Here is a 56,814-nt window from a genome sequence, read left to right as displayed (position 1 = left end):
ACGCCGTTCACCGGCCCGGCGGCGGCGTGGCCTCGCTCGTCGTCTCGATGGTCAGGGCCTCATGGTCGAAGGACAGATGACCGCCGATCTTGGCGGCGTCCACGAGGGGCTCCTCGTACGACCACGCGGCGTCCTCCGCGCCGTCCAGCGACCAGTACGTCGCCTCCCCCTTGTAGGGGCAGACGGTCCGTTTCCGGCTCTCGCGCAGCAGGTCGCGGCGCACGTCGGCGGCCGGGATGTAGAACCGGTTCGGCAGCCCCGTCTCCGACAGCAGCATCGGCCGCCCGGTCTCGGCGATCACCTCGCCGTCCAGCAGCACGCGGACGCGCCGGGACGAGGCGCGGGCGTCGACGCGGTGGAACGGGTCGCGCAGGTGGCCGTGGACCTCCTCGTCCTCGTCGTACCAGGCGTCCATCGGACGCCAGTAGAACGCCAGATGTCCGCGCAGCCACGCCGACTCCGGCTTCGGCTCCGGGTACGCCCACACGGCGTTCTCGGCGGCCCGGTCGCCGACACGGACCGTCCAGTACGCGGCGTCGCCCTTGAACGGGCAGTGGGTCGTGTGGTCGGTCGGCTCCAGCAGGTCGGCCCGCACGTCCGCCTCCGGGACGTACAGGACGGGCAGCAGCCCCGTCTCGTGCAGCAGCTTCCCTCGTTCGGTGTCCAGGACGGTCTCCCCCGCGAAGACCGCGCGGACACGGCGGGGGAAGTCGTGCATGAACAGCCGGTGCCGCGGACCGTCGATGGTGAAGTTGACCTCGTCTCCCGGCGAGCCGGCGAGCGGTCCCGGCCGCATGGTCAGCGACATTTCGGTGTCTCCGTTGTTCTCGTGTCGTCAGACTCCGGTGGGCATCGTCTCCAGTTCACCACGGCGCGCCGCCTCCAGATGCAGCGGCTGCAGCGCGGAGGTGGCACGGAACCAGCACAGCGCGTCATACCGGTCGGCCAGCCTGGTCGGGACGTAGTGGCGCCGGTCCGCGTCCGGGTCGTAGACCACGCCGATCGCGCGGTGCCCGAGCGTCCGGGTGAGGAACGCGGGCTTGTCCTCCTCGGGCGGCACGACGAACAGGCCGCGATGCAGCTCCGACTCGGCCAGCACCTCCTCCAGCGACCCGTGGACCGGCGGCGGGACGTGCATGATCTCCATCGGGGCGCCCCAGCGCGGCGCGGCGACCGTCTCCCCGGGACCCCCGGCGAAGCCGACCAGGACGACCTGGTCTCGGCCGTGCCGTTCGCGTGCCAGCCGGCCGAGACTGACCATCCCGGCCGCGGCCATGTCCGTGGCCCGCGCGTCGCCCACGTGCGTGTTGTGCGCCCACACGACGGCCTTGCCGGGCCCGTCCGACGCGGCGTGGAACGCCATGAGCCGGTCGAGGGTGTCGGCCATGTGGGTCTCCCGGACGTTCCACGAGTCCGGCCCGCCGCCGATCATGGTGCGGTAGTAGCGTTCGGCGTTCGCGACGACCTCGGCGTTCTGCCGGGCGTCGAGCTCCGCCGTCGGGTCGCCGGCACCGCCGCGCCCCACGGGACGGCGGAGCCTGGTCAGCAGCGCCAGGATCTCCTCCTCGCAGCCGCCCGGCACCAGGGCGGTGTTCCATCCGTAGGCCCGCGGATCCGCGCCGTGCGGCTCGAAGCAGCGGTACGCCTCCAGCGCCGTCGCGAGATACTCCGGATGGTGCTCCGCCAGGTAGTCGATGACGGCTCGCAGCGACTCCCACAGGCTGTAGACGTCCAGCCCGTAGAACCCGGTCCGCTCCCCCGGCGGCAGGCCCGCGTTACGGTCCCGCAGCCAGCGGCAGAACCTGGCGGTCTCCTCGTTGGCCCACATCCACGTCGGCCACCGCTCGTAGGCGTCGAGCGCGTCCCGCGGGTCGTCCACCGAGCCGGGCGCGAGCGTCACCGAACGCCCCACCCTGCGGCAGTCCGGCCAGTCGCCCTCGACCGCGACGATCGAGAACCCGCGTTCGGCGACCAGCCGCCGGGTCAGCGCGGCCCGCCACGCGTAGTACTCGTGCGTCCCGTGGCTGGCCTCGCCGATCAGGACGCAGCGGGCCGTGCCGATCCGGTCCATGAGCGGATCGAGGTCGTCCTCGTACTCCAACGGCAGCGCCGCGCCGACCACCTCACCGGCGTTCGCGTCGGGACCTCTTGGACGTGGCATCGGCGTACCTCCCTTCGTCGTCCTCCCCGCGTTCCCCGGATCGGCCGATCGATGCAGCCGATCCGGGGGGTTCGCGACAAATCCGGAAGGGAGCGAAAAGGGACCTAGGACCCGTTCCAACGCGGCCTCGAACCCCACACGCGAACGCGTGACCCGCCCGGCGCAGCAACGCCAAAGCGAGCGGCACCGAGCGGATCGCGAAGCAACGCCGCGTCCGCCCAGACCCGGCCACGCAGCAAGCCGCAAGACGAGCAAAGTGCGGCCGGTCCTGCAACCAACACAGCGACCTCAACCCGCACCCGAACGCGCGACCCGCCCGGCGCAGCGACGCCGAAGGCAAGCGGCACCGAGCGGATCGCGAAGCGACGCCGCGTTCGCCCCAGGAACGGTCACGTAGCGAGCCGCAAGGCGAGCGAAGTGGGCCGGTCCTGCAATAAACACAGCGACCTCAGCCCGCACGCGAACGCGATACCCGCCCGGCGCAGCGACGCCGAAGGCGAGCTGAACCGGGCGGATCGCGAAGCGACGCCGCGTCCGCCCAGACCCGGCCACGCAGCAAGCCGTATGGCGAGCAAAGTGCGGCCGGCCCTGCAACCAACACAGCGACCTCAACCCGCACCCGAACGCGTTACCCGCCCGGTGCAGCAAAGCCGAAGGCAAGCGGCACCGGGCGGATCGCGAAGCGATGCGCGTTCGCCCAGGAACGGTCACGTAGCGAGCCGCCAGGCGAGCGCAGTGGGCCGGGCCTGCAATGAATACAGCTAGACGTCTCGCAGGATTCCGGTGGTGGCGGCGCGGTACGCGGTGGGCGTGACGCCGTAGGCGGCGCGGAAGGCGCGGCTGAAGGCCGCGGCGTCGGGCAGCCCCCAGCGGTTGGCGATCGCGCCGATACGCTGCGTGCCGAGGAACGGGTCGCCGAGTTCACGGCGGCAGTGTTCGAGGCGGCGGGTGCGGACGTAGCGGGCGACGGTCGTGCCCGCGGGCTGGAACACCCGGTACAGCTGCCGGACGGAGATGTGGTGTGCCTCGGCGATCGTGGCCGGGGACAGCGCGGGGTCGTGCAGTCTTGCCTCGATCCATTCCTTGATGGCGCGCAGCATCTCCGCTCCCTCCGGGGACGGGGTCGGCGGGGCGCCCAGCCACTCGCTGGCCGCCCCGGTCACCAGCTCGACGATGGCGCCGCCGAGATGGTGGGCGTAGGGCTCGTCGGCGGCGGCGCCGTCGGTGTCGCCGTCCTCGGCGAGGGCGCCGAGGAGCGAGGAGACGAGCCTGCCGTGCCGGGACTGCTCGGCGAGCAGGATGCCGCCGAAGGCGGCCAGCCGCTCGGGCGGGAGCGGCACGGCACGGTGCGGGATCACGACGGTGAAGATGTGGTGCGCGTCGAAACAGATCTCGACCGGACGGGTGAGGTCGTAGAACACCACGTCGCCGACGCCGACGCGGGTGTGGCGGCCGTTCTGTCGCAGAACGAACGAGCCGCGCAGGACGAGACCGAGCTTGTAGCACTCCCTGGTGTCGTGGGCGATCTGGCGGGCACTGCGGCGCACCATGTGCGCGGGGGCGTACACATCTCCGGCTTCGACGGGGCCGAACGTGCGGGCGGACAGCCGCGCGGTGAAGGGACCGGGGAGCCGCGGCTGGATATGGAAAGGACCGAACGCCGAGTTGATCAGGTGACGCCAGTAATCGGCCTGATCTTGGGCAGCATGATCCGAGGTGTCAGCGAGCGTAGGCATGACGCTCCTCCGAGGTTGGCGGGCGGGGGGTCTCGGACGCCAACCGCCAGGTTTCTACGGAGCGTCGTGAAGGTCAATGAGCGAGTCGGCACGACGCTGGCGGCGGGCTTTGTCACTCGACGCCAAAGGTCGGGCAGGGAAACCCAAGACCGGCCCCATCTGACCGGCTTATACATGTCGCGACGCACTCCCTGGGAGCCCCGCATCCGGTGTCCGGAAGATCCCGGTACACCGGACGATCTCGAGAGGAAATCCCCCCATGCCAGAGGACGAGCAGGAACAGCTGCAATCGGGCATCAGCCGCAAGAACTTCATCGTCGCAGCGGGCATCGGCGCGCTGGCGGTCCCCACCGCCGTGTCCGTGGCGACCTCGGCCCAGGCTGACACCCGCACCCCGCCGCGGAAGCTCGAACTGACGCCGAAGTGCACCGACGGCGATGACGACCCCACCCCAGCGCAGACCGAGGGCCCGTACTTCACCCCCGGTTCGCCAGAGCGCAAGGACATCAGGGCCGGCAAGCCGGGAACCCTGCTCACCGTGAGCGGGATCGTGTACGGCCTGGACTGCAAGCCGGTTGCCCGAGCGCTGCTCGACTTCTGGCAGGCGGACAACGCCGGCGTGTACGACAACCGCGGCTACATCTTCCGCGGCCACCAGTACACGGACGAGCAGGGTCGTTACGTCCTGACGACGATCGTGCCCGGCCTGTACCCGGGACGCACCCGGCACATCCACGTCAAGGTCCAGGCGCCGGGCGCGCGGATCCTGACGACGCAGATGTACTTCCCGAACGAGCCGCGCAACCAGACCGACACGATCTACGACCCGCGGTTGCTGATGAAGATGGGTACCGACCAGAACGGGCGGACCGGGAACCTGGACTTCGTCGTCCGCACCGCTCGGCGGCGGTAACGACGAGTAAGGTTCCGTAGCTCCCGCGGAATCCCAGTCCCCGCCCGGGCACCGGCGCACCCCGGCGGGGACATCCGCATGTCCGGACCGACCGTGAACTGCTCGAAATCCCCCACGGACCGTCAAAGGAATGGATAGTCTCCCAGCGATCACTCTTGGTTGTGTAAGGAAATCTGGGAGCACACGCGGCATGAACGCTGCCAACCGGGCACAGGTCATCACACGGTGGGGGGCCATCGCCTTCATGGCGGCCGCGGTCCTGACGGCCACCGCCGGCGGCTTCGCCCAGTCCTACGCCGGGCTCTACCACTGGGCCCTGGACCACGGCCTGCGGGGCTGGAAGGCCGAGTCGTTCCCCCTGCTGGTCGACCTGTTCATCATCGTCGGGGAACTCGGCCTCTTCCTGCTGGCCGTCGACGCCTTCGTGCTGCGCCGCCGGGCCCTGCTGAGCTGGCTGGACTTCTTCCTGCCGCTGACCATCGCCCTCGCCGGCTGGACGGCCAGCCTGGTCTTCAACGTGGGCCACGTCGGGAACAAGACGTTCTCCTACCAGGCGACGGCGGCCGTCCCGCCCATCGTGTCGATGCTCGGCTTGTTCGTCCTGCTGCGGACCCTGCACCGGTACGTGTCACAGGAGGTCGAGGAGCAGCCGGAGAAACAGCCGGAACCGCAGACGCGCGCCATCACCGGGCCCGTCACCCTGAACCAGATCACGCTGTTGCCGCTGCGGAATACCGGCCCGTTCCCGCAGATCCAGGTTCCCGGTCACTCCGGAAAGGTCGCCATCGAGTCGGGCACCCAGTCCGCCGCCACCGCCGAGAACGCCGCCACGACCGGGCAGGCGCCCGCGAAACCCGAGCCGGAACCCAAGCCCAAGCGGGACCAGGACGCCGGAGCCGGAGCCGTCGCATCCGTCCCGCAGGCGCCGGCGCCCATGCCGGAACCCGCGCCGGAGCTGGCGGTCGTCAGCGCCGCGGCGCGCGGAAGCCTCAACGGCCACGGCGCCGCGGTCGAGGAGGTCGCCGCACCGGCCCCCGACCCGGAGACCCTGCGTTCCCTCGTCATCGAGATCCTCGAACGCCGCCACGGCGACATCGCCGCGACCCTCGCCGACGTGCGGGCCGAGGGCTACACCTGCGACGAGGCCGACATCCGGCGGATCAGCGACAACCACTGGTTCCCGTACGCGGTGTACCGGCTGCTGGCCAAGCACGGCGGTGACGGTGACCTGGTCGCCCAGGAACTCCGGTCGCAGGGCATCACCTACGACCAGGCCGCGCTCGACGAACTCGTCCGCTCCTGGCGCGTCTGAACCTCGCCGGTCTCGGCGCGGTCTACGACTCCCCGGAGATCGTCGCCGAGCCCAGCGACGCCCTGGTGATGGAGTTGGCCGCGGTCTGGATCGTGGAGTTCTCGTTCAGTTCCGTCAGGGTCGCCCGGTCGAGCGCGTAGACGGTGAACGTGTAGGTGTTCACCGACCTCGGTGAACAGGGGCCCTGGTAACCCCACAGGGAGGCGCTCCCGCGGTAGTAGATCTGCCGGGAGCCCTTGGGCACCGAGGGCTGGTACACGTGCTCGACTTTCTGCGGCAGTGCGGTGACCGCCGGCTCGATGTCGTAGATGATCCAGTGCAGCAGGTTCCGGTTGTCGACGTCCCGCATGATGATCGCGTAGCTCAGCGCACCGTCCGGCGCGCCGGACCACTCCAGCGGCGGCGACTCGTTCTTCTTGCGCGGGTCGTTGTCACCGCTGCTCGTGCACTCGTGGACGGTCGGGATCGTGCCACCGTTCCGGAAGGCGCTGCTCGTCACCGTGAAGGCGGCGCCGGGAGCGGCGCCGTCCGGGGCCGGGAGCGTCGCGGCGGCCGCGACGGAGGTGCCACCGGCGGACATGACGAGCAGGGCCGACAACGCGACTCGTTTGATGATCACGGAGGGCTCCTTGCAGGTTGGTGCGCTGACTCCCCCGCCCTCACCCGATGAGCGTTCAACCACTCGGTGAGCGTTGGACGCAGCGTACGAGCGTCGGTCCGGGCACGCCATGGCAGGCGTTGCCGGATGGAGGCCCGCTCTTGTCCGTCCCTGCCAATTTCGGGCGAATTCTGGTCAGCGACCGTCAGCAGCTCGCGTCCTGCCTGAGTGCCCCGCGTGAGTGCCCCGCGTGAGTGCCCCGCGTGAGTGCCCCGCGTCAGTGACCCGCGTGAGTGGCCTGGGTCAGTGGCCGCCGTCCTGTGAAGGCGTGTCCCCGGTGTAGGCGGCGATGGTCCGGTCGGCGGCGGCGCGGCACATGGCCTCGTCGTCGCCGGTGGCGACATGCGCCCTGAACCAGCCCTCGCCGCTCTGGCGCATGAACTCCTTGGCCTCCTCAGTGGCGGACCACTCCTTGCCGAGATCCGCGGGGGCGTCCATACCGGACGACACGTGCAGGGCGAGACCGAGCAGGCCCATGTCCCAGCCGATGCCGACCGCGCCGGGACCGAACTGCTCCCAGTGGTCGTCGACGTGGGCGATGTGCTCCAGTTCGAAGCGGGCCCGGCCGCCGTCCTCGGGCGTCAGCCGGACCTCGATCCAGCTGGTCTGGCCGCCGTACTCCCAGGTCGCGGAGAAGCCCTTGGGCGGGTCACAGTGCTCGATCGTCCCGCTGGCGTTGCCCTCCAGCTCGTACCTGCCGCCGAGGCGCAGTTCCCCGGAGACGGGCAGGAACCAACGGGCGATGCGGTCGGCGTTGGTCACGGCGTCCCACAGGTCCTCGACGTCGGTGTCGTAGGTCTGGCTCACCGTGAGGGTCCGGGCGGTGCCGGCCTCCAGGACCCGTTCACCGACCCGCCGCCGGACCGCGTTGATCTGCCCCGTCACTTCGATCATTGTTCGCTCCCTGAGTCGCTCTCGGCGCGGCGACGGGCGCGCCTGCCGCGCGCGATCTCCGTCGCCAGGGCGTCCAGATGCGGCGTCCAGTACCGGCGGAACCGGCCGAGCCAGGCGTCGATCTCCCGCAGCGGACCGGGCTCGACGGAGTAGAGCCGCCGCGTCCCCTCCGCCCGCACGACCGCGAACCCGCTGTCGCGCAGCACCTTCAGATGCTGCGACACCGCGGGCTGCGAGATCCCGAACTCCTCCCGGATGACCGTGGACACCTCGCCGGAGGACCGCTCGCCGTCGGCGAGCAGCTCCAGGATTCTGCGCCGCACCGGATCACCCAACACATCGAACGCGTGCACGACCCCAAGCTACAGGATTCGCTTATATAAGCCAAACCTTAAGCTATTGGCCGGCGCCCTGGGCCAGGAGCTTCTCGAACGGGACGGGCTCGTCGTACGGGTCGGCCTTCGCCGGCGCGGGACGGGCCTCCATCAGCGCGGCCAGCTCGGCGGCGGCGCGGTCGACGCGGTCGGCGAGCCCGCCCTCCCCGCCCCAGTCGGTGGACGCCGCGTACACGCCGGTCGGGACGACGGCGGCCCGCAGGTAGGCCAGCAGCGGGCGCATGGCGTAGTCGATGGCCAGGGAGTGCCGTTCGGTGCCGCCGGTCGCGCCGAGCAGTACCGGCGTGCCGTCCAGGGCGTCCCGCTCGACGACGTCGAAGAACGTCTTGCACAGGCCGCTGTAGGAGGCGTTGAAGACGGGCGTCACGGCGATCAGGCCGTCGGCGTTCGTCACCGTCTCGACCGCGGCGCGGAACGTCCCGGACGGGAAGCCGGTGAGGGCGGCGTCGACCATCGCGTGCGCGTGGTCGCGCAGCTCGATCGTCTCGACGGAGACGTCCCGCCGCAGCGCCGCGACGGTCGCCGCGGCGAGCCGGTCGGCGAGGAGCCGGGTGGACGACGGCCGTCCGAGCCCGGCGGAGATGACGGCGAGCGTGGTCATCGGACCTCCTCGGTGAGTCGCGAGGCGTGGGTGGGCGCGGTCGCGGGCACGTGCGCCGGGCGCAGCGCCTCGAACTCCCTGCGCAGCACCGGCACGACCTCCTCCCCCAGCAGGTCGATCTGCTCCAGGACGGTCTTCAGCGGAAGTCCCGCGTGGTCCATCAGGAAGAGCTGCCGCTGGTAGTCGCCGAAGTGGTCGCGGAACGACAGGGTCTTCTCGATGACCTGCTGCGGGCTGCCCACCGTCAGCGGGGTCTCGGCCGTGAACTCCTCCAGCGACGGGCCGTGCCCGTACACCGGGGCGTTGTCGAAGTAGGGCCGGAACTCGCGGACGGCGTCCTGGGAGTTCTTCCGCATGAACACCTGCCCGCCGAGGCCGACGATCGCCTGGTCGGCGGACCCGTGCCCGTAGTGCTCGTAGCGCCGCCGGTAGAGGCCGATGAGCTTCTGGAAGTGCTCCTTCGGCCAGAAGATGTGGTTGGCGAAGAACCCGTCGCCGTAGTAGGCGGCCTGCTCGGCGATCTCCGGGCTGCGGATCGAGCCGTGCCAGACGAACGGCGGCACGCCGTCCAGCGGGCGCGGGGTCGAGGTGAACGACTGCAACGGCGTGCGGAACCGCCCCTCCCAGTCGACGACGTCCTCCCGCCAGAGCCGGTGCAGCAGGTGGTAGTTCTCGATGGCGAGGTCGATGCCGTCGCGGATGTCCTTGCCGAACCAGGGGTAGACCGGGGCGGTGTTGCCGCGGCCCATCATCAGGTCCACCCGGCCGTCCGCCAGGTGCTGGAGCATCGCGAAGTCCTCGGCGATCTTCACCGGGTCGTTGGTGGTGATCAGCGTGGTCGCGGTGGAGAGGATCAGCCGCTCGGTGCGGGCGGCGACGTACCCGAGCATGGTCGTCGGGGAGGACGGCACGAACGGCGGGTTGTGGTGCTCGCCGGTGGCGAAGACGTCCAGACCCACCTCCTCGGCCTTGGCGGCGATCGCCACCATGGCCTTGATCCGCTCGGCCTCGGACGGGACGCGCCCGGTGGTCGGGTCGGGTGTGACGTCACCGACCGTGAAGATCCCGAACTGCATGCCGGCCTCCAAGTAGTAGAACGTTCAATCACCCTACCGAACCGCGCGGCCCCGGGCCCTATTCCTGACCGCCGGCGCGGCCGTCCACGCGGGGTCCACGGGCCACCCCTGGTCTGATCGGTGTCCTTCGGGGAATGCTGGGTCTCATGATCGGGGAACACGTCCTCGCCGGCTACGTCAACGACGCGGGCGGACGGGAGGCCCTGCACCTGGCGGCGTCCATCGCCGCGTTGACCGGCGGCCGGTTGAGCGTCGCGACCGTCCACCCGCCGAGCCTGCCCGCCGCCGCGGGCGAGGCCCGCACGCTGCTGGAACAGGCGTCCGAACTGCTCGACGACCGGCCCGCCGACCTGCACGTCCAGGAGGGACGCAGCGTCGGCCGCGGGCTCACCGTCCTCGCCAGCCGGATCGGCGCCGACCTGATCGTCGTCGGCTCCCCGGAGGGCGGCGCCCGGGGCCGTATCGGCATCGGCGCCGCCGCCGACCATCTGCTGCACTCGGCCACCGAGGCCGTCATGCTCGCCCCGTCCGGCCACACGCCGTCGGACGACCTGACCCGGATCACGGTCATGTACGTCCGGCGGCCCCAGTGCGACGACGCGGTCATCCGCGCCGCCCAGGCCTCCGAACGGCTGGAGATCCCGCTCCGCCTCGTCACCCTCGCGATCGGCGACGCCGCCGGGACCGAACAGCTCCGCGACGACCTCGCCCTCGCCATCCGCCTCGCCCTGGACTCGGCCGACCTGCCGCCCGAGGACGTGTCCGCCGACCTCGCCGAGGGCGACGACGTGGCCGACGCCCTCGACGACGTGGACTGGCAGGACGGCGAGATCCTCGTCTGCGCGTCCAGCGAGGACGCCGCCGCACACCGGGTCTTCCTCGGCGAGGTCGCCCTCAAGGTCCTGCGGGCCGCGCCGTGCCCCGTCACCGTCCTCCCTCGGGGCTACTTCTAGTAGCCCGATTTGGCCGGTTCTGCGGAACGGGTTGCCGCTCGCGGTTTACCTTCGCTACATTCCGTCGAGATCGGAACGTGACATTGGGCGCGTTCCGATTCCCCGGTCGGGCGCCACCCTGCCCGAACGAGCGAGGCGGCAGGGAGCGATATGGACCCGATCGGTAAGAAACTGCTCGACATCGCCAAGAAGGAACTCGGCTACACCGAGAAGAGCGACGGTTACACCAAGTTCGGCGAGTGGTACCGCAAGAACATCGACGGCGACCACGACGAGTATTTCTCGACCGCACCCTGGTGCGACATGTTCCTCGCCTGGGCCGCCGACAAGGCGGACGTCACCGAGCAGACGGGCCAGTTCGCCGCCACCGTCGACCACGCCAAGTGGTTCAAGAAGAACGACGCGTGGGGCAAGGAGCCCGAGCCGGGCGCCATCGTCTTCTACGACTGGAACGGCTCCGACGACATCGACCAGATCGACCACGTCGGCATCGTCGAGAAGGTCGACGGCAAGACCCTGCACACGATCGAGGGCAACGCCGACGGCTACAAGCTCATGCGCAAGACCCGCGACATGGACTCCGTCGTCGGCTTCGGCTACCCCTCCAAGGTCAAGGTCGCGGCCAAGTACACCCCCAAGCACGCCGCCCCGGCCCCCACCGTCGACAAGGTCGGCGCCCCCGCCACCAACTCCCCCACCACCACCCACGAACAGCAGCCGCCCAGCGTCGCCCCCGAGGGGCTCCCCACCCAGGAGGTCGTTCTCGGCGGCATCCTCGCCTTCGTTCTCTGCGGCACCGTCGCCCTCGCCGCCGGCAGGGTGGCCGCGGCCAAGGCGCCCGCCGCCTCGCCCATCCGGGTGCGCAAGCGCGGCAAGCACCACCGTCCGGCCGTTCCCGTCACCCTCCCGGCCGACCTCACCCCCGCCGACCTCGACTCCGCGGACGCCGGCACCACCGTCATGCCCGCCCTCTCCCTCGCGGCCGCCCACGAGGCCGAGGACCGCGAGTTCTGGGGCCGTATCGCCCACCTCGAGGAGGACTCCGAGCTCACGTTCTGGAACTCGCTGCACGCCGAACTCTCCGAGTCTCAGTACGCAAGCACACACGGATTCCGCTAGAGTTGTCCATGCGGGCCTTCCCGGCCCGCGCAGGCGGACGTGGCTCAGTTGGTAGAGCATCACCTTGCCAAGGTGAGGGTCGCGGGTTCGAATCCCGTCGTCCGCTCTGAGAGGCCCTCGATCAGGTCTCGCTCTGGTGGAGTGGCCGAGAGGCGAGGCAACGGCCTGCAAAGCCGTGTACACGGGTTCAAATCCCGTCTCCACCTCTAAGGGCGATTAGCTCAGTGGGAGAGCGCTACCTTGACACGGTAGAGGCCACTGGTTCAATCCCAGTATCGCCCACCACACATTACGCACGGCCAAGAAGCCTTGCGCGCGCAATTGACGGCCGAGCCCGACTGCGCGATGACCGCATTCTCGCCCATTAAAACCGCTCCGGTCTCCTTCACCCAAAGCAGTCGACAGCCGCAGGATCTGCACCAGGGCAACGGGCCTGATGACGGCTCCGGAATCCTGACCAAGACACCGGAAGGCCAGCCCAGCGGTACGGCGTGAACCCGCCCGGGACGACACGCCCCCACGCCCCTCCACAGCGCCCCCACCCACGACGCACCCAACCAACGCCGCACACCCAACCAACGCCACGCACCCAACCGACACCGCACACCCAACCGACACCGCACACCCAACCAACGCCACACACCCAACCAACGCCACACACCCAACCAACGCCACACACCCAACCAACGCCGCGCACCCAATCAACGCCGCGTGCCCAATCAACGCCGCGTGCCCAGCCGCAGACCGCCCGCCCAGGGCGCGTCTCCTCGATCGTCACAGCGAGCGACTGATCGTTACAGACACCCAGCCGCAGAGCGCCCGGCGAGGGCGCATCCCCGCGACGCGCCCATGCACAGCGCACCTCCACGACATGCTCACCGATGGCGTGCCAGGGCCCCGCGCGCGTATGCGTGGACGAAGCCGTCCAGGACGATCGGATCTGTTCGGGGCTGGTCTGTTCGGTGGTGATGCGGATCCGTCGGCCCGGCAGGTCGGGATCGTGCGCGCCTTGCGTCGGGGGGACGCCTGCCGGCATCAGGGCCCGCCGTCGCGAGGGTGGTGGTGTGGAACCGTCCGTGGAGGTGGGGTTACGGGCTGTTTGTCCTGGGGTTTCCGGTTGGTGTGATCTGCGTAACCGTGGCGGTGGTCGGGCTCGGGGGTCGTTTCGGGCATATTCCCTGGTAAAACGGTAGGTTTTATAGGGAAACCTCTTCGGTGTGGACGTCTTCGCAGGTGGAGCGGGCTTCTTTGGGGGTTCACAGGGGCGGATGCCGTGTGCATGCTTGAGGCATGAACGCAGCGGAGATCTTGGTGGCGAGGCGCCACGTCGACCTCCTTCGCGTGTGCAGCGCGTCCTGTTGAACCGCTCTTTCGCATCTCTCGGCCGCTGATCGGCCCTCTCCCCCTCACCGCAGTCCGCGGATCTCGACTCCTGCCGTCCTTCCTCTGTTCGGAGGTGCCAACGTGTCCACTGACCTGCTCGATCCACCGCGCTCGGCGATTCCCGAGGCGGCGTCCCCGGCGCGCGCCGCCCGGTCCGGGGCCGTGTTCCTGTCGGCGTTGCGCCGGGCGCGCAAGGTCAGCGGGCTCGTCGCCGTCCTCGTGTTCTGGGAGGTCGGCGCGCACGCGGGCTGGCTGGGGAGCACGACTCCGCCGCTCAGCGACGTCGCCGTGCGCGGCTGGGAGATGGTGTCGTCGGGGGCGCTGTTCGAGAACCTCGGGGTCTCCCTGGTGCGGGTTCTGAAGGGGCTGGCGATCGGGCTGCCGACGGGCCTGGTTCTGGGGCTGCTCTCCGGGCTGTTCCGGATCAGCGAGGACATCATCGACGCGCCCGTCCAGGCGGTCCGGATGCTGCCGCACCTCGCGCTGGTCCCGCTGTTCATCATCTGGTTCGGGATCGGCGAGACGTCCAAGGTCGGCCTCATCGCGGTCGGTGTCGTGTTCCCGCTCTACATCAACGTGTTCCACGGGATCCGGGGAGTGGACGAGCGGCTGGTGGAGTCCGCTCGTACCTGCGGGCTCGGCCGGCTGGGGCTGGTCCGGAAGGTCATCCTGCCCGGGGCGCTCCCGCAGATCCTCGTCGGGTTGCGGATGTCGCTCGGTGTCGCGTGGCTGACGCTCGTCGTCGTGGAGCAGTCGGCGACGGCCACCGGCATCGGTTTCGTCATCAACCAGGCCACCCAGTTCCTGCAGATGGACACGGTCTTCCTGGTGCTCGTGGTGTACGCGCTGCTGGGCGTCTCGACGGACCTGCTGGTGCGGCTGATCGAGCGGCGCGCCCTGGCGTGGCGGAGGGGGCTGGTGGCGCGATGACCGCGGGGGAAGTGCGCGTCCGCGGGCTGCGGCGGGTGTTCGGCGCGCGTGCCGTCCTGGACGGCGTCGATCTGGACATCGCGCCCGGCGAGTTCGTCGCGCTGCTCGGCGCGAGCGGGTCCGGGAAGAGCACGCTGCTGCGCGCCCTGGCCGGGCTGGACGGCGACGGCAGCGGGGAGATCGACGTCCCCGCCAAGCGCGCCGTCGTCTACCAGGAGCACCGCCTGCTCCCCTGGAGCCGGGTCTGGGACAACGTCGTCCTCGGCCTGCAAGGGCGTGACCTGCGCAAGCGGGCCGAGGCGGCGCTGGCCGAGGTCGGGTTGACGGCCCGCGCCGACGCGTGGCCGCTCACCCTGTCCGGCGGGGAGTCGCAGCGCGTCGCGCTGGCCCGGGCGCTGGTCCGGACGCCCGATCTTCTGCTGCTGGACGAACCGTTCGGGGCGCTGGACGCGCTCACCAGGCTCAACGCGCAGGCGCTCGTCGCAGACCTGTGGGCCGAGCACCGTCCGGCGGTGCTGCTGGTCACCCATGACGTCGAGGAGGCGCTCCTGCTCGCCGACCGCGCGCTGCTGCTGGCGGACGGCCGGATCGAGCGGGAGTACCACGTCGACCTTCCCAGGCCGCGGTCGCTGGACGACCCGCGGTTCATCGCGCTGCGGCGCGACCTGCTCGACGGGCTCGGAGTGCGGCCCGTCGCGACGACAGTCAAGGAGGCATCATGACCGAGCCGACCGCCGATGCGACCGAACTGACCGCCGATGTGCTCGTCGTGGGCGGCGGGCCCGCCGGGGCGTGGGCCGCGATCAAGGCCGCGGAGGCCGGCGCGGACGTCGTCCTCGCCGACAAGGGATATCTCGGGACGAGCGGCGCGACCGCGTCGGCGGGCACCGGGGTCTGGTACGTCGAGCCGGACCCGGACGCCCGGGAGGCGGCCATGGCCAGCCGTGAGGGCCTCGGCGGCCACCTCGCCGACCGGGAGTGGATGGCCCGTGTCCTCGACCAGACGTACGCGAACATGAACGAGCTGGCCGAGATCTCCAAGTACCCGTTCCCGGAGGACGAGCACGGACGGCAGATCCGGCGCGGCCTGCAGGGGCCGGAGTACATGCGGCGGATGCGGGTGCGGGTGCGCCGGTCGGGCGTGCGGATCCTCGACCACAGCCCGGTCACCGAACTGCTCGCGGACGGCTCCGGCGCCGTCGCCGGAGCCGCCGGCTACCGTCTTCGCGACGACCGGCCGTTCCGGGTCCGGGCGGGCGCGGTCGTGCTTGCGACCGGCGGGTGCGCGTTCCTCAGCAGGGCCCTGGGCTGCGACGTCAACACCGGGGACGGTGCGCTGTTCGCGGCGGAGGCGGGCGCGGAGATGTCCGGCATGGAGTTCTCCAACGCGTACGCGATCGCGCCGGCCTTCACCTCCGTGACCAAGACGGCGTTCTACATGTTCGCCACCTTCTACCACGCGGACGGGACCGTCCTGGAGGGCGCGGGCAGCCAGCGGGGCCGGTCGGTGATCGCCCGGACGCTGCTGAGCGAGCCCGTGCTGTGCCGCATCGACCGGGCCACGCCCGAGGAGCAGCGGGCGATGCGCCTCGCGCAGGCCAACTTCTTCCTCCCGTTCGACCGGCAGGGCATCGACCCGTTCACCGACCTGTTCCCCGTCACGCTGCTCGCCGAGGGGACCGTCCGCGGCACCGGCGGCATCCGGATCACCGGCCCCGACTGCGCCACCTCGGTGCCCGGCCTGTACGCGGCGGGCGACGCCGCCACCCGCGAGCTGATCTGCGGCGGCTTCACCGGCGGCGGCAGCCACAACGCGGCCTGGGCGATGTCGTCGGGCACGTGGGCGGGGCAGGGCGCCGCGCGTTACGCGACCGGCCTGGGCGGACGAGCCAGGGCGCGGGACGTGCGGGCGCTCGGCGAGGCGGGCCTGCGGCCGTCCGGACACTCCCGCGGACGGGTCGACCACGCCGATGTCGTCGCCGCCGTCCAGGCCGAGGTGCTGCCCTACGACAAGAACCTGCTCCGGCACGGCGACCGTCTCACCCCGGCGCTCGACGTCCTCGACCGGACGTGGCACGAACTGCGCGGCGCCCTCCGCGCGGACGGCGCCGAGATCGTCCGGGCGCGGTCGGCCGCCGCGATGACCGCGCACGCCCGCTGGATGTACAACGCCGCGCTCGCCCGCACCGAGACGCGCGGCATGCACAAGCGCCAGGACCGGCCCGACAAGGACCCGGCCCAGCACCACCGGCTCATCACCGGCGGTCTCGACGACATCTGGACGCGCCCGGAGACCCCCGCGCCGGCGGTGGCGTCGTGATCGAGATCGTCTCCCGGGAGCGCTGCATCGCCTGCGACAAGTGCATCGACGTCTGCCCGACGAACGTCTTCGACCGCGGCCCGGACGGCATTCCGGTCATCGCCCGGCAGAGCGACTGCCAGACCTGCTTCATGTGCGAGGCCTACTGCCCGGTCGACGCCCTGTTCGTCGACCCGCGCTCGCACCCGCTGCCCGAGCCCCCCGACGAGGCGGAACTCGTCGCCGCCGGGACGCTCGGCAGCTACCGCAGGCAGATCGGTTGGGGCCGGGGCCGCACCCCCGGCGCCAAGCTCGCGGTCGGCCCGTCCCTCGACCGCTCGAACAGACCCCTGACCTCCTGAGACGACCCTGTGAAAGGCATCACCGTGAAACTGCCCCGAGTGCTGGCCGCCGGCTTGATCTTCCTCGCCGCGACGGCATGCGGTTCCTCCGCGGCCGACTCCGGCTCCGGGACGCTCCGCATCGGAGTGATCGGCTCGGGTGTCGGCAACAAGCTGAACCGCGCCGTCGGGTTCCTCCACGAGCGCGGCGAGCTGCTGCCGGAGCTGAAGGCCGCCGGCATCAGCAAGATCAAGGTCGCGACGTTCCCGAACGGCCCCGACCTGAACCAGGCCCTCGCCGGCGGCTCCCTCGACATCGGCGTGTACGGGGACACCCCGGCGCTCATCGGACGCGGCCGGGGCCTGCCGACCCGGCTGCTCTCGCTCAATTCCATCCGCCTGGACGCCGCGATCGTCGCCAAGAAGAACGGCGGTCCGGCGTCCCTCAGGGACCTGGAGGGCAAGCGGATCGGCGTCCAGACCGGCTCGTACATCCACCGCTACCTGCTCGGCGCGCTGGAACAGGCGGGGGTGAAGCCGAAGGAGATCATCCACATGTACACGCCGGCGATCATCGCGGCGCTGGAGAAGAACTCGATCGACGCGGGCGGGCTGGTCTCGGCCGACCAGGTGGCGGTGGAGAAGAAGGGGCACCGGTCGATCGACGTCGCGTCCCGGGACCACCCGGACCTCCTCGGCACGTCCGCCACGGTCGTCACGGAGAAGTACCTGGCCGGCCACAAGGACATCGTCAAGGTATGGCAGCGGGCCGAGACGAAGTCCGTGCAGGTCGCCAAGGCCAACTGGCCGGCCTACACCGCCTTCGTGGCCAGGACGGGCGGCTATGCCCCCGACATCACCATCAAGACGACGTTGCAGGACCAGTTGCCCGACGAGCCCTTCCCCGCGGAGGGTCTGAAACTGCTCGAAGGGACCAAGGCGTTCCTCGTCCAGCAGACGCTCATCAAGAAGGACTACACGCTCGACTCCTGGCTGGCGCCCGGGGCCAGGCCGTGAGCGAACTCCACACCGACGTCCTCGTCCCCGGCGGCGATCCCGCCGGGGCGTGGGCGGCTAGAGGTCGTTGCCGGCGTAGGAGAGGTTGAAGCTCTTGTTCACCAGGGGGAAGTCGGGGACGATCGCGCCGGTCAGCGCGATGGGCAGGGCGGGCCAGTTGAAGAACGAGGGGTCGACGATCTTGGTGCGGGTGAGGGTGCCGTCGGGAGCGAGTTCCACCCGGTGGACGATGGTGCCGCGCCAGCCCTCGACGATGCCGACACCGGAGGCCCGGCCGTCCGGCCCGCCGCCGCCCGTGGCGTGGTCGAGCGGTGGCCAGTAGGTGGTCGAGCCCGGGGTCGCCCCCTGGGCCAGATCGGTGATGATCGCGATCGAGGCCGCGATCTCGCGGGCCCGGATCTGGAAGCGCGCCAGCACGTCACCGGAGTCGGCGGTCGGGACGGTCAGCGCGGGACGCAGGTCCGTGCAGGGGTGGTCGCGGCGGGCGTCGATGTCGAGGCCGCTGGCACGGGCGACATAGCCGAGCGCGCCCAGGTCGCGGGCGGCCTGCGCGCTGAGCGGGGCGGTCCCGGTGAAACGGTCGGCGACCACGGTATGGCCGAGGGCCAGTTCGACCAGCTCGGCGATGTCGGCCTCGATCGACCGCATCAGCGCGGGGTCGGGGATCACGCGCAGCACGGCGCCGCCGAGCCGGACGCCGCCGCGCAGCAGCCGGTGCCCGGTGACCGCCGCGTTGAGGCGGAGCAGTTGCTCGCGGACACGGCCGAACTGGGCGTTCAGGATCGAGTGGCCGACGTCGTTGCACAGCGCGCCCAGGTCGGTGACGTGGTTGTAGAGCCGTTCGAGTTCCAGCAGCATCGCGCGGTTGCGTTGCGTGCCGGGTCCGACCCGCACGCCGGCGGCGTCCTCGACGGCCAGGCAGAAGGCGAGGGTGTGGCCGACGGTGGTGTCGCCGCTGACGCGCTCGGCGAGCGGCACGGCGTCGGCGGGAAGCCGTCCCTGAAAGAGCTTCTCGATGCCCTTGTGCACGAACCACAGGCGGGCCTTGAGCTTGAGGATGCTCTCCCCGACGACGGAGAAGCGGAAGTGGCCGGGTTCGATGAGCCCGGCGTGCACGGGCCCGACCGGGATCTCGTAGACGCCCGGACCCTCGACCTGGACGAACGGATAGGGCCCCTCCGGGTCACCGAATTCCGGTGGCGGTCCGGCGTCGTCGCGCATCGGATACCAGCCGCGCGGCCAGTGGTGGTGCCGGACGAGGCGGCGCGGCAGCGGATGCCCCTGCGGGACGATGCCGTACAGGTCGTGCATCTCCCGCTCGAACCGGCCCGCCGGGAAGCTGAGCCCGGCCAGGCTGGGCAGCACGGGATCGCCCTGGTCGAGCCGGACGTGCAGTTCCGTGCGCCGGTCGGGCCCGGGGCGGGTGAACAGGTACACCACGCGCAGGGCGTCGGGGTCCTGGTGCGCCGCTACCAGGGCAAGCCGGGCGCCCTCGTCCAGGAGGGTCGCAGCGCGTCCGGGCAGGCCCTCGGTGTCGACCTCGATGGCCGTCCGGTCGGGGCGATCGTCGGGTGAGCTCATCAGTGCGCTCCGAGGACGGTGGCCGCGTGGTCCAGGAGGGTGCGCAGCGGGCCGAGGCCGATGCCGATCGCGGCGCAGCCCAGCAGCCCGAGGACGAGCGCCGCCGCGTCCGCGCGGGGCCGCCGGACGGGAAGGGCCGCCGCGCCGGGCCCGTCCTGCGGGCCGCCGAGCAGCATCCGACCGGTCCGGGCGGCGAGGGACGCCGTGATGACGAGCAGCAGGATCAGCGCGGCCCCGACGGCCCAGCCGAGCCCTTCGGCGAACCCGGCGCGGAAGACGCCCAGCTCGCTGGCGAACGGGCCGAACGGCGGGAACCCGAGCAGCGCGAGCACGGCCGCGCCGAACGCGGCGGCGACCAGCGGCGCGCGCCCGGCGAAGCCGCGCACGGCGTCGATCCGGCCGGCGCCGACGGCCTGGTGGATGTGCCCGGACGCCAGGAACGCGACCGACTTCGCCAGACCGTGCCCGAGGACGTGCAGCAGCACGGCCGTGACGGCCAGCCGTGACCCGATCGCGGCGCCGAGCGCGAGCAGACCCATGTGCTCGATGCTGGAGTAGGCGAGCATCCGCTTGTAGTCGCGCTGGGCCAGCAGCAGCGCGGCGGCGATCGCGAGCGAGGCCAGCCCGGCGGTCAGCAGCAGCGTCCGGGCGGGCCCGATGCCGAGCGCGATGTCGGCGATCACCTTCACCCGCAGCACGGCGTAGAACGCGACCGACAGCAGGACGCCGGACATGAGCGCCGACACCGGGGCGGGGGCCTGGCTGTGCGCGTCGGGCAGCCAGGCGTGCAGCGGGGCGAGGCCCGCCTTGGCGCCGAAGCCGAGGATCAGCAGGGCGACGGCGATGCGGGTGACGTCCGGGTCCAGCTGGGCGGCGTGGGCGGTGAGCCGTGTCCAGTCCAGCGACCCCGAGGACGGGACGTTCGCGTGCCGCGCCGCGAAGTGCAGCAGCACGATGCCGAGAAGCGCCAGCGCGATACCGGTCGAGCAGATCACCACGTACTTCCAGGCGGCCTCGACGGCGTTGCGGGTGCGGCGGTGCCCGACCAGGAACGCGGTGAGGATCGTGGTGCCCTCGATCGCGACCCACAGGACACCGAGGCTCGCGGCCAGCACCGCCAGCGCCATCACGGCGACGAACCCCTGGGTGAGGACGCCGTAGCGGCGCATGTCGGGGGCGGTGGCGCGACCGGCGGACCGCTCCGCGGCCAGGTAGCCGGGGCTCGCGAGCATCGCCGGCACCGCGACCGCGCCGATCACGATCAGCATGAACGCGCTGAGGGAGTCCGCGCGGAGCAGCCCGCCGACACCGGTGCGCGGCGCGTCCACGGCGACGACGGCCAGCGCGATCGCGGCGGCCAGCAGCGCGGCGGCCGCGGCCGTGGCCAGCCACGCGGTGGCGCGCCGCCAGCCGAACGCGGCGTAGGCACCGGCCGCGAGTGCCGGTGCTCCGATCGGGGCGATCAGCAGAAGGGTCATCAGTCGCGCAACTCCCGCAGATCGTCCAGGTCGGTGTCGCCGAACGCGGCCCGCATCCGGGCGGTCAGCACCTGCAGCACCAGCACGGCCAGCAACACGTCCAGGGAGACCCCCAGCTCGACGATGAGCGGGACCCCCGTGGTGGTCAGGAACGCGATCGCCGTGATGCCGTTGTCCACCAGCAGGAACCCGACGACCTGCGACAGGGCGTGCCGCCTGGTCACCAGGACGAAGAACCCGACCAGCACCACGGTCAGCGCGACCGGCACCGCCCGCACGGCCGGCGCCGGGTCCAGGGCCACCACCGGACGCGTCACCGCGAAGGACAGCAGCGCCAGCAGCGCGGCGATCACCAGCGAGGCGGCCACGTTCACCCGCGGGTCGGTCTCGCGCGCCGCGCCGCCCGCCGTCATCGCGCGCCGCAGCATCCAGGGCAGCGCGACCGCCCGCAACAGCCCGATCCCCACCGCCAGGCCGACCACCTCCGGGTCGCCCTCCTCGACGCCGAGCACGGCGACCAGACAGCCGAGCGCCACGCCCTGCAGGGCGAACAGCCGGACGATCGCGGCCAGGTCACGCCGCCACAGCACGAGCACCCCGGTGAGCAGGAAGGCGCCGCAGGCGAGGTCCAGAAGTCGGAGGTAGAGGGTGTGGTTCACGGGCTCACCAGGAAGTAGGACGCGGCCACGGCCAGCAGCGCCAGCACGAACGAACCGGCCAGCAGCTCCGGCACCCGGAACATCCGCAGCTTGGCCATGAACACCTCACCGGCGGCCAGCGCGCCGCCGAGCAGCGCGACCTTGGCCGCGAACGCCGCCAGCGCGACGGGCAGCATCGCGACCGACGCCCCGGCGATGCCCCAGGGCGCGAACAGGTTGGCGACCAGGCCGAGCAGGATCGTCAGCCGCATCGCCGACGCCCATTCCACGAGCGCCAGGTCCGGACCGGAGTACTCCAGCACCATCGCCTCGTGGATCATCGTCAGTTCCAGGTGCGTGGACGGGTTGTCCACCGGAATCCGCCCGGTCTCGGCGATGGCCACGACCATCAGCGCGACCGCGGCGAGCACGCTCACCGGGGACGCCACGCGCTGCGGCTCGTGCAGCGTCGAGGTGACGATCGCACCGAGGTTGGTGGACCCGACCGGCACCGACAACGCGAAGATCGACACCAGGATCGTGGGTTCCACCAGCGCCATCACCGTCATCTCGCGGCTGGCGCCCATCCCGCCGAAGGCGGTGCCGGTGTCCAGCCCGGCCAGCGCGAGCGCGACCGTGCCGAGCGCCAGCAGGGCGGTGACGGCGAACAGGTCGGCGGCGCCGTCCAGCGGGGACGCCGTGGTGGCGATCGGGATCACGGCGGCGATCACCAGTGCGGTGCCCGCCAGCAGCAACGGCGCGATCCGGAAGACCGGCCCGGTGCCGTCCGGGGTGATCGGCTCCTTGCGGGCGAGCTTGCGCAGGTCCCGCCAGGGTTGCAGGACGCCGGCGCCGGCACGTCCCTCCATCCGGGCCCGCACCTGCCGCATCAGCCCGACCAGCAGCGGCGCTCCGGCTCCCACCAGCACCACCTGCGCGACCGCCCCGGCCGCGCCCGCACCGCTCACCGTGATCCCGCTCATCGCGACACCGCTCATCGCAGCACCGCCAGCGCGACCAGCACACCGGTGAAGGCGTAGAAGCCGTATCCGACGTAGCGGTGGACGCTGCCGTTGGCCAGCGGCCGGGCGGCGCGTCCGGTCCACGCCATCGCCGCCAGCACCGGCCGGTACAGGCGGTGCTCGATCCGGTCGCCCACCCGGGCCCGGTAGGTCACGCTGTCCACCAGGTACGAGGACTCGGTGACCGGGGTGACGTCCAGGTCGGTCTCGGGGGCCAGGACGTCGTCGAACACCCGCTGCAACGGCTCGGCGAACGAGGTCGCCGTGTACTCCGTCCGGGCCGACATCGGCCCGACGCCGCAGTCCCACAGCCGCGCCCGGCGTCTCGCTCGGGCCCGGCGGGCCGCGGGCGCGGCGGCGCGCAGCACCGCGACCGAGGCGACCATCGCGACCAGCAGCGCCCCCGCGACGACGAGCGGGGACACGGTGCTCGGCAGCCCCGCGGGCTGCAACGTCACCGACGCGGACACCGCTTCGGGGCCGGGAACCGCCACGGCGACGGCGCGCGACAGGCCCGACGCCGCCCAGCCCGGCGCCAGCGCGAGGGCGACGCAGCACACGGCCGCCGCGCCCATCCCGACCACCATCGTCGCGGGGCTCTCGTGCGCCCGCTCGGCCGCGCGCGTGCGCGGTCTGGCCAGGAAGCCCACGCCGAAGGCCTTGACGAACGTGGCGATCGCCAGGCCCGCCGACAGCGCCACCACCGCCACCGCCAGCGGCATCGTGACCGCCGAGACGGTCCCGCCCGCGGGCAGCGCGTGGATCAGGCTCTGCACCAGCAGCCACTCGCTCACGAACCCGTTGCCGAGCGGCAGCGCCGACGCCATCAGCGCCCCGACGCCGAACAGCGCGGTGGTCGCCGGCATCGGCGAGCGCAGACCGCCGAGGGCGTCCAGGTCGCGGGTGCCGGTGGCGTGCACCACCGACCCCGCCGACAGGAACAGCAGCGTCTTGAAACCCGCGTGGTTGACGACGTGCAGCAGCGCGGCGGTCATCGCCAGCGCCGCGAGCGGACGGGCGTCCGAGGCGGCGAAGATCCCGCAGGCGCCGACGCCCACCAGCACCAGCCCCAGGTTCTCGCAGGTCGAGTACGCCAGCAGCCGTTTCAGGTCGGTGGCCACCGCGGCCTGGAGGATCCCGTACAGCGCCGACACCGCGCCCGTCGCGAGCACCAGCAGCCACCACCACACCGGCCCGCCGCCCAGCAGGTCGAACCCGACCCGCAGGATACCGTAGACGCCCAGGTTGACCATGGCCGCGCTCATCAGCGCCGACACGTGGCTCGGCGCCTCGGGGTGGGCGCGCGGCAGCCACACGTGCAGCGGAACCATGCCCGCCTTGGACGCGAAGCCGACGAAGGTCGCGACGAACACCGCGCCGCGCACCGCCGGCGACATGCCCTCGTCGGACGCCGCCCGCAACTGCGCGAAGGTCTCGCCGTCCGCCGCCGCGGCGAACCCGACGAGACCGGCCAGGATGACCACCAGACCCAGGTGCGTCATCACCGTGTACCACAGGCCCGCCTCGACGACCGCCGTCCGCCGCCGGTGTTCGGCCACGACCAGCAGCAGCGAGGTCAGCGCCATCAGCTCCCACGCCACGAGGAACGTGCTGACGCTGGCCGCCGCCGTCACCAGCACCATGGCCGCCACGAACAGCGGCACCATCGCCTGGGTGACCCGGGAGTCCAGGCCGGTGCCGTCGGAGCCGGGACGGGCGTAGCCCACCCCGTACACCGCCGCGCACACCGCGACCGCACCCGTGACGGCGAGGAACAGGCCGCCCAGCGGATCGATCGCCAGCCGGACACCGGCCAGGGGCAGCAGGTCCGGCAGCCACGCGTCCCAGGAGCGACCGGCCAGGGCCGCGCCGCCCGCGACCACCGCCAGCAAGCCCGCGGCGCCGGTTCCGAGTCCCGCCCCGACACGGCGGGCTCGGCGCGGCAGCGTCGTCGCGGCCGTCACGGCGAGCAGGCTCGATGCCAATGCCGCCGAGAAGGCGGCGCCCGTCAGGCTCATCGGCCGGTGAGCCCCCGCAGGGCCGCGACGATCGCGTCCGGTTCGGGCGGGCACCCGGGGACCTCGACGTCCACCGGCACCACATCACCGACGGCGCCGACCACGCCGTACGCCTCGGCGAACACCCCGCAGTTGCGGGCGCAGTCCCCGACCGCCACCACGACCTTCGGGTCGGGCACGGCCTCGTGGGTGCGGCGCAGCGCCATCCGCATGTTCCGGGTCACGGGCCCGGTCACCAGCAGCGCGTCGGCGTGCCGCGGCGAGGCGACCAGCCGCGCCCCGTAGCGCTCGGCGTCGTACACCGGGCCGAACGTCGAGGCGATCTCCACCTCGCACCCGTTGCAGGAGCCCGCGTCCACATGCCGGATCTGCACCGAACCGCCGAACTCCCGCGCGCGGTCCGGGGTCACGCCCGCGGGACGCGCCGGCGGCGGCTCGGCCACCCGTCCGGTCTTACGGATCTTGCGCAGCAGCTCTTTCACCGTGGTCCTCAATGTGAGATACGCGATACGGCACCAACCCGCAGGAAGGCTACCGTCCTGCGCAATTGCCAACGTTAGCAACTCACTACAACTCGGCGGGCAAACCCTGACCGGATCAGCGGAGTCAGGAGCGTTTGGGGCCCTCGGCGGCACCCGCCGCCCGCAGATCGTCGAGCAACTCGGCCTGCCCCGACAGCACCCCGGTCAGGATCGCCCGCGCGACGCCCAGCAACTCCGCCACGCGCGGACTCGTCAGCGAGTAGATCACCGAGGAGCCCTCCTTGCGGGAGACCACGAGCCCCGCCCGGCGCAGCACCGCCAACTGCTGCGACAGATGCGCCGGCTCGATGCCCACCTCGGGGAGCATCTCGGACACCGCGTGGTCGCGTTCGCTCAGCAGCTCCAACACCCGGATCCGAGCCGGATGTCCCAGCGTCTTGAAGAACTCCGCTTTCAGCTGGTACAGCGGTGCGCTCACGGTGCCCGATCCCCCTTCGCCGACCCCGGCGTCACGTCATCACGCCGTCATCGGAACCGGCTGACGTGACATGAACGCCGGTGACTAAATCGGCAATTGCCGACATTAGCAAGCGAACCGCCCTGACACGGGAGCCGTGTTCCCGGCCCCGTGGCCGGTCCGTCCGGTGGCATGGGTTCGTCGATCCGGGGGACCTTCGGCCCTGTCGGTCGAAGGCCCCCCGCCCGCAGAGTGGAGCTCCAGGAGGTGTGGCGATGACGACGGTGCTCGCTCCCTACCGCCGGCCCGCCGAGGACGTCGTGCGCGACCTCGGCACGGACGCGTCCAGCGGGCTGGCGTCGAGCGAAGCGGCGGAACGGCTGGGGCGGGACGGGCCGAACACGCTGCCCGCCGCCCGTGGCCGCGGCCCGGTGACGCGGTTCCTGCTGCAGTTCAACAGCCCGCTGATCTACGTGCTGCTGGTCTCGGCGGCGGTCACCGCGCTGCTCGGCGAGCATGTCGACGCGGCGGTGATCGGCGGTGTGGTGCTGGTGAACGCCGTGGTCGGGTTCGTCCAGGAGTCCCGTGCGGAGAAGGCGCTGGGCGCGCTCGCGGCCCTGTCGCGGACGACGGCGACGGTGGTGCGGGACGGCGCGTCGCGGCGGGTGGCGGCGGCCGATCTGGTGCGCGGCGACCTGGTGGAGCTGGACGCGGGCGACAAGGTGCCCGCCGACCTGCGACTGCTGCGCACCGACGAGCTGGCCGTGGACGAGTCGGCGCTCACCGGCGAGTCGGTGCCGGTCGCCAAGGACCCGGCGCCGCTGCCCGAGGTCGCGCTCGCCGACCGCACCGCGATGGTGTTCTCCGGCACCCTGGTCACCGCCGGACGCGCCGCGGGCCTGGTGGTCGCCACCGGGGCGGACACCGAACTGGGCGGCATCCACCGCCTCATGCACACCACCGCCGCCGTGCAGACCCCCCTCACCCGCAAGATCACCCAGTTCAGCAAGATCGTCACGGTGGCGATCCTGGCCCTGGCGGCGCTGACCTTCGGCATCGGCATGCTGCGCGGCCGGGGCGCGACCGAGATGCTCACCGCGGCGGTCGCGCTCGCGGTCGGCGCGATCCCCGAGGGCCTGCCCGCCATCGTGACCATCACCCTCGCGCTCGGGGTGGCCAGGATGGTGCGGCGCGGCGCGATCGTCCGGCACCTGCCCGCCGTGGAGACCCTCGGCAGCACCACCGTCATCTGCACCGACAAGACCGGCACCCTCACCCGCAACCAGATGACCGTCACCCACATCACCGCCGCCGGGCGCGACTACACCGTCACCGGCACCGGCTACGCGCCCACCGGTGAGATCCGGCGGGACGGGGAACCGGTCGACCTCGCCGGCCATCCCGTCCTCCGCGAGACCCTCCTCTGCGGGGTGGGCTGCAACGACGCGCGGCTCGTCCAGAAGGACGGAACGTGGACGATCACCGGTGATCCGACCGAGGGCGCCCTGCTCGCCAGCGCCGGCAAGGCGGGCCTGGACGACGCGCCGGCCCGGGTCGCCACGCTGCCGTTCAGCTCCGAGCGCCGCTACATGGCCACCCTCCACGACGACGGCACCGTCTACGTCAAGGGCCCGGTCGAACGGCTCCTCCAGCTCTGCGACGACGCGGCGGGCGACGACGGCTCCCCGGTCCCGCTGGACGTGGACGCCGTCCACGCCCGCGCCGAGGCCTACGGGGAGCAGGCGCTGCGCGTGCTGGCCTTCGCCCGCGGCCACACCACCGCGCCGGACCTGGACGAGCTGCCTCCGCTGACGTTCCTCGGCCTGCAGGCGATGCTGGACCCGCCCCGGCCCGAGGCGGCCCAGGCCGTCCGCACCTGCCACGACGCCGGAATCCAGGTCAAAATGATCACCGGTGACCATGCGGCCACCGCCCGCGCCATCGGCGCCCGCGTCGGACTCCACGGCGACGTGATGACCGGCGCCGAACTCACCGCCGACGTCCCACCGGAACGCGTCCGCGACACCGCCGTGTTCGCCCGCGTCTCCCCCGAGCAGAAACTCCGCCTCGTCCGGGCGCTCCAGCAGGACGGGCACGTCATCGCCATGACCGGCGACGGTGTCAACGACGCCCCCGCCCTCAAACAGGCCGACATCGGCGTCGCCATGGGACGCACCGGCACCGACGCCGCGAAGGAGTCCGCCGACATGGTCCTGACCGGCGACGACTTCGCCTCCATCGAACAGGCCGTAGAGGAAGGCCGCGGCGTGTTCGACAACCTGGTCAAGTTCATCGTGTGGGCGCTGCCGTCCAACGTCGGGCTCGGTCTGGTCCTGGTCACCGCGATCGTCGCCGGAACCGACCTGCCGATCCTGCCGCTCCAGGTGCTGTGGCTGAACATGACCGCCGTCCTGGTCCTCGGGCTGCCGTTCGCCGTCGAACCCAAGGACGAGCACATCATGAGCCGCCCGCCCCGAGATCCGTCCCTGCCCCTGATCTCCCGCGCGCTGACCCTCAGGATCCTCCTGGTCTCGGCGATCCTGCTCGCCGGGGCGTTCGGGCTCCAGCACTGGGAACGCGCTCACGGCGCGTCCCCCGAACTCGCCCAGACCATCGTCGTCAACGTGTTCGCGTTGACCCTGACGACCTACCTGTTCAACTGCCTGTCCCTCGACCGTCCGCTGCTGTGGCGGGGCGTCCGCCGCAACCCCTGGATCGCCGCCAGCGCCCTCGGCCTCATCGCCCTCCAACTCCTCTACACCTACACCCCGGGCATGAACGACCTGTTCCACTCGGCGGCACTCGACGCCGCCGCCTGGGCACGGATCGTCGCCGTGGCCGCGCTGTCGTACGCGGCGGTGGAACTGCTGAAACTCGTCCAGCGCGGGCGTTGATCCGGCGAGCCCCGAGGTGGGCGCCTCAGGGGCGTGGGGGGTCGCCGGTCCAGGCCCTGCGGAGCAGGCGTCTCACCGCTTCGCGGGTCACGGGCGCGGGGTTCGCGTAGGGCGCGTTCACGACCTCGTCGCAGACGGGCTCGATGCCGCTCTCGGACATGCCGAGTTCGCGGAGGGACCGTGGCGCGTCCAGCGCGCCGGCGAGGTCCCACAGGCGGCGGGCGGGGTCGTCGGCGTCCAGGGCGCGGGACAGGGCCTCGACCGCGTCGGGGGCGGCGGGCTGGTTGTGGGCGAGGGCGTGCGGCAGCACGACGGTGTGGGTGGCGGCGTGCGGGAGGTCGAGGGAACCGCCGAGGGCGTGACACAGCTTGTGGTGCAGGGACATGGTCGTGGCGCCGAGGGTCGCTCCGCACAGCCAGGACGCGTACAGCGCCTTCGCGCGGGCGTCGACGTCGGCGCCGTCGGCGAACACGGCCGGGAGGGCCTCGGCCATCGCGCGGACGCCCTCCTCGGCCATCAGCGAGACGACCGGGGAGCGGTCGGGCGCGTAGAGGGCCTCGACGGCATGGGCAACGGCGTTGAATCCGCTGGTCACCGACATGCCGATCGGAAGTCCGAGGGTGAGGTCGGGGTCGTACAGGACGGCGGCCGGGAGCACCCGCGGGTCCTTGCCGGTCCGTTTGCGCCCGTTCTCGGTGAGGCCCCAGACGGTGGTCATCTCCGAGCCCGCGTAGGTGGTGGGGACGGCGACGACCGGCAGCCCGTGTTCGAGCGCGACGGCCTTTCCGAGGCCGATGGCCGATCCGCCGCCGACGGCGACACACCCGTCGGCGCCGAGTTCGGCGGCGCGGGCCCGGGCCTGCGCGGCGACCTCGATCGGGACGTGCATGCGCGCCTCGGCGAGCACCCCGGCGGAGCGGTCGCCCAACGCGTCCGCGACGGCCTCGCCGGTGTCGCGCTGCTCGGGCGAACAGAGCACGAGGGCACGGCCCAGGCCCAGTCGCGCGATCTCCTCGGGGAGGGACGCGACGACGCCGGACCCGAACCGCACCCGCATCGGGAGCGCGTCGTAGGTGAACTCGGTCTGGACCATGGTCACGCTTCCCGCTCGATGGTGTCGGGACGGAGGACGACGTCGAAGTTCACCGTGCGGAACGGGTTCGGCAGCCCGACCTGCGCCGCGCGCTCCGGGTCGTCGACCGTGGGGAACTCGCGCACCAGGCTGGGCTTGACCCCGAACACGGCGTCGGAGTCGATGAACGGGGTGCCGGCGACGAACAGGTGGGTGGTCACGGTCCGGTATCCGGGGGCGGACACCTCGAAGTGGATGTGCGCGGGCCGGTTCGGGTGCCGGGACGTCGCCGTCAGCAGGCGACCGACCGGGCCGTCCTGCGGGATCGGGTAGTAGCGGGGGACGATCGAGCGGAACCAGAACCGTCCGTCGTCGTCCGCGGTGAACAACCCGCGGAGGTTCAGCGGTGGTTGGACGTCGGGTTGCTGAACGTCGTAGAAGCCCTCGTCGTTGGCCTGCCACACGTCGATGGTCGCGCCGGGGACGGGCCGTCCGTCCGGGCCGGCGACGCTGCCGGTGACCAGGCACGGCTCTCCCTTGCCGTCCTCGGCGATGTCGGCGCCGAGTTCCCGGGCAGGGGAGGCGACCATGTGGAACGGGCCCTCGACCGTGGATTCGGTGAGTGCGCCGTCCGCCCGGTTGTTGAGGGTCTCGACCAGCATGGACACGCCGAGGACGTCGGAGAGCAGGATGAACTCCTGCCGCGTGTCGCTGCACGTCTTCCCGGTCGCGGTGAGGAACTCGACCGCCGCCGCCCATTCCCGTTCGGTGAGTTCCACGTCCTTCACGAAGTCGTGCAGGTGACGGACGAGGGAGGTGAGGATCAGGCGCAGGCGCGGGTCGGGCGTCGCGGCGAAGCTCGCCGCGACGACCTCGGCCGACCGCTCCTCGCTGAACAGTTCGGCGGGGTCGGGGGCGTCGTGTCGGGTCATGGTCGTCCTCGATCTCTCTGGGCGGTTCTTCGGTACCGGCGCGCTCAGGGCCGGCGGACGGATCGCTGGGGCGCGGCGTGGATCAACTCATAGTCCCGTCCGATCGCACCGGTCGTCTGGAGGAGCAGGGGCAGCAGGTCGTCGACGAGCTCGCGCTCGCCGACCTCGGCCGCGATCGCGGTGACGTTGATCGCCGCGACCGTCCGCCCGTCCCCGTCGCGCAGAGGCGCGGCGACGGAGCGGATTCCGGGCGCGACCTCCGCGTCCGTGGTGGCCCAGCCGCGGGCGCGCACCTCCCGCAGCTCGGCCTCGATCTCGGCGACCGGTCTCGGCCGGTGCGGCCGTACCGGGGAGCGCGAGGCCGTGCGCAGCGCCGTGCGCAGGGCGTCCGCGTCCAGGGACGCGAGCAGGACCTTGCCGAGCGCCGTGCTGGCGGCGGGCAGGCGCATGCCCACCTTGACGTTGACGGCGACCACCTTCGGGACCTCGACGCGGGCGACGTAGATGACGTCCGAGCCGTCGAGTTCGGCGACGGAGGCGGCCTGCCCGGTCTGCCGCACGAGGTCGCGCAAATGCGGCTGCGCCACCTCCCACAGTCCGGTCGACAGCGTGTAGGCGACGCCCAGTTCGAGGACGCGCGGGGTGAGCGCGACGCCCTCGGACGTGGTGCGCGCGTACCCGAGATGTTCGAGCGTGCGGACGATGCGCCGGGCGGTGGGCCTGGCCAGCCCGGTCGCGGTGGCGATCTCGGTGAGGGACAGCGGCACGGGATGCGAGCCGAAGCATCTGAGCACGTCGAGCCCGCGGGCGAGGGCCTCGATGAAGTCCGGCCCGGCGTCGTCGCGCGGCATGTCGCTCCTCTCGTCGGGGCCACCTGTCCGGGCCTAGAGTACGAGATACGACCGCTCTCCGGTCAAGTGCCCGTTTTTCGGGAACGAGAGCCGGGCAGGCCTATCTTCGCAGGCAAAAGAGCAGAGCAATGAATGGACACCGGCCTTGACAGGCGTGTTCCGCCCACCCATGCTTCTGAACCACAGCACGTTTGACCGTAGAGCGGACGATTGTCCGCTGAACGGTCGTTCCAGTGGAGGCAGCTTATGTCGAACAGCGCCACATCCGCCGATGCCGTCGTCGTCGGTGGTGGTCCGGCCGGTCTGACCGTCGCGGCCGAGGCCGCGCGCGCCGGGGCCCGGGTCGTCGTGTTGGAGCGCCGCACGGAGGACACCCACTCACGGGCCGGAGTGATCCAGCCGCGTGTGCTGGAGCTGTTCGACGTCCGCGGCCTCATGGACCGGTTCCGCGCCGCGGCCGAACTCTGGCGGCCGGACTTCGAGGTGCCGCGCTACATCTATGCGGGGCTGATCGGGCTGCGCTACGACCTGCTCGACAGCAAGTTCCCGTACGCGCTGATCCTGCCGCAGATGACCACCGAGCACCTGCTCGCGGAATGGGCCGCGGAACAGGGCGCCGACGTGCGCCGCGGGATCACCTACCTCGGGCACGCGCAGACCGCGGCCGGCGTCACGGTCACCGCGCGCGACGCCGCGGGCCGGGAGTTGGAGTTCGGCGCGCCCTACCTGGTGGGCGCCGACGGCGCGCGCAGCCTCGTCCGCGAGACGGCCGGCATCCCGTTCGAGGGCCACGCGACGCGGATGACCGCGGTGGCCGTGGACGCCGACCTGCCCTTCCCCTGGCAGGCGTCCATGCAGATGAAACGCAACGAGCACGGCTGGGTGCTCGCCTACCCCTTCGGCCGGGGCATCACCCGGTTCATCATCGTCGCGGAGCACCGTCGGAACGTTCCCAAGCACGAGCCGGTCACCATGGACGAGGTACGGGAGTCCCTCCGGCTGATCTTCGGGGACGACTTCGGGGTGACGTCGGCGCGGTGGCTGTCCCGGTACGGCGACGCGCACCGCATGGTGCCCGCGTTCCGCCGGGGCCGGGTGCTGCTCGCCGGGGAGGCGACCCGCGTCCACTATCCGGCCAGCGGCATCGGGATGAACTACTGCATCCAGGACGCCTTCAACCTCGGTTGGAAACTCGCCCTGGCCGCGACGGGCCGTGCCCCCGACGCGCTGCTCGACACCTACCACGACGAGCGCCACCCGGTGCTGAAGGCCCTGATGGACGATGTCGCCGCGCAGTGCGGGCTGCATTTCGACTTCTCCCACGCCGGGCTGGCCCTGAAGGACTTCGTGGAACGGGAGCTCATCCCGATTCCCGAGGTCAACGCGGTCCTCCGCGACCGGCTGAGCGGCTTCGGCACGTCCTACCACCGCGCCCTCGACCCGCACGCCGCGGACGGCACCCGGGTCAGCGACTTCCCGCTCTCCGCGCCCGCGACGACGTACACGCGGGTCGCCGAGGACGCCTGTTTCGTCCTGGCCGAGGCCGCCGGAAGCACGGCGACCGGAAGCACGGCGACCGGCCGGAGCCTGCCCGACCTGGTCACCGCCGTGACGGCGCCCGCCGACGCGCTGGCGCAGCGGTTCGCGGGCGCGGCGGCGGTGCTGATCCGTCCCGACGCCTATGTGGCGCGTGCCTGGGCGGCGCGGCCCACCGACGAGGACGTCGCCACCGCCTTCCGGATGGCGACCCGGCAGGAGACGGGCGCGGACGCCGTCCACCGGCAGCCCGAACACGCCTGACACGAGGAGTGACCATGACCGACCGCGCGCCACGGCGCATCCTGATCGCGAACGGTCGGGTCGTCACCGGCGACCCGGCGCTCGGCACGCTCACCGGCTGCGACGTCCTGATCGAGGACGGTCTCATCACCGGCGTCGGGCCCGGCCTGCCCGGTGACGGCGCCGACACGATCGACGCCCGCGACATGATCGTCTTTCCCGGGCTCGTCGACACCCACAAGCACACCTGGCAGTCGGCGGTCCGGCATCGCTGCGCCGAGCTGGACCTGCCGAGCTACTTCGGGGAGATGTTCGGCCGGCTCGGATCGCTCTACCGGCCCGAGGACGTCTACGCCGGGAACCTGCTCGGCGCCCTGTCCGCCCTCGACGCGGGCACGACCACGCTCATGGACTGGTCGCACGTGCAGAACTCGCCGGAGCACAGCGACCAGGCGATCGCCGCGCTGCGCGACAGCGGGATCCGCGCGGTGTTCGGGCACGGCTGGCCGCTGGTCGACCTGCCGGCGTGGATCGCGGGCAGCGACCGGCCGCACACCGACGACGTCCGGCGCGTCCGCCGCGAGCTGCTCGACGACGACGAGGCCCTCGTCACGCTGCACCTGGCGGGACGCGGCCCGGAGCTGTCCACCATGGACGCGACCCGCGCCGACCTCGCCATGGCCCGCGACCTGGGGATACGCACGTCCATCCACATGGGGTGCGGGCCCGAGTTCGGCGCGATGGCCGCCATCGCCCAGTTGAACCGGGCCGGGCTGCTCGGCCCCGACCTGACGTTCGTGCACTGCAGCGAGTCCGGCGACGACGAGTTCGCGATGATGGCCGACAGCGGCGCGTCGATCGCGCTCGCCCCGCACCACGAGCAGGCCCTGCCCGGGATCGGGCACACCCCGATCGACCGCGTGCGGGCGTTCGGGATCACGGCCGGGCTGAGCACCGACACCGAGACCGTCGGCGCCGCCGACCTGTTCACGCAGATGCGGGCGGGGCTCGCCGCCCACCGCAGCCAGCTCGCCGACGGACGCACCCGCTTCGCGGACAGGCTCGACCCGTTCGGGGTCGCCGAGGTCTTCGCGATGGCGACCCAGGGCGGCGCCGACACGCTCGGGCTCGGTGACCGGATCGGGAGCCTGACCGTCGGGAAGCGCGCCGACGTCGTCCTGGTCCGCGCGACCGACCCGAACCTGTTCCCGGTCACCGATCCGGTCGCCGCGCTGGTCTGCGCCGCGCATCCGGGCAACGTCGACACCGTCCTGGTCGACGGTGTCGTCCGCAAGCGGGCCGGTGCGCTCGTCGGCGACGGACCCGCCGCGATCGACCGCGCCCGGGACCTCGCGCTGGCCTCCCATCGCCGCCTCCTCGGCGGCTGACCGCATGTCCGCACGTCCACCACGTCCCCGCACACTCCCCGAAAGGTCACCATGACGCTCGACCCCGACGTCGCCGGATTCCTGTCCGCCCTCCGCTCCGCCGGCGCCCCGCCCGGCTTCTCCGGGGCGCCCGACGAGATGCGCGAACGCATGCGGAACGCGATCGAGAGCACCTGGGATCCCGCGGGGTTCGCCCCGGTGAAGAGCGTCGACGACATCGTCGTCGACGGGCTGCGCCTCAAGGTCGTCCGGCCTCTCGCCGACGGCCCGGCGCCCACCGTGCTCTACTTCCACCCCGGCGGCTTCATCATGGGCAGCGCCCATCTCATGCAGGACGTCGCGCGGCGGCTCGCGCACGACCTCGGCGCCTGGGTGGTGTCCGTGGACTACCGGCTCGTCCCCGAACACCCGTTCCCTGCGGCGGTCGAGGACGCGGCGGCCGCGCTGCGCTGGACGGTCGACTCCATCGGCGACCTCGGCGGCGACCCGGCGCGGATCGGCCTCGCCGGGGAGAGCTCGGGCGCGAACCTGGCGGCCGTCACGGCGCTGTGGGCCCGCGACGCCGGCGTTCCGGTGGCGGGTCAGCTGCTCGCCTGCCCGGTGACGAACTTCGCGGCCCGGTACCCGTCCGTCGACGAGAACGCCGAGGGCCACTTCCTGACCCGGGACGATCTCGCCGTCATCCGATGGCACTACGTCGGGGACGACGAGGCCCGCGCCCTGGACCCACGCGTCTCCCCCGCCCTGGCGACCGACCCGGGCGGGGTGGCCCCGGCGGTGGTCGGGGTGGCGGGGTTCGACCCGCTGCGCGACGACGGGATCGTCCACGCCGCGCGGCTCCTGGAGGCCGGGGTGCCCACCGCCCTGCGCGTCTATCCGGGGCTGATCCACCCGTTCTTCGGCATGCCCGGCCTGTCCCCGGCCGCGGACGCCGCCGTGACCGAACTGACCGGCCTCCTCGGCGACCTTCTCGGCGGGACGGAGGAAACCGCGTGACCACCGACCTCAACGATGTGCGGGAGATCCGGCACTGGATCGACGGCAAGGAACTCGTCGGCTCCAGCGGGAACACCGCGCCCGTGACCGACCCGGCGACGGGCCGCGTCACCGGACGGGTCTCGATGGCGGACGCCGCCGACGCGCGCACCGCGATCGCGTCGGCGAGGGCGGCGTTCCCGGCCTGGCGGGACCTCTCCCTCACCCGGCGCACGCAGATCGTCTTCCGGTTCCGTGAACTGCTGGACCGGCGCAAGCCCGAACTGGCGAAACTGATCACCGCCGAGCACGGCAAGACGCTCGCCGACGCGCTCGGCGAGATCAGCCGGGGGCAGGAGGTGGTCGAGTTCGCCTGCGGCATGCCGCACCTGCTCAAGGGCGCGATGACGGAGAACGCCTCCACCAACGTCGATGTCTGCTCGATCCGCCAGCCGCTCGGACCGGTGGCGATCATCTCGCCGTTCAACTTCCCCGCGATGGTGCCCCTGTGGTTCTTCCCTGTCGCGATCGCCGCGGGCAACACCGTGGTGCTGAAGCCCAGCGAGAAGGACCCGTCCGCCGCGGTCTGGCTGGCGGAACTGTGGGCGGAGGCGGGGCTGCCGCCGGGCGTGTTCACCGTCCTGCAGGGCGGCAAGACCGCGGTCGACGAACTGTTGACGCACCCCGACGTCAAGGCGGTGTCGTTCGTCGGCTCCACCCCGGTCGCCCGGTACGTCTACACGACGGCGAGCGCGCACGGTAAGCGCGTGCAGGCGCTCGGCGGCGCGAAGAACCACATGCTCGTCCTGCCCGACGCGGACCTCGACGTCACCGCCGACGCCGCGGTGAGCGCCGGGTTCGGCTCCGCCGGTGAACGGTGCATGGCCGTCAGCGTCGTGATCGCGGTCGGCGACGTCGCCGACCGGCTCGTCCCCGGGATCGCCGAACGGGCGGCGGCCATCCGGGTCGGTGACGGCACGCGTTCCTGCGACATGGGCCCGCTGGTGACCGCGCAGCACCGCGACAGGGTCGCCGGGTACATCGACGCCGGGGAGCGGGACGGGGCGACGGTCGTCCTCGACGGGCGGCACGTCGAACCGGACGGGGCCGCGGACGGCTTCTGGCTCGGCCCCACGCTGCTCGACCATGTCACGCCCGAGATGACGGTCTATGTCGACGAGATCTTCGGGCCGCTGCTGTCGGTGGTCCGGGTCCGCACCTACGACGAGGCGATGGCGCTCATCAACGCCAACCCCTACGGCAACGGCGCGTGCGTCTTCACCAGGGACGGCGGCGCGGCCCGGCGGTTCCAGAACGAGGTCGAGGCGGGGATGGTCGGAGTCAACGTGCCCGTCCCGGTGCCGATGGCGTACTACAGCTTCGGCGGGTGGAAGAACTCCCTTTTCGGCGACACCCACGCGCACGGCACCGAGGGCGTCCACTTCTTCACCCGGGGCAAGGTCGTCACGAGCCGCTGGCCCGACCCGGCGACCCGCGGCCTCGACCTCGGGTTCCCGCAGAACAGCTGACACCGGCTCGTACGAAACGGCCCGCCCGGCGCCTTCGCGCCGGGCGGGCCTTCTCAGTTCCGACGTCAGGAGAGGGCGGCTTCGCCGCTCACCTCGGGCCCTCCCTTGGTGCTCGCTGGCGCGGCCCGGCCCTCATCAGGGCGATGTCAGGCGATCTCGGGGGCGGGCCGTCCGGCGGCCGCCATGCGCCGCGCCGCACGCGGGAACAACTCCAGGGCCCGGCTTCGCACGTCGCCCGCTTCCTCGGGGGACAACGCGCCGCATCGCAGCAGGCTCGAACGGTTCGATTCGGCGGACGACTCGGTGGTGCAGGGTGCGCCCCAGTCGCTTCCATAGACGATGTGGTCGGCTCCGACCGTCGCGATCGCCGGGAGAAGGGAGGACGCGAACGCGGTCGCCGCCGTGTCGACATAGAGCGAGGACGTCTGCTCGTCGACGTCCCGGGCGGTCACGCCCTGAGGCACCCAGGATTCGTTTCCCAGGAGCCGGAGACGTCCGGTCAACGCGGGGAACGCTCCCCCGCAGTGTGCGATGACGAACGTGATGTTCGGAAAACGCGCGAACGTTCTCCGGAAGACCATGTCGAAGACCGTCCGGGCGGTGTCGAAAGCCACCTCGTAGAGGGGTGCGGGATGGTCGAGGGTCGGCGGAAGGCGCGCGTCGGGATGGACGAACACCACCGCGTTCCAGTCATCGAGTCGCTTCCACAATGGGTCGAGGGATTCGTCGCCCAGAAAGACGCCGTTGTACCGCGTCGTCACGGCGAATCCGTCGGCGTCAAGGCTTTCCCATGCCCGCTCGGCCTCCGCGACGGCCGCCCCAGGGTCGTCGGTGGGCAGCGCCCCCAGAAGACCGAACCGCGACGGGTGACGCGTCACCAGGTCCGCGCCATAGTCGTTCGACGCCCGAAGGCGCGACAGGCCGTTCGGGATGTTGCTCAGTAGTTGCATGGCGGTCCCGGACGCGTCCATGTAGGCCAGGGTGCGTTCCAGCGACCATTCGTGAGGTTCGGGAAAGTAGATGCCCTTGGCCAGCATGGCCTGCCAGGCACGGACCCGCTCTTCCCCGGTGCTCGGCGGCGTGAAATGCGCGTGAATGTCGATGTACTCGTCCGCCATGTCGGTGCCTAATCCTCGAAGAGTCGGAGGCCGTCCTCGATCTCCGAAAGAGGGCTCTGTTTCAGGTAGGGCTCCAGGGCCTCGCGCGCCTGCGCCGGTGACATGAGCGCGGAGGCGTCCACCTCGTCGACGCGCCAGCTGCCGGTGTCGTCGTAGATGAACTCGCCGACGAGTCGGCCGGCGCGGTAGGGCCAGGTGGCGGCGAACCGATGCGAGACCTGGTACGTGCCGTCCGGGCGGACGTCCTCACCGGCGAGCGCGGCGTCGTCTCCGCGGACGACCTGGGCGAAGACGGCCTCGATGAAGACGCCGTGGTCGGAGACGGCGACCTTCTCCTCCAGCGCCCCGAAGACGTTCGCGCCCTGCCCGACGATGTCCGAGTAGAACTGCCGGACCTCGTCCATACCTTCGCAGACGAGCGTCCTTCCGCGTTCGGTGAGCCGGTACACCGGGTGATCGACGATCATCGCCGGGATCAGGATGTCCTCCCAGTAGCCGGACACCTCCAGCAGCGCGTGCCTGCGGTAGTTCTTCAACATGTGCCGGTGCCGCGGATCGTCGACCACGGCGAGCGCCGCGTCGACACCCGCCGTGATGCCGCGCACGTCGAAGACCTTCATCTCTTCGCTCCTCAGGTAATAAGTGTGTTCATTCAATGGGCGGTTCGAGTGAGGTGGTCGGGGTCGTACTCGTAGATCCAGCCGTTGTCGAGCAGCGGGTCGACGGTGGTGAAGGACCTGTCGCGGGCACGCTGGTCAGGCCCGTCGGGGAGGTGGTTGACGTCCGACCGGGCGTGGCTCACCTCCTGCAACCGGGTCGTGCGGGGAATGCGCAGGGCCTCGTATCGGCGCAGGGCCCGGGGCGGGTCGGCGACGTCCTCGGCGAGGCAGCGGGACAGGACCGCCGCGTCCTCGATCGCCTGCGCGGCGCCCTGCGCGAAGAACGGGAACATGGGGTGCGCGGCGTCCCCCAGCAGCGTCACCGGCCCGCGGCTCCACCGGGGCAACGGCGCGCGGTCCAGCAGCGCCCACCGGCCCGGGGCCCGCGCGGCGCGGACGAGGTCGACGAGCCTGCCGTCCCATCCGTCGAACTCGGCGAGGAACTCCTCGACCGTCGCCCGCGCCGTCCACGACTCCACGGAGCTCTCGCCCGCGGGGGCGAAGGCCACGAGGTTGACGAACCGGCCCGCGGAGACGGGATAGTGCACCAGGTGGCGGCCCGGCCCGAGCCACAGTGTCTGCGCGCGCCGCCGGGACGGCGCCGGCGCGCGTTCGGCGGGTACCAGGGCACGGAACGCGCACAGGCCGGAGAACGCGGCGGGCCGCGGCTCGGTGATCGTGCCGCGGACCACCGAATGGACGCCGTCCGCCCCGATGACGATGTCCGCGTCGACCTGCTCGCCGTCGTCGAAACGCAACCGCACCGGCCCGGCCGGGCGTTCGTCGAGTCCGACGCAGCGTTTGCCGAGCCGGACGGCGCCCTCCGGGACGGCGCTCCCGATGGCGTCCAGGAGGTCGGCGCGGTGCACCGTGTACGTGTGCTCGCCGTAGAGCCGCTCGCAGTTCGCCGCGAGGTCCTCGGCGGACAGGATCGCGCCGTCCTCCCAGCGCCGGAACTCCCATCCGACGTCCAGCCGGACGGCACCGCGCAGCAGCCGTTCCAGGACGCCGAGCCGGCGCAGGAGGCGGGCCGCGTTGGGCGCCACCACGAGCCCGGCGCCGATCTCCGTCAGCACCGGCGCCTGCTCGTACACCGTGCCGCGCAGACCCGCGCGGCGCAGGAACGCGGCGGTCGCGAGACCACCGATCCCACCACCGATGATCGCGATTCTGGGGTTCTCGACGTTCGACCCGAGCATGTCCGCCTTCGGCTCCCGTCGGTGGTTCTCCATGGCTGACGGGCACATGCTGCCCGTCCGACCGGCGGGAAGGCGCGAGGTTGACCATCCTATGAACATTCGCGGGCTACGATGCGTGTCGACGGAAGGAGTGCGCGGGATGCCTCGGACCAGTGAGCCCGGCAGGAGCGTCAGCTCCCGGCTCCTGGAGGTGCTGTTCGCCTTCGAGCCCGACCAGAGCAGGCTCAGCCTCGCCGATCTGGTGCGCAAGACGGGCCTGCCGCACGCGACCGTCCGCCGGCTCGCCATGGAGCTCACCGACGTCGGCGCGCTGACCCGGCAGCACGACGGCCGCTTCACGATCGGTCTGCGGCTGTGGCGGCTCGGCACCCTCGCGCCCCTCACCGAGTCGCTGCGCACCAAGGCGCAGCCGTTCATGGAGGACCTCTACACGGCGCTCCACCAGCATGTGCAGCTCGCGGTCCTCGACGGCTCGGAGGCCGTGATCATCGAGCGGCTGTCCGCCCCGCAGGCTCAGGACCTGCTGTCCCAGGTCGGCGGGCGGCTTCCCCTGCACTGCTCCGGCGTGGGGAAGGTCGTGCTGGCCCACGGCGGCTCCGACCTCGTCGACAGGGTCCTGTCCGGCGGGCTGAAGCGCTACACGCCCCACACGCTCACCGACCCGGCCGTCCTCAGAAGCGAGCTGGCCGAGTGCCGCCGCACGGGCTACGCCACCGTGCGCGGTGAACTCACCGTCGGCGCCGACTCGATCGCGACGCGCATCATGGACGCGGACGGACGCGTCGTGGCGGCGTTGTCCGTGGTGGTGCGCACGGGTTCGGTGCACCACCAGGCGGCGCTTCCCTCGCTGATCGCCGCCGGTCTCGGGGTCTCCCGCATGCTCGGCTGGCGTCCCGGAATCAAGATCCGGGGCGGGTGAGCTGGCACGTGCCCCTCGCCCCGGGACGACCTCGGCGGTATGCGCCATTCGACGAGCCCGCAGGGGGACGACCGGTGCTTTTCCGCGCGCGCCGAGCGGGCGAAAGAAACACCATGGCGATGATCAGCAACGATGTATTCGGGACGTCCAAAAGCGGCTTCATGCTGATACTGTGCGCCCGGGGGCTGTCACCGAATTGTTCGAACATGGAGTGGCGCATGAAAAGCAGGTCGGACAGCGCACTCGCCCCCAAGGCGCGCATGGACGACGACGATGAGCTGCGAATCCGAGAAGTCCACGACTATCTGCGCTCGACCGGCGACATCGACACCGTGACCGACGTTCTGCCGCCCGACGCCCCCACCGAGATGATCGAGGCCGTCACCACCGACTGCGTCGTCGACCATGCCGGTTGTCTCGTCTTCCCGGCGGATCTCGCGACCGTGCGGGCATTCCTCCGGGAACGCGGACTCCACCCGCTCAGTCCCTTCCCCGGAAGCGTGGTACGCGATCGGCTCGCGGGCCGATATCGCGTCCAGGAAGAGCGGTTGAAGTCCGGTTTCCTGAATGTGCGGAGCATTCACGCCCGGCTTCCCGGCGACGCGCGAACCGTCGAGGTGCTCTGCGTCGGCCCGGACGACGGGCTGGACCTCCCCGCCCTCCGCGAGGAGCGCCGTGGACGGCACGAGAACCATGTGGCGGTGCGGCTCACCGATCCCGGCCGTCTGGAGGATCTGCGGTCCGCCCTCTGCCGTCCGGGCGGGCCGCGCCCCGACGGCGGCGGGTACGACCCGGTACCGGGCGAGGACGGTGTCACCGTGCTGCGCTTCCACGCGGACGGACGGACCCGGCTGGGCTGGCCGCGCCGCCTGGAGGTCATCGCCGCGGGCCGCCACACCGACGTGCTGCTGCGGCACCTGTCCGGCGACGAGGCCGAGCGGCGGCTGTTACGGCGGCTCACCGGTGCCTGGGGCACCCAGGCGCTGCGCGTCATGGCCGAACTGGAACTCGCCGACCACCTCATCGAAGGCCCCTTGACCTGCACGGAGCTGGGTGAGCTGACCGGTGTCGACGCCGACCGGATGAACCGGCTGCTGCGCGCGCTGTGCCATCCCTGGGTCGGGGCGCTCGCCCCCGTCGGGGAGGCGTTCGCGCTGACCGACCTGGGCCGCGGGCTGGCCGACCGGGCCCCGAACTCGATGCGTCATCTCGCGCTGCTGTACGGGGACCTGCTCTACCGCAGTTTCTGCGCGCTGCCGGAGGGGATCAAGGACGACGTCCAGCCCTTCACCGTCGTGTACGGTCAGCCGCCCTTCGAGTACCTCAGGGATCATCCCCGGCAACGGCGCCTCTTCACGCGGGCGATGGCCGAAGGGTCGGTGTTCTTCTCGGACGTCGCCACGGTCGTCGACCTCTCCGACGTCCGTACCGTCGCCGACATCGGTGGCGGGGACGGCGGGTTGCTCGCGCACCTGTGCGACACCTACCCGAACCTGAAAGGCGCGCTGCTGGAACGGCCGGAGGTCATCGGCGCGGCGAGGGACAACCTCGCCGCCCGCGGCCATCTGGACCGGTGCACGCTGGTGCCCGGTTCCTTCACCGACGCCCGGGATCTGCCCACCGGGTCGGACGTGTACATCGTCGCCCGGATCCTGCACGACTGGGACGACCCGACCTGCCTCGCGATCCTGCGCGCCGTGCACGGCGCGGCGACCACCGACAGCACGCTTCTGATCATCGAACGGCCGCTTCCCGACGATCCGTCCGACCCCTCCGTGTCGAGCCTGTGGGACCTCCACATGCTGGTGAACAACGTCGGCGGACGAGAACGCTCCCGGGAACAGTACCGGCGCCTCCTCGACGAGGCCGGGTTCGTCGTCGTCGACGAGAGGCCGCTCCGGCTCGACATGTCCGTCACCATCGCCCGGCCGGCCGCCGCCCGGGACGTTCGATCCGGTCGACCGGCGTCGCAGAGGTGAGAAGGCGGGGCCGTCAGGAAGCGGACGACTCCCGCCGCGCGGCCGCCGCACGCCGTTCCGCGCCGCTCTCCTCCCAGTGCCCGACGTCGTCCCCGGCGATCCGTCCCACGAACGTCGTACTGGGTGTGGTTCCGGTCGTGCAGTGCTGGTCGGGATAGGCGGGATTGGGCTCTCCGCCCTCGGCGCGTGACCAGGCCACCGCAGCGTCCAACGGTACGTCGTCCTCGGGTCCGTTGCGGTTGAAGAACGTTCCCATGTCTCACCATCCCCCGGCGGCCGAACGGCGGGCACGAGCCGCTGACACTGCTGCCCTACCGGCTGGCGTACCCGAGAGGTGCCGGACCGAACACCGGTGCCCCGCCGACCGCGGACCCGGTCGCCCGCCGGTTGGGCGGACGACCGGGTCGGTTCACGTCAGCGAGCCTTCCTCGGGAAGCGGATCACACGGTCGTCGGCCTGGTTGGGGCTGCCACGGCCGTCGCGGTTGCTCGTCGTCACCCAGAGCCAACCGTCCGGGCCGACCTCCACGGTGCGCAGCCGCCCGTACGTGCCCTGCAGCACGGCGGTGGGCTGCCCGGACGTTCCGCCCTTGCCGTCGAGCGGGACCGTCCAGAGGCGGCGACCGCCCAGCGCGGCGGCGTACAGGGTGTCGCCCGCGACGGCGGCGCCGCTCGGCGACGCCTCCCGCGTGCGCCAGACGGCGATGGGGTCGTGGTAGGTCGGCGCGCCGCCCGTGCCCTCATGGGTGGGCCAGCCGTAGTTGTCGCCGGCCACGATGTGGTTGATCTCGTCCCAGGCGTTGTTGCCGAGTTCGGCGTTGTACATGTGGCCGCCGCCCCAGGCGAGGCCCTGCACGTTGCGGTGTCCGAGGGTGTAGACGACCGAGTTCGCGCGGGGGTTGCCGGGGGCCGGGGCGCCGGTCGGCGTCATCCGCAGGATCTTCCCGCCGGGGCTGTTCCAGTCCTGGGAGTTGGCGGTCCGGCCGGCGTCGCCGGTTCCGGCGTAGAGCATCCCGTCGGGGCCGAAGTGGATGCGGCCGCCGTCGTGGAAGGAGTTCTTCGGGATGCCGGAGAAGATCACTTCCTGCTGGGGTGAGGCCGCGAGCTTAAACCGGACGATCCGGTTGTCGGAGGCCGCGGTGTAGTAGGCGTAGACGTAGCCGTCCTCCTCGTAGTTCGGCGAGACGGCCAGGCCCAGCAGCCCGCCCTCACCGGTCGGCGTGACGCCGGAGAGACGGGCGACCTCGGTCGGCTGCGAGCCGGGCCGCAGCTGCAGGATCCGGGACGTCGTCCGCTCGGACACGAGCGCGCTGCCGTCGGGCAGGTACGCCAGGCCCCACGGAACGGTGAGGTTGGACGCGACGATGTTCGGCTTGGTGAAGTCGAACGCGGGATCGGCGGTGGTGGAGGCCACCGAGGCCTGGGTCGCCGAAGAGACGGGAGCGGCGAGCACGGCCGCGACCGCGAGGGCCGCGGCGGGAGCCAACGTGCGCATTGTGCGGGGCATTCTCACTCCTAAGTCACACCCCCCGAACGAGTAATGGGCTCCGATCGCCGTCCCCGCGACGTGCGGTTCTCAAATGACGGATGAATTTTCCCGGCCACCGGGGGCGGGCGGCACCTGGGAGCGTTGTGCGCGTCTTTCTCAATGGGCCGGAAGATCGATTGAGGCCGCGCAGCCGAAGGGGAGCGGTCGGTACCGAATGACAACCTACCCACCGCGTGGACCGCTGTGAAGTTCCGATTTTTCAGCTTTCACATTCGGTGTGCGGTGATCCTCGAAAATGTGGTGGGCCGCAGGTGGAACGCGTGTTCAACGAGGTTCGGCGGACGGGAGGAACCGGGGGGCCACGGCGGCTCCCAGGGTCGAGGCCACCGCGATCACCGCGACGACCGTCCAGCCGCCGGGGCCGAGCGGGACGCAGCCGAAGAACCGGCTGACGCCGGGCGTCTCCACCAACACGAACAGGGCGCCCGCGGAGACCGCGCAGGTGGCGAGGACGAGCGGGCTGCGCCAGCGGGCGATGAGGGTCTGCCCGAGCTGGGCGCCGACGAGGGCCGCGAGGCCCATGGTCGAGGCGCGGCGACCGCCGCCGGGGACCAGGCCGGTCAGCCGGCCCGCCTGCCACGACAGCAGCGCCGCGACGGCGGTGGCGGTGCCGCGCACGGCCAGCGCGCGGCGCATGTCCCCGTCGTCCTGGCCGGTGAGGCCGGGGACGGGCCCGCCGTCGGGCGGCGCCGTAGGGCCCGGTCCCGGAGCGGCGGGGGTGATGGCGACGGCGAGCGCCGGAAGCATGTCGGTGAGCATGTTCACCACGAGCAGTTGCCGGGTGCTGAGCGGTGCCTCCCCGCTGAGGGCGGTGCCGAGGACGGTGAACGACACCTCGCCCGCGTTGCCGCCGACAAGGATCGCGGCCGCGTCGCGGACGCTGCGCCACAGCGCGCGGCCCTCGCGGAGCGCGTCGAGGATGAGCGCGGTGTCGGGCGCGGTGAGGACGAGGTCGGCCGCGTCGCGGGCCGCGTCCGAGCCGAGTCCGGCGACGGCGATGCCGACGTCGGCGCGGCGGATGGCGGCGGCGTCGTTGGCGCCGTCACCGGTCATCGCGACCACCCGGCCCGCCCGGCGCAGGTCCTTCACGATACGGACCTTCTGCGCCGGGGAGACGCGGGCGAAGACGGCGGCGTCCTGGACGGCGCGGAGCCGTTCGGCCGCGGACATGGCGTCGAGCTCCTCCCCGGTGACGACACGGTCGGCGCCGGGGATGGCCAGGTCGGCGGCGACGGCGGCGGCCGTGGCCGGATGGTCACCGGTGATCATCGTGGTCCGCACCCCGGCGTCGCCGAGCCGCCGCACCGCCTCCCGCGCGGTGGGACGCGGCGTGTCGGCGATGCCGACGAAGCCGAGCAGCGTGAGGTCCTCGACATGGTCGGCGAGCCGGCCGCGCGCCGCCGCGGGGTCGGGGACGGCCCGTTCGGCGATGGCGAGGACGCGCAACCCCCGCGCGGCCAGCCGCCGGTAGGTCGCGGTCGTGGCGCGGCGGCGGGCGGCGGTGAGCGGCTCGGCGCGTCCGGTGGAGCGCCGGGGCCCGCGGGTCCGGGCGGAGCGGACCCGGGAGCAGCGGTCGAGGAGCACCTCGGGAGCGCCCTTGACGGCGAGGACCGTCCGGTCGCCGTCCCGGCCGAGCGACGCGGAGAAACCGCGGGTCGTCTCGAAGGGCAGTTCCTCGGTTAGCGACCAGCGGGCGTCGGGCGGAAGGTCGGCGGCGCGGTCGAGCACGGCCCGGTCGGTGGCGTGCGGGACCTGCCGGCCGTGCGGCGGCGGGCACGCCCGCGCGGCGACCCGCAGGACGCGCTCCCCGCCGGCGCCCGTGAGCGGCGGCGCACCGGCCGGGCCCGTCGCGCGGACCACGCGGAGCCTGCCCTCGGTGAGCGTGCCGGTCTTGTCGAAGCAGAGGGTGTCGACCCGGCCGAGCGCCTCGAGCGCGCGGGCGGTGCGGACGAGCACGCCGAGGCGGGACAGCCGCCGGGCCGCCGCGAGCTGCGCGACGGTGGCGACGAGCGGCAGGCCCTCGGGGACGGCGGCGACGGCGACCGCGACGCCCGAGCCGAGGGCCCGGCGCGGCGGCAGACCGCGCACCATGCCGAGCGCGGTGACGGCCGCGCCGCCGAGCACGGTCGCGGGAAGGGACCGGCGGGTGAGTTCCGCCAGCCGGGTGTGCATGCTGGACGAGGCGTCCGCGGCCCCGGCGAGCGCGGCGGCCCGGCCCGTCTCGGTGGCCTCGGCGGTGGCGACGACCAGGGCGACCGCGCCGCCCGCGACGACCGTGGTGCCCTCGTAGATCATGCAGCGCCGGTCGGCGGGGTCGGCGCCCGGTGACGGTTCGACGTCCTTCTCGACGGGCGCGGACTCGCCGGTGAGCGTGGACTCGTCCACCTCCAGCGACCCGGCCCACAGCAGCCGGGCGTCGGCCGGGACGACGTCCTCCGAACGCAGGACGATCACGTCCCCGACCCGTAGCCGGGCGGCGGTGACAGGCTCGGTGGCGGCGGACCGCAGGTGCGCGAACGCCTCGGCCTCCGGCACGTCCGGCCGCGGGGGCGTGGCGGCGCCGGGGCGCAGGCGACGGGTCTGGATCTGCTGGCCGAGGAGCAGTTCCCCGAGGGCCTTCTCCGCGCGCATGCGCTGCGCGCCGCCGATGAGGGCGTTGCCCGCCATCACGCCGGTGACGAGCAGCGCGTCGACGCTGGAGCCGACCACGGCGGAGGCGGCGGCGCCGAGCGCGAGCACCGGCGTCAGCGGGTCGTCGAGTTCCTGCCGCACCGCGGCGGTCAGCCGCATGCCCACGCCCGCCGGCCGGCCGATCCTGCCGAGCCGCGGCACGGCGACCCGCGAGCCGCCGGTCCCGGCCGCGGGCTCCTCGGACGTGGACCGGTACAGCCGCCGGAACGCCTCCTCGGCGGTGAGCGCCTGCCAGGCGTCGCGGACGACGGGCGGGGGCGGTGGCCGGTGCGCGAGCCGCCGGGCGCTGACCGCGTTGGTCAGCATCGCCGCCAGGGCCGCCGCGTGCACCGGCGGCAGGTCGTGCCAGGACGGGACCGTCCGGCGCGACGGCCAGTGGCCGCGGGGGCGCCGTCCCGCCATGAGCAGCGCGCCCAGCACCGACGCGCTCAGCGACAGTTCCGCGGCCCGTTCGCTCGCGCGCCGCGCGGGCCGGATCGCCGTCAACAACCGCCACGCCTCCGCGAGCCCCGGCCCGCACACCAGGTCGGCGCGCCAGTCGGCGGGCTCGCCGTCACGCAGCACGCAGACCCCGACGTCGGCCGCGTCGAGCGCCCGGTCCTGCCCGGACGCGATGGCCAGCACCACATGGCCGTCGCGTTGCAGTGCCCGCACCGACGCCGCGAGCCGATCGACCGGCACCGGGGAGTCGTCTCCCCAGGCGACCAGCTCCCGGGTACTGGCGTGCTCGGTGAGGACGACCACGTCGGCGGCGTGGTGCGCCGCCGCGAGCAGCGCCTCGGCCAGCGGGTCGAGCGAACGGCCCACCCGGACACGACCCCGAACCTCGCCATGGAGGTCGCCGTGGTCGTCCACCAGGTCGAGCGTGCGGCCCCGCGGGTCGACGGGGCCGTCGGACGGCGCGTCCGGCGCGGGCGCCAGCCGCCATCGCGGGCCCTCCCGTTCGCCGGGTCCGCCGCTCGTCCATGGACCGGGCCCGGCCAGGTCCGCGGGGTCGCGGCCCGCCAGGACGGCGCCGGCCGCGCGCCACACGCCCGCGTCGTCGGGATCGTCGCCGGTGGCGACCGCGGACAGCAGCCGCAGCTCCCCGTCGCACAGCACCCCGGAGTCGATGACGACCGCGCTGACCCTGTCCAGGCGGCGCAGCGCCGCCGGGCGCAGCACGACCGTGTCACGTCCCGCGAGGTCGTGGGCCAGCACCGAGGCGAACGCGTCCCGGCCGTGCCGGGCCGCCTTCGCCACGGTCGCCAGCAGCAGGTCGGCGGCGACGGACGCGTCGCGCGTCCCGGCGAGGACCCCGGCGCCGCCCAGCAGATGCCCGAGCGCGGTGCGGTTGACGGCCCTCTCCACCGGACCGTCCGGCAACGGGCACGGCCGCTCGGCGGGGGTGCCGCACACCTGCGGCTGCCGTCCCGGGACCGCCAGCCGCGGCTCGCGGCGCCGCCACGCCGCCCGGCGGGCGCCGATCTCGTAGAGCTGGAAGACGCGGTGCGCGGCGTCGGCGGCCAGCGGGGCGACCCCGTGCCCGGCGCCGTGGACGGCGGCGTTGGCGACGCCGAGCAGCGCGTCGGCGCGGAGCAGGCCCAGCCGCCGCTCCAGGGCCGTCCGCGGCCATGGCAGCGCGTCCGCCATCGCGACCGCGGCGAGCACCGGACTCGGCACCGGGGGCAGGGCCAACAGCCTGGCGATCAGGGCCCCGACCGTCCCGGCCACGTCGGCGGCGAGCGCGGAGACGGCCGCCGCCCGGGCCAGCTCGTCGTCGGGCTGCCGCGCGTGCGCGTCGGACCGCCCGTCCCGGTGCGCCTCCTCAACGTCCTCGACGGCCTCGACCAGGGAGTCCAGGTCGACGTCCCGCTCCGCGTAGGCCACCAGGACGTGCCCGGTGACGGCGTTGACCTCCGCCCAGTTCACGCCGTCGATCCCGCGCAGCGCGCCGGTCAACGCCTCGACGTACCGCCGGTGCCGGGGGCCGTCGCCGGTGAGGCCGTCCACCCGGATGTGCGCGCGGCCGTCGTGTGCCCAGACGCGCCGCCCGCGCTCTCCGGCGGCCAGGGCCGTGACCGCCCCCACGGCGGAGGACACGGCGGAGGAGACCCCGCCCACTGTCCGGGCCGGGACGTTCCATGCCGTTCTGACCAGGGTCGCCCCCGGAATGCCCACTGCCCCGCCCTCCCCCACCGACGCACGCCGGGTACCCCCGGCCGCGCCCGGCAAACCAACCGCCCCGGACGTGCCGGTCCTCGGTCGGTCGTCGGCCGGTCCTCGGTCGGTCGTCGGTCAGTCGCCGTCGTAGACGAGCAGCCCGTCCGGCCGGACGCGCGCCCCGGACGTGGGCGGATGCTCGGTGAGGCGACCGTCGTGGGCGAGGTGCAGGACGGTCCGCCCGCGCGCGAGCACGGCGAAGTCGGCGACGAGCCGCCGGTGGCAACGCCACCACACCGACTCGCTGCACATCACCGCCGTGCGGGTCAGGTCGGACTCGCGCAGGAGTTCGTCCATCGCGGCCACGAAGTCGGGGTCCCAGGTGTGTCCCGCGTAGCCGCGGAAGGACGCGTTGCGCCAGAAGGTGTCGGGCGAGTCGGGCGCGGCCCGGCGGAATCCGCCGAGCCGTCGCTCCCACCGGTAGCCGACGTCCGCCGCCGGCAGCCATTCCCGCAGGGCGTCGCGGTGCACGTCGGGGTTCCGGCGGCTTCCGGGCGCGGTGCGCACGTCCACCACGGACCGCACGCCGGCGCCGTGCAGGAGGCGGGTCAGCTCCGCACGCCCGGCGGTGCCGTGTCCGAAGGTCAGCAGCGGCTCCATGACCCGTCCGTGCCCGGAAACGGCGCCGGCCCGACACCCCTCGGGTCACCCCAGGTCGGCGATCTTGCGTCGCAGCACGGTCCGCTCCGCTTCGTTGCCGCACAGTCGCAGGGCCCGCTCCAGTTCGGGGCGTGCCTCGTCCGCGCGTCCGAGGCGGACGAGCAGCTCCCCGCGGACGGTCGGCAGCAGGTGCGACCGGGGCAGCGCCTTGGCGGCGACCAGCCCGTCGACGATCGGCAGCGCCCTGGCCGGTCCGTGCGCCATGGAGACCGCGACGGCCCGGTTGAGGTCGACGACCGGGGACGGCGCGAGCCGTCCGAGCGCCTCGTAGAGCACGATGACGCGCTCCCAGTTCGTCGCCTCGACGGACGGCGCGACGGCATGGCATTCGGCGATCGCGGCCTGCAGGCCGTAGTAGCCGAGCCCCCGTCCGACCCGCTCGGCGCGGGCGAGGGCGGCCCGTCCCCGGCGGATCGCGGCGCGGTCCCAGCGGCGCCGGTCCTGCTGCTCCAGCAGGACGGGTTCGCCGTCCGGGCCGGTGCGGGCCGGGAAGCGCGCCGCGGTCAACTCCAGCAGCGCCAGCAGGCCGTACGCCTCGGGTTCGTCCGGGACGAGACGGCTCAGCACCCGGGCCAGGCGCTGCGCCTCCCCCGCGAGGTCGTGCCGGATCAGCGCGTCACCGGACGTCGCCGACGACCCCTCGGTGAAGATCAGGTAGATCACGCTGAGCACCGAACCGAGCCGCTCGGCCCGCTCCCGCGCGGGCGGCGCCTCGAACGCGATCCGCGCCGCGGCGAGGGTCTTCTTCGCGCGGGTGATGCGGGCCTGGACGGTGGCGGTCGGCACCAGCACCGCCTTGGCGATCTCGTCGCTGGTCAGACCGCCGACGACGCGCAGCGTCAGCGCCACCCGCGACTCCCGCGACAGGACGGGGTGGCAGGCGATGAACATCAACGCCAGCACGTCGTCGTCGATCTGGTCCGGGTCCCACAGGACGTCGTCGGCCTCGCGCGCCGGGTCGGCCGGGGCACTCCCGGCGGCGACGCCGCCCTCGCCCAGGTCGTGGGCGAGGGCGGCGTACCTGTCGTCGAGGGCGGAACGCCTGCGGAACGCGTCGATCGCGCGGCGGCGGCCGACGGTGAGCAGCCATCCCGCGGGGCTGCGGGGCACACCGTCGCGTGGCCAGGTCACCAGCGCCTCGGCCAGGGCCTCCTGGGCGAGGTCCTCGGCCATCGCGAAGTCGCCGGTGTACCGGGCGAGCGCGCCGACGATCCGGGCGGACTCGATCCGCCAGACGGCGGCGACGGCCTCACGGCCCGTCGGGTCGGTCATCCCCCCGCTCCGCTCAGAGCTGGCCGGTGGCCTCACGCCACTCCCGCTCCTTCTTGATCCACTCGTTGTCCTGCGGGAACTCGTCGATCGTGGTGACCCGGCGGATCTCGGTCTTGAAGCCGGGGCCGGCCATCGGCGCCCGCTTGGCCCACTCGACGGCCTCCTCCTTCGACGCGACGTTGAGGATGTAGAACCCGCCGAACAGCTCCTTCGTCTCCCCGTACGGACCGTCGGTGACCACCGGCGGCTCGACGGAGTAGTCGACGACCACGCCCTCGGACGCGTCGGCCAAGCCCTCCGCGGCCAGCAGCACCCCGGCCTGGATCATCTCCTCGTTGAACTTCCCGACGGTCTCCAGCATCTCGTTGAAGTCGAAGTCCTCCGCACCCGCGAAGGCCTCGTCGGTGGCGCGCATGATCAGCATGTACTTCATGATCTTCCGTCTCCCTGGTTCGTTCGGGCCCCTCCTTCGGAGCCTTTCACCCCTAGGTCGAACGGGTCCCGCCGAGGATCGACACGTCCGCCGGACTTTTTTCGGAACCTTCCGTCACCGGGGCGTCCGGGCCCCGTCCGACCCTCCTGGACGGCCGGGAACGTCCGGTTATCATCGGTCGGGTTAACGATCGGTGAAGCTCTCTCGCTCATCCGGCAGTGTGCACGGCGCCGCTTAGTAGGCTCACCGCGAACAGCCGCAGGTCGGGAGAGGAAACCGGATCATTGAGCGTGATCAACGTCGGGCAGGCCATCGTCCTCGGCATCGTGGAGGGCCTGACCGAGTTCCTGCCGGTGTCCTCGACCGGCCATCTCAAGATCGCCGAGGGCCTGATGGGCATCCCGGTGGAGGACGACGCGGTGGTCGGGTTCACCGCCGTCATCCAGGCCGGGGCGATCGCGGCGGTCCTGGTGTACTTCTTCGCCGACATCGTCCGCATCGTGAAGGCGTGGGGGCGCGGCATCGCCAAGCCGTCCGAGCGGTACCACCACGACTACAAGTTCGGCTGGTGGGTCATCTTCGCCACGCTGCCCGTCGTCGCCGTCGGCGTCGCCGCGGACGACCTGATCCACGGCCCGCTCGCGTCGCTGTGGGTGGTCGCCGGGTCGCTGCTCGGCGGCAGCGTCGTGATGTGGCTCGCCGACCGGTACGGCAAGCACAAGCGCGGCGAGGACGACACGTCCCTCACCGACGCCATGCTGATCGGCTCCTCGCAGATCCTCGCCATGCTGTTCCCCGGCTTCTCCCGGTCCGGCGCGACGATGTCCACCGGGCTGCTGCTCGGCCTGGACCGGGTCGCCGCGACACGGCTGTCGTTCTTCATGGGCATTCCCGCGCTGACCGGCGCCGGGATCTACGAGCTGCCCAGCGCGCTGGGCTCGGGAGCCGACCCGCTGCCGCTGGTGGTCGGCGCCGTCGTGTCGTTCGTCGTCGCGTACGCGTCCATCGCCTGGCTGCTGCGGTTCGTGTCCCGGCACAGCTTCACGTCCTTCGTGATCTACCGGGTCGCGATCGGGCTGCTCCTGTTCGGCCTGCTCGGCGCGGGCGAGTTGAACGCCTGAGCCCCCGCGGCGGTCACGGGGGCTCGTGGACGGACTTCGCGTCCGGGTGTCAGGCGCCCGCGTGGGCCCTGCGAAGTTCGGCGATGTCGAGCTTGCCCCGGGTGGCGAGCATCGCCTTCGTCGCGCGCGCCGCCTTCTCGGGGTCGGGGTCGCCGATCAGCTCGTACAGCACGGTCGGAATGACCTGCCACGACACGCCGAACCTGTCCTTCAGCCAGCCGCACATGGATTCCTCGCCGCCCTCGGTGAGCCGGTCCCAGTAGTAGTCCACCTCGTCCTGGTCGGCGCAGTGGACCTGGAACGAGACGGACTCGTTGAACGTGAACTCGGGCCCGCCGTTGAGGGCGACGAACTGCTGACCCTTGATCTCGAACTCGGCGGTCAGCACGGTGCCGGGCTCGCCCGGTCCGCCCTCGCCGACGCGGTGGACGTCGCCGAGCCTGGAGTCCTTGAAGATGGAGACGTAGTGGTTCGCCGCCTCCTCGGCCTGCCCGTCGAACCACAGGCACGTGGTCAGACGCTTGGTATCCATGAGATATCCCCCCTGTGTGGTCGCTCAGTAGGGCAGACCACACGCGTCCGGGAAACTCATCGCTCCTTCCAGGGGGACGGGGCGCGCGGGGTTCACTCGTTGCGGCGGGCGCGGGCCCGGCGTTTGCCCTCGTGCATGGCCGCGACCCGGGCGATCGGGATGGTGTGCCCCTCGGCGACCAGGTCGTCGGGGAGCCGCTGCGGCGGCGGCATCAGCTCCGCCCACGGGTCACGGTCGCCCAGCAGCCGGACGGCGGTCCGGACGGTGAAGTCGCCCGGCGCGACGCCGTCCAGCCCGTCCCAGGGAACGGGGAACGAGACCGGCGTGCCCGGCCGGATGCGGGGGCTGTAGGCGGCGACGACGGTGGCGCCGGCGGCGCGGGTCGAGTCGAGGAACACCTTCCCGGCGCGGTCCTCCCGGATGAACGCCGTGGTGGCGAGCGCGGGATCGAGGCGCTCGGCACGGGCGGCGAGCGCCCTGGTCGCGGCGGCGACGTCCGCGGCGCCATGCCCCTCCACCGGCACGAACACGTGGACGCCCTTCGCGCCGCTGGTCTTGACCGCGCCGCGCAGCCTGGAGTCGTCCAACGCGCCGCGCACGAGACGGGCGGCGCGGACGACGGCGTCGAACTCCCCCGACTCGGGCGGGTCGAGGTCGATGACGAGATGGGTCGGCCGGTCCGCGGCGTCCGCGCGGACGAGAGGCGGGTGGTACTCGACGGCGCGCTGGTTCGCGAACCACAGCAGCGTGCGGCGGTCGTCGCACAGCGCGTAGGAGACCTCGCGCCGGGACGTCTCCGCCCACACCGCCACCGTCCGCACCCACGGCGGCGTGTACTTCGGCACGTTCTTCTGCATGAACGGCTTCTGGCCGCGCAGCACCCGCTTGACCGACAGCGGGCGCCCGGCGAGTTGGGGGATGATGCGTCCGGAGACGGCGTCCAGGTAGTCGACCAGATCGCGTTTGGTCGCGTCCGCCCCGTCGAACAGCGGCTGGTCGAGGTTCGTCAGCCGGACCCCGTCCCGTTCCTCCTCAGCGCTCACCCGCCCAGCTTCGCACGCGGGGGTGTCAGAACCGGGGCACGGTCAGCGCGGACGCCAGGGCGACTCCGCGGACGTGGGATTGGCGTCGGCCGCCACCCGGAGGGCGTAGGTGGGGGGCTCGGCGCCGGGAACGGGGCCGAGATAGACGTGACCGGTCAGATGGCACCAGGCGGGCAGGTCGATGGGCGCCACCGGGTCGGAGGCGATCAGATGGACGACCGTGCCCGGGGCGAGCCCGGCGATATGACCGCGCAACTCCAGCAGCAGCCGTACACAGGAGCGATCACCGCCGTCGATGACGACCGGGTCCGTGTTCACGCCGCCTCCCCCGCCCTTATCCCCGTCCTCGTCCCCGTTCCAACGCCCGTCGTGGTCGCGAACCTAGCAGCCGCGTCCAGGACGCATTAACAAAGGGGGACGATGCGGTCATATCGGGGTGCGGTCAGACCAGGGTGGCCCGGGCGAGGTCGCCGGGTTCGGGTCCCGCCCGGGCGACGACGAGCCCGTCCGGGGTCCGGATGCTGGAGTGGCCGGCGGCCGGGTCGTACCCGTCGCCCGCCCGGCCCGCGAAACCGGCGAAGGCCGCCCAGACGCCGTGGCCGGTCGCGGCGCGGTGGGCGCGTTCCTCCGGGACGGCCGGATCGGTGTCGCACACCCCGGCGAGGTAGACGTCGATGCCGAGGGCCGCGGTGTCGGCGAGGTGTCGCGGGACGCCGGTGTCCTTGCAGATGGCCAGGCCGAAGCGCCAGCCGTCGACGGTGACGACGGCGGGTCCCGGGCCGGGCTCGAACCGTTCGGCCTCCCTGCCGCTGAGCCACATCTTGCGGTAGGCGACGGTGAGGCCGTCCCCGTCGACGCGGAGCATCGCGATGTGCGCGCCGACCGGGGCGCCCACCAGGGCGACGGTGCCCGCCTCGGCACAGGCGCCGACCAGGGGCGACAGGCGCGGGTCGGAGGGCTCGACCGCCTCGGCGTCCAGCTGGTATCCGCTGATGGAGAGTTCGGGGAACACGACCACCCTGGCCTGGGCGGCACGGATCGTCTCGACATGCGCGGCCACGTTCGCCTCGACATGGCCCGGAACGCAGGGCGGCTGGACGGCGGCCAGGCTCAGCGGGGCGGGCATGCGGGCCTCCAGAAGCGGCAAACCGGGATGAATCCACGATGAACGGGATCGTCGGGGATATGGGCGATCACCGTCCGGAACTTGACCCTTTCTTGCAGGTTCCGTCCAGGTCTGGAGCTTACAGTCGCAGTGAGGTACCCCCCGATTGTCATCCAGGTGAGGGACACGATTTTGGGGCGAACCATGGATCTCGGAGTGGCGCGGGTGGAGATCACGGAGACCTGCGGAACGCTGTCGTTCCCCGAAGAGGTCGACCTGAGCAACGGCGACGCGATCCTCGACCAGGCCGTCCGCCTGCTCGACTCCGGGACACCGGCCCTCATCCTCGACCTCACCGGGTGCACCTTCTGCGACTCCAACGGGCTGAACGTGATCACGCGTTCGCAGATGCGGGCCACCGAACTCGGCGTGCCGATGTGGGTGGTGCTGCCGTCGCGCGGCATCGTCCGCCAGGTGTCGGACGTGGCGGGACTGCAGCGCCGGGTCGCCATCGCGCCGGACGTGGCGACCGCGCGCGAGGCGCTCGCGGCCGCCGCGCACCGCTGAACGACGCGCCACCCGCAGATGATCTCTTTGCGTGATCTTGTGACGGCGCTGATCACGCGGCGGCGCGGACGGGGCATGGATGCCTGGGACCCGTGCCTCGCGCCGGAGGCGGGTCCGTCGCCGACGAGCGGGAGCGGGCACATGCAGGTGAAGCTGGAGGCGGAGCTCGGTCGCATTCCGATTATTGATGTCGCGCCGGTGGTGGGGTGTGGTCGGTGGCCTGCCAAGGCGGTGGTGGGTGAGACGGTCGAGGTGTCGGCGACGGTGTTCCGTGAGGGGCACGAGCGGTTGGGCGCGGCGGTGGTGTTGCGCACGCCCGAGAGTGAGGAGTTGCCGGGGCGGCGGATGCGGGAGGTGGCTCCGGGGACCGACCGGTGGGCCGCGCAGGTGACGCCGACGGAGATGGGGTCGTGGTCGTTTCGGGTGGAGGCGTGGGGTGATCCGATCGCGCACTGGTGGCACGACGCCCAGATCAAGGTGCCGCGCGGTCAGGACGTCGACCTCATGCTCACCGAAGGATCACTGCTCTTTCGGCGTGCCGGGCGGGAGGTGCGCGGTACGGACCGGCGCGTCCTCAACCGGCTCGCCCGTCTTCTCACCGACGATCGCGAGGACGCGTTGGAACGCCTCGCGGCGGCCGAGAACCCCGAGGTGCTGGACGTGTTGGAGCGTCATCCGTTGCGGGAGTTGTTGACCGTCAGCGACTGGTACCCCCTGGTCGTGCACCGCCAACGCGCCCTGTACGGAGCGTGGTACGAGTTCTTCCCCCGCTCCGAAGGCGCCATCCTCGACCCCCTCGGCCGCCGCGGACCGATCTCGGGGACCTTCCGCACCGCGATGAAACGCCTGCCCGCGATCGCCGACATGGGCTTCGACGTGGTC

At 72.3% G+C, this 56,814-nt stretch carries 51 protein-coding genes and 3 tRNA genes; 23 read left to right on the top strand and 31 right to left on the bottom strand.

The window, feature by feature from the left end; translation table 11 throughout:
- Positions 1 to 7 precede the first annotated feature (7 nt).
- The 3 genes from BZB76_RS18180 to BZB76_RS18170 form a co-directional block, all read right to left on the bottom strand.
- Complete coding sequence (locus tag BZB76_RS18180) at positions 8 to 808, bottom strand: DUF427 domain-containing protein (protein ID WP_121435609.1); 801 nt, start codon at positions 806 to 808, stop codon at positions 8 to 10.
- A 27-nt stretch (positions 809 to 835) separates the two neighbouring features.
- Entirely contained in the window at positions 836 to 2,161 is a 1,326-nt protein-coding gene (locus tag BZB76_RS18175; RefSeq protein ID WP_121435608.1) for an erythromycin esterase family protein, read from the bottom strand.
- A 761-nt stretch (positions 2,162 to 2,922) separates the two neighbouring features.
- Positions 2,923 to 3,897: an AraC-like ligand-binding domain-containing protein gene (locus BZB76_RS18170; RefSeq protein ID WP_117400970.1), complete on the bottom strand. Its 975-nt coding sequence runs from the start codon at positions 3,895 to 3,897 to the stop codon at positions 2,923 to 2,925.
- 259 nt (positions 3,898 to 4,156) lie between these two features.
- Between BZB76_RS18170 and BZB76_RS18165 the strand changes: the two genes are divergently transcribed.
- Together BZB76_RS18165 and BZB76_RS18160 are read left to right on the top strand one after the other, a co-directional pair.
- Complete coding sequence (locus BZB76_RS18165) at positions 4,157 to 4,810, top strand: dioxygenase family protein (protein WP_121435607.1); 654 nt, start codon at positions 4,157 to 4,159, stop codon at positions 4,808 to 4,810.
- Between the two features lie 190 nt (positions 4,811 to 5,000).
- Positions 5,001 to 6,122: a DUF2637 domain-containing protein gene (locus BZB76_RS18160; RefSeq protein WP_170180672.1), complete on the top strand. Its 1,122-nt coding sequence runs from the start codon at positions 5,001 to 5,003 to the stop codon at positions 6,120 to 6,122.
- Between the two features lie 22 nt (positions 6,123 to 6,144).
- Here the strand turns inward: BZB76_RS18160 and BZB76_RS18155 are convergent, their stop codons facing one another.
- The 5 genes from BZB76_RS18155 to BZB76_RS18135 all read right to left on the bottom strand — a co-directional run bounded on the left by BZB76_RS18155 (position 6,145) and on the right by BZB76_RS18135 (position 9,746).
- Positions 6,145 to 6,741 carry a YbhB/YbcL family Raf kinase inhibitor-like protein gene (locus tag BZB76_RS18155; RefSeq protein ID WP_211343059.1) on the bottom strand — a complete coding sequence of 199 codons (597 nt, stop codon included), beginning with the start codon at positions 6,739 to 6,741 and terminating at the stop codon, positions 6,145 to 6,147.
- A gap of 282 nt (positions 6,742 to 7,023) precedes the next feature.
- Positions 7,024 to 7,674: an SRPBCC family protein gene (locus BZB76_RS18150; RefSeq protein WP_121435605.1), complete on the bottom strand. Its 651-nt coding sequence runs from the start codon at positions 7,672 to 7,674 to the stop codon at positions 7,024 to 7,026.
- Entirely contained in the window at positions 7,671 to 8,027 is a 357-nt protein-coding gene (locus BZB76_RS18145; protein WP_121435604.1) for an ArsR/SmtB family transcription factor, read from the bottom strand. The genes BZB76_RS18150 and BZB76_RS18145 overlap by 4 nt, the downstream gene beginning before the upstream one ends.
- 43 nt (positions 8,028 to 8,070) lie before the next feature.
- Entirely contained in the window at positions 8,071 to 8,670 is a 600-nt protein-coding gene (locus BZB76_RS18140; protein ID WP_121435603.1) for an FMN reductase, read from the bottom strand.
- Positions 8,667 to 9,746 (bottom strand): LLM class flavin-dependent oxidoreductase, encoded by a 1,080-nt coding sequence (locus BZB76_RS18135; RefSeq protein ID WP_121435602.1) that lies wholly within the window; start codon positions 9,744 to 9,746, stop codon positions 8,667 to 8,669. Before BZB76_RS18135 ends, BZB76_RS18140 begins: the two co-directional genes overlap by 4 nt.
- A 146-nt stretch (positions 9,747 to 9,892) precedes the next feature.
- Here BZB76_RS18135 and BZB76_RS18130 point away from each other — a divergent pair, with 146 nt between their 5' ends.
- The 11 genes from BZB76_RS18130 (at position 9,893) to BZB76_RS18085 (ending at position 17,788) form a co-directional block, all read left to right on the top strand.
- Entirely contained in the window at positions 9,893 to 10,699 is an 807-nt protein-coding gene (locus BZB76_RS18130) for a universal stress protein (RefSeq protein WP_121436178.1), read from the top strand.
- A gap of 150 nt (positions 10,700 to 10,849) precedes the next feature.
- Entirely contained in the window at positions 10,850 to 11,818 is a 969-nt protein-coding gene (locus BZB76_RS18125; RefSeq protein WP_121435601.1) for a CHAP domain-containing protein, read from the top strand.
- Positions 11,819 to 11,851: 33 nt separating this feature from the next.
- Positions 11,852 to 11,924: transfer RNA gene (locus BZB76_RS18120), tRNA-Gly, on the top strand.
- Between the two features lie 29 nt (positions 11,925 to 11,953).
- A tRNA-Cys gene (locus tag BZB76_RS18115) sits at positions 11,954 to 12,024 on the top strand.
- Between the two features lie 4 nt (positions 12,025 to 12,028).
- Positions 12,029 to 12,103 (top strand) — tRNA-Val (locus BZB76_RS18110).
- Positions 12,104 to 12,127: 24 nt separating this feature from the next.
- Positions 12,128 to 12,313, top strand: a complete 186-nt coding sequence (locus BZB76_RS34245; protein WP_147449462.1) for a hypothetical protein — start codon at positions 12,128 to 12,130, stop codon at positions 12,311 to 12,313.
- Between the two features lie 969 nt (positions 12,314 to 13,282).
- Positions 13,283 to 14,131, top strand: coding sequence for an ABC transporter permease (locus BZB76_RS18105; protein ID WP_246007034.1), 849 nt, complete (start codon positions 13,283 to 13,285; stop codon positions 14,129 to 14,131).
- Positions 14,128 to 14,853: an ABC transporter ATP-binding protein gene (locus tag BZB76_RS18100; RefSeq protein ID WP_121435600.1), complete on the top strand. Its 726-nt coding sequence runs from the start codon at positions 14,128 to 14,130 to the stop codon at positions 14,851 to 14,853. The genes BZB76_RS18105 and BZB76_RS18100 overlap by 4 nt, the downstream gene beginning before the upstream one ends.
- Positions 14,850 to 16,451, top strand: a complete 1,602-nt coding sequence (locus BZB76_RS18095) for an FAD-dependent oxidoreductase (protein WP_121435599.1) — start codon at positions 14,850 to 14,852, stop codon at positions 16,449 to 16,451. Before BZB76_RS18100 ends, BZB76_RS18095 begins: the two co-directional genes overlap by 4 nt.
- Positions 16,448 to 16,792 (top strand): 4Fe-4S dicluster domain-containing protein, encoded by a 345-nt coding sequence (locus BZB76_RS18090; RefSeq protein WP_121435598.1) that lies wholly within the window; start codon positions 16,448 to 16,450, stop codon positions 16,790 to 16,792. Before BZB76_RS18095 ends, BZB76_RS18090 begins: the two co-directional genes overlap by 4 nt.
- Before the next feature lie 24 nt (positions 16,793 to 16,816).
- Entirely contained in the window at positions 16,817 to 17,788 is a 972-nt protein-coding gene (locus tag BZB76_RS18085; RefSeq protein WP_170180671.1) for an ABC transporter substrate-binding protein, read from the top strand.
- A 57-nt stretch (positions 17,789 to 17,845) separates the two neighbouring features.
- Here the strand turns inward: BZB76_RS18085 and BZB76_RS18080 are convergent, their stop codons facing one another.
- The 7 genes from BZB76_RS18080 to BZB76_RS18050 all read right to left on the bottom strand — a co-directional run bounded on the left by BZB76_RS18080 (position 17,846) and on the right by BZB76_RS18050 (position 25,485).
- Entirely contained in the window at positions 17,846 to 19,369 is a 1,524-nt protein-coding gene (locus BZB76_RS18080; protein WP_121435596.1) for a hydrogenase large subunit, read from the bottom strand.
- A complete protein-coding gene (locus BZB76_RS18075) occupies positions 19,369 to 20,847 on the bottom strand; it encodes a proton-conducting transporter transmembrane domain-containing protein (RefSeq protein WP_121435595.1) in 1,479 nt (492 codons plus the stop codon). Before BZB76_RS18075 ends, BZB76_RS18080 begins: the two co-directional genes overlap by 1 nt.
- Entirely contained in the window at positions 20,847 to 21,506 is a 660-nt protein-coding gene (locus BZB76_RS18070) for a hypothetical protein (RefSeq protein ID WP_121435594.1), read from the bottom strand. The genes BZB76_RS18075 and BZB76_RS18070 overlap by 1 nt, the downstream gene beginning before the upstream one ends.
- Positions 21,503 to 22,483, bottom strand: coding sequence for a respiratory chain complex I subunit 1 family protein (locus BZB76_RS18065; RefSeq protein WP_246007033.1), 981 nt, complete (start codon positions 22,481 to 22,483; stop codon positions 21,503 to 21,505). Before BZB76_RS18065 ends, BZB76_RS18070 begins: the two co-directional genes overlap by 4 nt.
- Positions 22,480 to 24,525 carry a proton-conducting transporter transmembrane domain-containing protein gene (locus BZB76_RS18060; RefSeq protein WP_121435592.1) on the bottom strand — a complete coding sequence of 682 codons (2,046 nt, stop codon included), beginning with the start codon at positions 24,523 to 24,525 and terminating at the stop codon, positions 22,480 to 22,482. The genes BZB76_RS18065 and BZB76_RS18060 overlap by 4 nt, the downstream gene beginning before the upstream one ends.
- Positions 24,522 to 25,007 carry an NADH-quinone oxidoreductase subunit B family protein gene (locus BZB76_RS18055; RefSeq protein ID WP_121435591.1) on the bottom strand — a complete coding sequence of 162 codons (486 nt, stop codon included), beginning with the start codon at positions 25,005 to 25,007 and terminating at the stop codon, positions 24,522 to 24,524. Before BZB76_RS18055 ends, BZB76_RS18060 begins: the two co-directional genes overlap by 4 nt.
- A gap of 124 nt (positions 25,008 to 25,131) precedes the next feature.
- Positions 25,132 to 25,485 (bottom strand): ArsR/SmtB family transcription factor, encoded by a 354-nt coding sequence (locus tag BZB76_RS18050; protein ID WP_121435590.1) that lies wholly within the window; start codon positions 25,483 to 25,485, stop codon positions 25,132 to 25,134.
- Between the two features lie 254 nt (positions 25,486 to 25,739).
- On the opposite strand from BZB76_RS18050, the gene BZB76_RS18045 reads away from it, so the two are divergent.
- Positions 25,740 to 28,358: a cation-translocating P-type ATPase gene (locus tag BZB76_RS18045; RefSeq protein ID WP_121435589.1), complete on the top strand. Its 2,619-nt coding sequence runs from the start codon at positions 25,740 to 25,742 to the stop codon at positions 28,356 to 28,358.
- A gap of 25 nt (positions 28,359 to 28,383) precedes the next feature.
- Here the strand turns inward: BZB76_RS18045 and BZB76_RS18040 are convergent, their stop codons facing one another.
- Genes BZB76_RS18040 through BZB76_RS18030 form a run of 3 tightly spaced genes read right to left on the bottom strand, consistent with a single transcriptional unit; the run spans position 28,384 to position 31,213 of the window.
- Complete coding sequence (locus BZB76_RS18040; protein ID WP_121435588.1) at positions 28,384 to 29,451, bottom strand: maleylacetate reductase; 1,068 nt, start codon at positions 29,449 to 29,451, stop codon at positions 28,384 to 28,386.
- Between the two features lie 2 nt (positions 29,452 to 29,453).
- Entirely contained in the window at positions 29,454 to 30,362 is a 909-nt protein-coding gene (locus tag BZB76_RS18035) for an intradiol ring-cleavage dioxygenase (protein WP_121435587.1), read from the bottom strand.
- A gap of 44 nt (positions 30,363 to 30,406) precedes the next feature.
- The gene (locus BZB76_RS18030; protein WP_121435586.1) at positions 30,407 to 31,213 is read right to left on the bottom strand and encodes an IclR family transcriptional regulator domain-containing protein; all 807 of its coding nucleotides are present in this window, start codon (positions 31,211 to 31,213) and stop codon (positions 30,407 to 30,409) included.
- A 246-nt stretch (positions 31,214 to 31,459) separates the two neighbouring features.
- On the opposite strand from BZB76_RS18030, the gene BZB76_RS35320 reads away from it, so the two are divergent.
- From BZB76_RS35320 to BZB76_RS18010, 4 genes are read left to right on the top strand one after another with little or no spacing between them, the layout of a single operon-like run.
- Positions 31,460 to 33,013 carry an FAD-dependent oxidoreductase gene (locus BZB76_RS35320; RefSeq protein WP_121435585.1) on the top strand — a complete coding sequence of 518 codons (1,554 nt, stop codon included), beginning with the start codon at positions 31,460 to 31,462 and terminating at the stop codon, positions 33,011 to 33,013.
- A 14-nt stretch (positions 33,014 to 33,027) separates the two neighbouring features.
- Positions 33,028 to 34,380, top strand: a complete 1,353-nt coding sequence (locus tag BZB76_RS18020) for an amidohydrolase family protein (protein ID WP_121435584.1) — start codon at positions 33,028 to 33,030, stop codon at positions 34,378 to 34,380.
- A gap of 51 nt (positions 34,381 to 34,431) precedes the next feature.
- Positions 34,432 to 35,376: an alpha/beta hydrolase gene (locus tag BZB76_RS18015; RefSeq protein ID WP_121435583.1), complete on the top strand. Its 945-nt coding sequence runs from the start codon at positions 34,432 to 34,434 to the stop codon at positions 35,374 to 35,376.
- Positions 35,373 to 36,884, top strand: a complete 1,512-nt coding sequence (locus tag BZB76_RS18010; RefSeq protein ID WP_420534792.1) for a CoA-acylating methylmalonate-semialdehyde dehydrogenase — start codon at positions 35,373 to 35,375, stop codon at positions 36,882 to 36,884. The genes BZB76_RS18015 and BZB76_RS18010 overlap by 4 nt, the downstream gene beginning before the upstream one ends.
- A gap of 146 nt (positions 36,885 to 37,030) precedes the next feature.
- On the opposite strand, the gene BZB76_RS18005 is transcribed toward BZB76_RS18010, so the two are convergent.
- The 3 genes from BZB76_RS18005 to BZB76_RS17995 are packed head-to-tail and all read right to left on the bottom strand — an operon-like array spanning position 37,031 to position 39,893.
- Complete coding sequence (locus BZB76_RS18005; RefSeq protein WP_121435582.1) at positions 37,031 to 38,002, bottom strand: amidohydrolase family protein; 972 nt, start codon at positions 38,000 to 38,002, stop codon at positions 37,031 to 37,033.
- An 8-nt stretch (positions 38,003 to 38,010) separates the two neighbouring features.
- Positions 38,011 to 38,622: a hypothetical protein gene (locus BZB76_RS18000; RefSeq protein ID WP_121435581.1), complete on the bottom strand. Its 612-nt coding sequence runs from the start codon at positions 38,620 to 38,622 to the stop codon at positions 38,011 to 38,013.
- A 32-nt stretch (positions 38,623 to 38,654) separates the two neighbouring features.
- Entirely contained in the window at positions 38,655 to 39,893 is a 1,239-nt protein-coding gene (locus BZB76_RS17995) for an FAD-dependent monooxygenase (RefSeq protein WP_246007032.1), read from the bottom strand.
- A 106-nt stretch (positions 39,894 to 39,999) separates the two neighbouring features.
- On the opposite strand from BZB76_RS17995, the gene BZB76_RS17990 reads away from it, so the two are divergent.
- Both BZB76_RS17990 and BZB76_RS17985 read left to right on the top strand, forming a co-directional pair.
- A complete protein-coding gene (locus BZB76_RS17990) occupies positions 40,000 to 40,779 on the top strand; it encodes an IclR family transcriptional regulator (RefSeq protein ID WP_121435580.1) in 780 nt (259 codons plus the stop codon).
- Between the two features lie 218 nt (positions 40,780 to 40,997).
- Positions 40,998 to 42,758, top strand: a complete 1,761-nt coding sequence (locus tag BZB76_RS17985; protein ID WP_147449461.1) for a methyltransferase — start codon at positions 40,998 to 41,000, stop codon at positions 42,756 to 42,758.
- A gap of 13 nt (positions 42,759 to 42,771) precedes the next feature.
- On the opposite strand, the gene BZB76_RS17980 is transcribed toward BZB76_RS17985, so the two are convergent.
- The 6 genes from BZB76_RS17980 to BZB76_RS17955 form a co-directional block, all read right to left on the bottom strand.
- Complete coding sequence (locus tag BZB76_RS17980) at positions 42,772 to 43,014, bottom strand: hypothetical protein (RefSeq protein WP_121435578.1); 243 nt, start codon at positions 43,012 to 43,014, stop codon at positions 42,772 to 42,774.
- Between the two features lie 158 nt (positions 43,015 to 43,172).
- Positions 43,173 to 44,264 (bottom strand): PQQ-dependent sugar dehydrogenase, encoded by a 1,092-nt coding sequence (locus BZB76_RS17975; RefSeq protein ID WP_121435577.1) that lies wholly within the window; start codon positions 44,262 to 44,264, stop codon positions 43,173 to 43,175.
- A 306-nt stretch (positions 44,265 to 44,570) separates the two neighbouring features.
- Positions 44,571 to 49,157 (bottom strand): cation-translocating P-type ATPase, encoded by a 4,587-nt coding sequence (locus tag BZB76_RS17970; protein ID WP_147449460.1) that lies wholly within the window; start codon positions 49,155 to 49,157, stop codon positions 44,571 to 44,573.
- A 117-nt stretch (positions 49,158 to 49,274) separates the two neighbouring features.
- Positions 49,275 to 49,799, bottom strand: coding sequence for a DUF488 domain-containing protein (locus BZB76_RS17965; RefSeq protein ID WP_121435575.1), 525 nt, complete (start codon positions 49,797 to 49,799; stop codon positions 49,275 to 49,277).
- A gap of 45 nt (positions 49,800 to 49,844) precedes the next feature.
- Positions 49,845 to 51,131, bottom strand: coding sequence for an RNA polymerase sigma factor (locus BZB76_RS17960; protein ID WP_121435574.1), 1,287 nt, complete (start codon positions 51,129 to 51,131; stop codon positions 49,845 to 49,847).
- 13 nt (positions 51,132 to 51,144) lie between these two features.
- Positions 51,145 to 51,564, bottom strand: coding sequence for a YciI family protein (locus tag BZB76_RS17955; RefSeq protein WP_121435573.1), 420 nt, complete (start codon positions 51,562 to 51,564; stop codon positions 51,145 to 51,147).
- Between the two features lie 290 nt (positions 51,565 to 51,854).
- Here BZB76_RS17955 and BZB76_RS17950 point away from each other — a divergent pair, with 290 nt between their 5' ends.
- Positions 51,855 to 52,685, top strand: a complete 831-nt coding sequence (locus BZB76_RS17950) for an undecaprenyl-diphosphate phosphatase (protein WP_246007100.1) — start codon at positions 51,855 to 51,857, stop codon at positions 52,683 to 52,685.
- Positions 52,686 to 52,734: 49 nt separating this feature from the next.
- On the opposite strand, the gene BZB76_RS17945 is transcribed toward BZB76_RS17950, so the two are convergent.
- The 4 genes from BZB76_RS17945 to BZB76_RS17930 form a co-directional block, all read right to left on the bottom strand.
- A complete protein-coding gene (locus BZB76_RS17945) occupies positions 52,735 to 53,217 on the bottom strand; it encodes a VOC family protein (protein WP_121435571.1) in 483 nt (160 codons plus the stop codon).
- A 92-nt stretch (positions 53,218 to 53,309) separates the two neighbouring features.
- Positions 53,310 to 54,260: a DNA polymerase domain-containing protein gene (locus BZB76_RS17940; protein ID WP_121435570.1), complete on the bottom strand. Its 951-nt coding sequence runs from the start codon at positions 54,258 to 54,260 to the stop codon at positions 53,310 to 53,312.
- A 42-nt stretch (positions 54,261 to 54,302) separates the two neighbouring features.
- Positions 54,303 to 54,578 (bottom strand): sulfurtransferase TusA family protein, encoded by a 276-nt coding sequence (locus tag BZB76_RS17935; RefSeq protein WP_121435569.1) that lies wholly within the window; start codon positions 54,576 to 54,578, stop codon positions 54,303 to 54,305.
- A gap of 124 nt (positions 54,579 to 54,702) precedes the next feature.
- A complete protein-coding gene (locus BZB76_RS17930) occupies positions 54,703 to 55,386 on the bottom strand; it encodes a carbon-nitrogen hydrolase family protein (RefSeq protein WP_121436174.1) in 684 nt (227 codons plus the stop codon).
- Between the two features lie 183 nt (positions 55,387 to 55,569).
- Here BZB76_RS17930 and BZB76_RS17925 point away from each other — a divergent pair, with 183 nt between their 5' ends.
- Both BZB76_RS17925 and BZB76_RS17920 read left to right on the top strand, forming a co-directional pair.
- Entirely contained in the window at positions 55,570 to 55,932 is a 363-nt protein-coding gene (locus BZB76_RS17925; RefSeq protein ID WP_121435568.1) for an STAS domain-containing protein, read from the top strand.
- A 141-nt stretch (positions 55,933 to 56,073) separates the two neighbouring features.
- The coding region (locus BZB76_RS17920; RefSeq protein ID WP_121436173.1) for a maltotransferase domain-containing protein at positions 56,074 to 56,814 on the top strand (741 nt) is incomplete at its 3' end.

The organism is Actinomadura pelletieri DSM 43383 (assembly GCF_003634705.1).
Classification (GTDB): domain Bacteria; phylum Actinomycetota; class Actinomycetes; order Streptosporangiales; family Streptosporangiaceae; genus Spirillospora; species Spirillospora pelletieri.
Note: the sequence above shows the minus strand (reverse complement) of the source record. Positions and strands in the feature narration are given on the sequence as shown.

Coding starts and splice junctions, on each gene's coding strand:
- BZB76_RS17925 (WP_121435568.1), top strand. CDS start 55,570: ATGGATCTCGGAGTGGCGCGGGTGGAGATCACGGAGACCTGCGGAACG.
- BZB76_RS18015 (WP_121435583.1), top strand. CDS start 34,432: ATGACGCTCGACCCCGACGTCGCCGGATTCCTGTCCGCCCTCCGCTCC.
- BZB76_RS17930 (WP_121436174.1), bottom strand. CDS start 55,386: ATGCCCGCCCCGCTGAGCCTGGCCGCCGTCCAGCCGCCCTGCGTTCCG.
- BZB76_RS18175 (WP_121435608.1), bottom strand. CDS start 2,161: ATGCCACGTCCAAGAGGTCCCGACGCGAACGCCGGTGAGGTGGTCGGC.
- BZB76_RS18165 (WP_121435607.1), top strand. CDS start 4,157: ATGCCAGAGGACGAGCAGGAACAGCTGCAATCGGGCATCAGCCGCAAG.
- BZB76_RS18000 (WP_121435581.1), bottom strand. CDS start 38,622: ATGAAGGTCTTCGACGTGCGCGGCATCACGGCGGGTGTCGACGCGGCG.
- BZB76_RS17960 (WP_121435574.1), bottom strand. CDS start 51,131: ATGACCGACCCGACGGGCCGTGAGGCCGTCGCCGCCGTCTGGCGGATC.
- BZB76_RS35320 (WP_121435585.1), top strand. CDS start 31,460: ATGTCGAACAGCGCCACATCCGCCGATGCCGTCGTCGTCGGTGGTGGT.
- BZB76_RS18095 (WP_121435599.1), top strand. CDS start 14,850: ATGACCGAGCCGACCGCCGATGCGACCGAACTGACCGCCGATGTGCTC.
- BZB76_RS17975 (WP_121435577.1), bottom strand. CDS start 44,264: ATGCCCCGCACAATGCGCACGTTGGCTCCCGCCGCGGCCCTCGCGGTC.
- BZB76_RS17945 (WP_121435571.1), bottom strand. CDS start 53,217: ATGGATACCAAGCGTCTGACCACGTGCCTGTGGTTCGACGGGCAGGCC.
- BZB76_RS17965 (WP_121435575.1), bottom strand. CDS start 49,799: ATGGAGCCGCTGCTGACCTTCGGACACGGCACCGCCGGGCGTGCGGAG.
- BZB76_RS18135 (WP_121435602.1), bottom strand. CDS start 9,746: ATGCAGTTCGGGATCTTCACGGTCGGTGACGTCACACCCGACCCGACC.
- BZB76_RS18060 (WP_121435592.1), bottom strand. CDS start 24,525: ATGAGCCTGACGGGCGCCGCCTTCTCGGCGGCATTGGCATCGAGCCTG.
- BZB76_RS17980 (WP_121435578.1), bottom strand. CDS start 43,014: ATGGGAACGTTCTTCAACCGCAACGGACCCGAGGACGACGTACCGTTG.
- BZB76_RS17955 (WP_121435573.1), bottom strand. CDS start 51,564: ATGAAGTACATGCTGATCATGCGCGCCACCGACGAGGCCTTCGCGGGT.
- BZB76_RS18040 (WP_121435588.1), bottom strand. CDS start 29,451: ATGGTCCAGACCGAGTTCACCTACGACGCGCTCCCGATGCGGGTGCGG.
- BZB76_RS18170 (WP_117400970.1), bottom strand. CDS start 3,897: ATGCCTACGCTCGCTGACACCTCGGATCATGCTGCCCAAGATCAGGCC.
- BZB76_RS18065 (WP_246007033.1), bottom strand. CDS start 22,483: ATGAGCGGTGTCGCGATGAGCGGGATCACGGTGAGCGGTGCGGGCGCG.
- BZB76_RS17990 (WP_121435580.1), top strand. CDS start 40,000: ATGCCTCGGACCAGTGAGCCCGGCAGGAGCGTCAGCTCCCGGCTCCTG.
- BZB76_RS18150 (WP_121435605.1), bottom strand. CDS start 7,674: ATGATCGAAGTGACGGGGCAGATCAACGCGGTCCGGCGGCGGGTCGGT.
- BZB76_RS17985 (WP_147449461.1), top strand. CDS start 40,998: ATGAAAAGCAGGTCGGACAGCGCACTCGCCCCCAAGGCGCGCATGGAC.
- BZB76_RS18125 (WP_121435601.1), top strand. CDS start 10,850: ATGGACCCGATCGGTAAGAAACTGCTCGACATCGCCAAGAAGGAACTC.
- BZB76_RS18130 (WP_121436178.1), top strand. CDS start 9,893: ATGATCGGGGAACACGTCCTCGCCGGCTACGTCAACGACGCGGGCGGA.
- BZB76_RS17995 (WP_246007032.1), bottom strand. CDS start 39,893: ATGGAGAACCACCGACGGGAGCCGAAGGCGGACATGCTCGGGTCGAAC.
- BZB76_RS18140 (WP_121435603.1), bottom strand. CDS start 8,670: ATGACCACGCTCGCCGTCATCTCCGCCGGGCTCGGACGGCCGTCGTCC.
- BZB76_RS18080 (WP_121435596.1), bottom strand. CDS start 19,369: ATGAGCTCACCCGACGATCGCCCCGACCGGACGGCCATCGAGGTCGAC.
- BZB76_RS18005 (WP_121435582.1), bottom strand. CDS start 38,002: ATGGCGGACGAGTACATCGACATTCACGCGCATTTCACGCCGCCGAGC.
- BZB76_RS18030 (WP_121435586.1), bottom strand. CDS start 31,213: ATGCCGCGCGACGACGCCGGGCCGGACTTCATCGAGGCCCTCGCCCGC.
- BZB76_RS18035 (WP_121435587.1), bottom strand. CDS start 30,362: ATGACCCGACACGACGCCCCCGACCCCGCCGAACTGTTCAGCGAGGAG.
- BZB76_RS18075 (WP_121435595.1), bottom strand. CDS start 20,847: ATGACCCTTCTGCTGATCGCCCCGATCGGAGCACCGGCACTCGCGGCC.
- BZB76_RS18045 (WP_121435589.1), top strand. CDS start 25,740: ATGACGACGGTGCTCGCTCCCTACCGCCGGCCCGCCGAGGACGTCGTG.
- BZB76_RS18180 (WP_121435609.1), bottom strand. CDS start 808: ATGTCGCTGACCATGCGGCCGGGACCGCTCGCCGGCTCGCCGGGAGAC.
- BZB76_RS18160 (WP_170180672.1), top strand. CDS start 5,001: ATGAACGCTGCCAACCGGGCACAGGTCATCACACGGTGGGGGGCCATC.
- BZB76_RS18020 (WP_121435584.1), top strand. CDS start 33,028: ATGACCGACCGCGCGCCACGGCGCATCCTGATCGCGAACGGTCGGGTC.
- BZB76_RS18100 (WP_121435600.1), top strand. CDS start 14,128: ATGACCGCGGGGGAAGTGCGCGTCCGCGGGCTGCGGCGGGTGTTCGGC.